The following is a 57,671-nucleotide window of genomic DNA, read 5'->3' on the forward strand; positions in this document are numbered from 1 at the left end:
GGGCAAACTCGGCTACTACTGGCAGCTGTTCGCCGGCCTGGGCTGGACCAGCATTCACTGGCTGCACAAGATCCATCAGCCGACGCTGGTACTGGCCGGCGACGACGATCCGCTGATCCCGCTGATCAACATGCGCATGCTTGCCTGGCGGATTCCCAACGCCCAGTTGCACATCATCGACGACGGTCATCTGTTCCTGATCACCCGCGCCGAAGCCGTGGCGCCGATCATCATGAAATTCCTTGAGGAGGAACGCCAGCGCGCCGTGATGCATCCGCATCCGACCCCGCTGGGCGGCTGAATCACTGCGGCAGGCTTTATGCAGGGTTTTGAACAAAGTGCGCGGCAGGACGCCGCGCGGGCAGCAACCCGTAACAGCGACTATGGTGTTCTGGTTCGGTGAGTTTGTTTTTGACCTGAAGACGAAGGAGTGTTGAGTCATGCGCGACAAACCAGCGACGGGCGTTGTGCCCAGCCCCGCCGTGTTCATCAACGCACAAAGTGCGATCACCGGCCTGCGCGGCCGGGACCTGATCTCGACCTTGCGCAGCGTCGCCGCCCACGGTCTGCGCAACCCGATTCACAGCGCGAAGCACGCCTTGAAACTCGGTGGCCAACTCGGTCGCGTGCTGCTCGGCGAAACCCTGCACCCGACCAACCCGAACGACAGCCGCTTCGCTGATCCGGCATGGAGTCTCAATCCGTTCTACCGGCGCAGCCTGCAGGCCTATCTGGCCTGGCAAAAACAGGTCAAGAGCTGGATTGATGAAAGCAACATGAGCGATGACGATCGCGCCCGCGCGCACTTCGCCTTCACCTTGCTCAACGACGCGGTGGCACCGTCGAATACGCTGCTCAACCCGCTGGCAGTCAAGGAGCTGTTCAACTCCGGCGGGCAAAGTCTGGTGCGCGGTCTGAGTCATCTGTTCGATGACCTGCTGCACAACGACGGCCTGCCGCGCCAGGTCACCAAACAGGCATTCGAGGTCGGCAAAACCGTCGCCACCACCTCTGGCGCCGTGGTGTTTCGCAACGAGATGCTTGAACTGATCCAGTACAAGTCGATGAGCGAAAAGCAATACGCCAAGCCGCTGCTGGTGGTGCCGCCGCAAATCAACAAGTACTACATTTTCGACCTCAGCCCGCAGAACAGCTTCGTCCAGTACGCGCTGAAAAATGGCCTGCAGACGTTCATGATCAGTTGGCGCAATCCAGACGTGCGCCATCGCGAATGGGGCTTGTCGACCTACGTCGAAGCAGTGGAAGAAGCGATGAACATCTGCCGGGCGATCACCGGCGCCCGCGACGTCAACCTGATGGGCGCCTGCGCCGGTGGCCTGACCATTGCCGCCCTGCAGGGGCATTTGCAAGCCAAGCGGCAGCTGCGACGTGTCTCCAGCGCGACCTATCTGGTCAGCCTGCTCGACAGTCAGATTGAAACCCCGGCCACGCTGTTCGCCGATGAACAAACCCTCGAAGCCGCCAAGCGCCGCTCCTATCAGAAAGGCGTGCTCGACGGACGCGACATGGCCAAGGTGTTTGCCTGGATGCGGCCCAACGATTTGATCTGGAGCTACTTCGTCAATAACTACCTGCTCGGCAAAGAGCCGCCCGCGTTCGACATCCTCTACTGGAACAACGACAACACCCGCCTGCCCGCCGCGTTTCACGGCGACCTGCTGGACTTCTTCAAGCACAACCCGCTGACCCATCCGGGCGGGCTGGAAGTCTGTGGCACGCCGATCGACCTGCAGAAAGTCACCGTCGACAGCTTCAGCGTGGCCGGCATGAATGACCACATCACGCCGTGGGACGCGGTGTACCGCTCGACCCTGTTGCTTGGCGGGGAGCGGCGCTTCGTGCTGTCCAACAGTGGCCACGTGCAAAGCATCCTCAACCCGCCGAGCAACCCGAAAGCCAACTACGTCGAGAACGGCAAGCTCAGCAGCGATCCACGCGCCTGGTACTACGACGCCAAACGCGTCAACGGCAGCTGGTGGCCACAGTGGCTGGAGTGGATTCAGCAACGCTCCGGCGCCCAGCGCGAAACCACGTTCACGCTCGGCAACCCGAACTATCCACCGATGGAGGCAGCACCCGGCACCTACGTGCATGTGCGCTGACGCTTAACCGAACTTTTCTAAGAAGACTGGATGAAAACCCGCGACCGGATTCTCGAATGTGCCCTGCAACTGTTCAACGAAAAGGGTGAGCCCAATGTCTCCACCATGGAGGTTGCCAACGAAATGGGGATCAGCCCCGGCAACCTCTACTACCACTTCCACGGCAAGGAGCCGCTGATTCTCGGCCTGTTCGAGCGTTTCCAGAATGAACTGACGCCACTGCTCGACCCACCGTCGGACGTCGAGCTGGCGCCGGAGGATTACTGGCTGTTTCTGCACTTGATCGTCGAGCGGCTGGCGCAATACCGGTTTCTGTTCCAGGACCTGTCGAACCTTGCCGGGCGGCTGCCGAAACTGGCCAAAGGCATTCGTCATCTGCTGAATGCGCTCAAGCGCACCCTGGCGTCATTGCTGGCGCGGTTGAAGGCGGCAGGGCAGTTGGTCAGTGATACCCAGGCATTGGGGCAACTGGTGGAGCAGATCACCATGACCCTGCTGTTCTCGCTGGACTATCAGCGGATTCTCGATCGTGAAGGCGAGGTCAAACTGGTGGTGTACCAGATCATGATGCTGGTGGCGCCGCATCTATTGCCGCCGGTGAAAGTGGCGACGGAGCGGATGGCCCTGCAATACCTCGAAGATCACGAATGAAATCAAGAGCCCCTCACCCTAACCCTCTCCCAGAGGGAGAGGGGACTGACCTTATTGTCTTACGCGATACGGAGACCTGAAAAATCCAGTCGATTATGGATTCAATACGACACTTTCAGGTCGGTGTAAGGCTGAAGCATCCCCGAATCGGCCCCCTCTCCCTCGGGGAGAGGGCTGGGGTGAGGGTAAGCTTTTAAAAAGCACAAACAAAAACGCCCGACCTTCACAGGCCGGGCGTTTTGTTTTGCCCTGAAAAATCAGGACTGACTGGTTGGCGTCGACGGGGTCGATGCAGCAGTCGGGGTGGCTGCCGGAGTCGGTGCAGCGGCAGAGTTCGACGCGCTGGCCGGGGTTGCCGGGGTGGCTGGCTTGGCTGCTGCGGGTGCAGCTGGCTTCGGAGCAGCGGCCTTCGGCGCGGCCGGTTTTTTCACTGCCGGTTTTTTCGCCGCAGCCGGTTTGGCCGAAGGTTTGGCAGCCGGTTTCGCGGCAGCGGTTTTCGCTGCTGGCTTGGCGGCTGGTTTGGCCGCGGACTTGGCCGCAGGTTTCGCAGCCGCTTTGGCAGCAACCGGTTTCGCGGCAGCCTTGGCGGCTGGTTTGGCAGCGGCCGTTTTAGCAGCAGGCTTGGCGGCAGCGGCTTTTGCCGCTGGCTTGGCCGCAGCTTTGGCAGCTGGTTTCGCAGCCGCTTTAGCAAGTGGCTTGGCGGCGGTTTTGGCTGCCGGTTTGGCCGCTGCGGTTTTCGCTGCAACCGGTTGGGTTTTCAGACCGGTGAGTTTTTCGATCTGCTTGGTCAAGGTCTCGACCTTGCTGTGCAGCGCTTTGACTTCATTGCGGCTTGGTACACCCAGGCGCGAAATCGCGCTGTTCAGGCGCTTGTCGAAAGCCCCTTCCAGCTCGTCCCACTTGCCCAGTGCGCGATCTTTCACGCCGCTGATGCGCGACTTGGCCGACGAAGCGGAGTCCTTGGCGGCATCGACTTTCTTGCCGACTGCAGACTTGGTGAGCTTCTCGGCTTTCTCGCCGTCTTTGACCAGTGACTCGAAGAGCTTGCTGCCGTCAGTGTCGATCTTCGAGTACACGCCTAAACCAGCCAGCCAGATTTTGCGGGAGTAGTCTTCGACTTTCCCAATCCACGAGCTGCCTTCTTTATCGGTGTTCTTTTTACCAGCCATCCCGTTCTCCTTAAGATTTACGCGCGACGCGTTCGAGCAATGCCGTCAGCTCATCGAGCTTAGCAGAGAGTGTCTCAACGTCATGTTTAGACGGAATGCCGATACGATTCAAGGCGCTTGCCACACGGGAGTCGAACGCCTTCTCGACCTTGTCGAGCTGAACTTCGACACGACCTTTGAACGAGCTGACTTCACCCTTGGCTTCATCGATCTCGGCGTTGGCGGCTTCAAGTTTTTCGCTGACGGCTTTTTTGCCTTTCTTTTCAACAGTTTGACCAGCCTTGATCAACTCCTGAAAGTAGTCGCTGCCCTCTTGGCCGACCTTGGCGTAGGCACCCAGGCCTGCCAGCCAGATCTTGCGGGCATAGGATTTGACGTCGCTCAGAGCAGAAGTCGAAGCGTCGATTTTTTTCTTCAGAATGACTTTGGCCATGGTGCACCTCACGCGCAGAAGGTTTGAGGAACTGCCCGCAGATGTGTCGGGCTCAGGCACAAAGTAGGGAGAAAAATTAGAAACGGCACCCTAACAACTGACATAAACAGTCTGCAGGACAAACACGAACCCTTGTGGGAGCGGGCTTGCCCGCGATGAGGCCGGCACATCCAGAATTTTCGTTATCTGACCCAACGCCTTCGCGGGCAAGCCCGCTCCCACAGGGATTCGGGATTGAGAAAAATCGCGATCAGACCAGCGCTTTGTCCAGCGCCTTCTCGATCTCGGCTTTGATCATGCCGCTCATGGCCGACATCATGATGCCCAGTTCCACGTCGACACGGATCGAATCGTCGGCCACATGCACCGCGCCTTTCACGCCCGAGCGCTTGAGGTTCAGGGTGTCGCCCGACCACTGCGGTTCCAGGCCATATTGATCGGAGAGTTTCTGCGCCAGCTTGTCGGCCTTCTCGCGGGCGGCTTCCTTGCCCAGGCTGTGGGCACGCTCAACACTGATTTTGGCCATTGAATGACTCCTGCTTGATGAATGGGTGTCGGTAAATCTTGACCGCGTCTGCGGCAAATCGTCCCGAAGGTTGCCCATCTTACCTTTAGCCATTCCAAGACAAAGCATGGCTTGGGGATTAGAATGTCGCGCATTCTCTTTTGGTGACAGCGATATGACTGATCAGCGCAAAGGCAGCGATGCCGAACCCACCACTCACTTCGGCTTCAAAAACGTTCCGGAAAGCCAGAAAGCGGAAAAAGTCGCTGAGGTTTTCCACTCGGTAGCCGCGAAATACGACCTGATGAACGACCTTCTGTCGGGCGGCATGCACCGTCTGTGGAAGCGTTTCGCGATCGAATTGTCCGGTGTGCGTGCCGGCAACCGCGTGCTCGATATCGCCGGCGGCACTGGCGATCTGACCAAAAAGTTCTCGCACCTGGTCGGCCCGACCGGTCAGGTGGTATTGGCCGACATCAACGAATCGATGCTCAAGGTCGGTCGTGACCGCCTGCTGGATCTGGGTGTGTCGGGCAATGTCGAATTCGTTCAGGCCGATGCGGAAAAACTGCCGTTCCCGGACAACCACTTCGACTGCGTGACCATCGCTTTCGGCCTGCGCAACGTGACGCACAAAGAAGACGCCCTGCGCTCGATGCTGCGCGTGCTCAAGCCCGGCGGCCGCCTGCTGGTGCTGGAATTCTCCAAGCCGACCAACGCACTGATGTCCAAGGCGTACGACGCCTACTCGTTCGCCTTCATGCCGTTGATGGGCAAGCTGATCACCAACGACTCGGAAAGCTATCGCTACCTGGCCGAATCGATCCGCATGCACCCGAATCAGGAAACCCTGAAGTCGATGATGGTCGACGCCGGTTTCGACCGTGTGACCTATCACAACATGACCGCAGGTATCGTCGCCCTGCACCGCGGCATCAAGCCCTGATGTTGCTCACCGGGCTGCTCGCCAGCGTCGAACTCGGCCTCAACCGGGTGCTGCGTCTCGACAGCACGGCGCTGCCGCGACTGGCGCATCTGACCGGCAAAGTGATTGCCGTGGATTGCCGCAGCCCGGCGCTGCAACTGTTCATCCTGCCCAGCGATGAGGGCCTGATGCTCGCCTCGCACTGGGAAACCGGCGTCGACTGCACCCTGCGCGCGCCCGCTTCCAGCCTGGTGAAACTGGCCGTGAGCAAAGACAAGACCGCGGTGCTGCACGCCCCGGAAGTCGAGCTCGATGGCGACAGTGGCGTGTTGCTGGAACTGGCCGGCGTGTTGCAGGACCTCGAGCTGGACTGGGAGTACGAACTCTCGCGCTGGCTCGGCCCGGTCGCCACGCAATTGGTCGGTGGCCATCTGCGCAGCCGCGCGCGCTGGTACCAACAAGGATTTGCCAGCCTCAACCAGAACCTCGCCGAATACCTCGCCGAAGAATCGCGCACCCTCGTCGGCCAGCGCGAAGCCGAAGCGCGGTTCAGCGAACTGGACCGGATCAAACTTGATCTGGAACGTCTCGAGGCGCGTTTCGAGCGCCTTTCCCGATCCCTCGACCCAAGCGATAACGCATGAAGCTGCTTGCCGTCCGCCGTCTGTTGCGCATCCAGCGCGTCGTGATCCGCTACCGCCTCGATGACCTGCTGTTCGAGCTGCCGTTGCCCTGGTTTCTCCTGGCGCTGCGCTACGTGCTGCCATGGCGCTGGTTCCCGCGCAAACCGCTGGAGCTGAACCGTGGCGCGCGCCTGCGTCTGGCGCTGCAGGATCTGGGGCCGATCTTTATCAAGTTCGGGCAGATTCTTTCGACCCGCCGCGACCTGCTGCCGGAAGACATCGCCGATGAGCTGATGCTGCTGCAGGACCGCGTGCCGCCGTTCGATTCACAGCTGTCGATCAAGCTGATCGAAGAGCAACTGGGCAAGAAAATCAGCGACGTGTTCAGCCGCTTTGACGTCGAACCGCTGGCCTCGGCCTCGGTGGCGCAGGTGCACGCTGCGCAACTGAAGACCGGCGAAGAAGTGGTGGTCAAGGTGATCCGCCCGGGCCTGAAACCGGTGATCGCCCAGGATCTGGCGTGGCTGTTCATCCTCGCCCGCGCCGCCGAAAAGATCTCCGCCGATGCCCGCCTGCTGCACCCGGTGGACGTGGTGCAGGACTACGAAAAAACCATCTACGACGAACTCGACCTGTTGCGTGAGGCGGCGAATGCCAGCCAGCTCAAGCGCAACTTCGAAGGCTCGCCGCTGCTTTACGTGCCGCAAGTCTATTGGGACTGGTGCCGGCCGAAAGTGCTGGTGATGGAGCGCATCTACGGGATTCAGGTAACGGATCTGGCGACCCTCGCCGACCAGCGCACCGACATGAAAATGCTCGCTGAGCGCGGCGTGGAGATCTTCTTCACCCAGGTGTTCCGCGACAGTTTCTTCCACGCCGACATGCACCCGGGCAACATCTTCGTCAGCACCGTCAACCCGTGGAGCCCGCAGTACATCGCGATCGACTGCGGCATCGTCGGCAGCCTGACCCCGGAAGACCAAGACTACCTGGCGCGCAACCTGTTCGCCTTCTTCAAGCGCGACTACCGCCGCGTCGCGCAATTGCACATCGATTCGGGCTGGGTGCCGGCGGAAACCAAACTCAACGAATTCGAAGCGGCGATCCGTACCGTGTGCGAGCCGATCTTCGAAAAACCGTTAAAAGATATTTCATTTGGCCAGGTGCTGATGCGCCTGTTCCAGACCGCGCGACGCTTCAACATGGAAGTGCAGCCGCAGCTGGTGCTGCTGCAAAAGACCTTGCTGAACATCGAGGGCCTCGGCCGTCAGTTGTACCCGGATCTGGATCTGTGGAACACCGCACAACCGTTTCTCGAACGCTGGATGCGCGAGCGCGTCAGCCCGAAAGCCTTGATCGGCAACGTGCAGAGCCAGTTCGAACAGCTGCCGCACTTGGCCAACATGGCCCGTGATCTGCTCGAACGCATGTCCCAACCGCACGCCTACGACCCGCCGCCACCGTGGCACAAACGCAAGGACGACTGGTTCCTGCGCCTGCTCGGCAGTGCGCACCTGGCGGGCGGTACCATCCTCGCCGCCGGTGGCCCGCTGCACGAACTGGGGCATTGGCCGGCGGGCATCATGGTGGCCGTCGGCTTGTATCTGGTCGTTCGCCGATAGCCAGTTCGCTGATCGGCTGGCACACTGTTTCAACGCCTGAACCCGACTATTGAAGTGCGGGTTCGCTGTCGGAGTCGAAGATGAAAAACTGGCTGGACGAGATCAAGTGGGACGCCGATGGCCTGGTGCCGGCGATTGCCCAGGATCACAAGACCGGACGCGTGCTGATGATGGCCTGGATGAACCGCGAAGCGCTGGAACTGACCGCTGCGGAAAACCGTGCAATCTACTGGTCACGTTCCCGTGGCAAGCTGTGGCGCAAGGGCGAAGAGTCCGGCCACGTACAGACCCTGCATGAAATGCGCCTGGACTGTGACGCCGACGTGATCATCCTGATGGTCGAACAGATCGGCGACATCGCTTGCCATACCGGCCGTCAAAGCTGCTTTTACCGCGTCTTCGAAAACGGCGACTGGAAAACGGTCGACCCGGTTCTGAAAGACCCGCACGCTATCTATTCCGCAGGACACAAACATGAGTGACACCCTGACCCGCCTCGCTCAGGTGCTTGAAGAGCGCAAGGGCGCCGCTGCCGACAGCTCATATGTAGCTAGTCTGTATCACAAGGGCCTGAACAAGATTCTGGAGAAAGTCGGCGAAGAGTCGGTCGAAACCATTATTGCCGCCAAGGACGCCGCCATCAGCGGTGACTGCAGCGATGTGATCTACGAGACTGCCGACCTGTGGTTCCACAGCATGGTCATGCTCGCCCAACTGGGGCAGCATCCGCAGGCCGTGCTGGATGAACTGGATCGTCGCTTCGGTCTGTCCGGACACGTCGAGAAAGCCTCGCGTCCGTCCGCCTGAACAATTTTTAGAGAGGAACAGCAACATGGGCATTTTTGACTGGAAACACTGGATCGTCATTCTGGTAGTCGTGGTGCTGGTGTTCGGCACCAAGAAACTGAAAAACCTCGGCACCGACGTCGGCGAGTCGATCAAGGGCTTCCGTAAAGCCATGAACGATGACGAAAAACCGGCCGCCGATCCGACCGTAACGCCTGCGCAGCCGGTACCACCGGTGCAGCCGCAAGCCACTGCTCAGGCCAACCCGCCGCACACCATCGACGTGCAGGCGCAGAAAGTCGAAGAGCCGATCCGCAAAGACGTGTGAGACTGACAAATGTTTGGTATCAGCTTCTCTGAACTGCTGCTCGTCGGCCTCGTCGCCCTGCTGGTGCTGGGCCCCGAGCGTCTGCCGGGCGCTGCGCGCACCGCCGGCCTGTGGGTCGGGCGGCTGAAGCGCAGCTTCAACGCGATCAAACAGGAAGTTGAACGTGAAATCGGTGCCGACGAGATCCGTCGGCAACTGCACAACGAACACATTCTGTCGCTGGAGCAGGAGGCGCGGAAGATTTTCACGCCGGTTCAGCAGGAGCCGACCCCGGTCGAGCATGTGGGTGAGCAGACGATTCATGCGCCAGCCGCGCCAGCTGTAACAGCTCCGACACCTGCACCTGCCGCCGCCGTAGCGCCGCCAACCCCCGTGCAGGCTGCTACAGAAACCTCGGTTGAACACGTATCTCCAACCGCCGCGCCGATCACACCTGCGCCTCACGACACCACTTTGCCGCCGCGAGCCCCATGAGCGATCTCCCCGAAAACGACCAGCACATGCCGCTGGTATCGCACCTCACCGAGTTGCGCACCCGTCTGCTGCGTTGTGTGGCGGCGGTGTTCATCATCTTCGCCGGGTTGTTCGCCTTCACCCAGCAGATCTACACCTTCGTCTCGACGCCGCTGCGCCAGTACCTGCCGGCCGGTGCGACGATGATCGCCACGGATGTGTCGTCACCGTTCCTCACGCCGCTGAAGCTGACGATGATGGTCTCGCTGTTCCTCGCGATTCCGGTGATCCTGCACCAGATCTGGGGCTTCATCGCGCCGGGCCTGTACAAGCATGAGAAGCGCGTCGCCGTGCCGCTGCTGGTGTCGAGCATCCTGCTGTTCTACACCGGCATGGCGTTCGCCTATTACTTCGTGTTCCCGCTGATCTTCAAGTTCTTCGCCGCGGCCACCCCGGCCGGCGTGGAAATGATGACCGACATCACCAGCTACCTCGACTTTGTGATGACGTTGTTCTTCGCCTTTGGCGTCGCGTTCGAAATCCCGGTGGCCGTGGTGCTGCTGGTGTGGATCGGCGTGGTCGACGTCAAATACCTGAAGAAGATCCGTCCGTACGTGATCATCGGCTGCTTCGTGGTCGGCATGATCCTCACGCCGCCGGACATCTTCTCGCAGACCCTGCTGGCCGTGCCGATGTGGATGCTGTTTGAAATCGGCATTCTGTTTGGCAACCTGGTCAGCAAACGCGAACGCCCGGACGAAACGCCGGCTGACGATCACAACGACCAGCCGCCAGCGACCCAGGCATGAACCTGCTGTTGCTCGAAGAGGCCGACTTCATCGCGGCCGACCGCGTCGTGCTGCGTGACCGGCGTCTGACGCATATGCAGGAGGTCCACCGATCCGAAGTCGGCGACAGCCTGCGTGTCGGGCGCATCAATGGGCTGATGGGTTCGGCTGAACTGTTGCGCCTTGAGGCTGGCGAAGCCGAGTTGCGCGTCAGCCTCGATCAACCGCCACCGGCCAAGCTGCCGCTGACGCTGGTACTGGCCCTGCCGCGGCCGAAGATGTTGCGTCGGGTGTTCCAGACCGTGGCGACCATGGGCGTGTCGAAGGTGATTCTGGTCAACAGCTACCGCGTCGAGAAGAGTTTCTGGCAGACGCCGTTTCTGGAGCCGGAAGCGATTCGCGAGAATTTGATCCTCGGCCTCGAACAGGCCCGCGATACCGTGCTGCCGGACATCATCATCGAAAAACGCTTCAAGCCGTTCGTCGAAGATCGACTGCCTGCGATAACCGAAGGCACCCTCGGCCTGGTCGGCCATCCCGGCAATTTTCCGCCGTGCCCGCGCGCGTTGAGCGAACCGGTAACGCTGGCGATCGGCCCCGAAGGTGGCTGGATTCCTTACGAGATCGACTTGCTTGCCAAGTCTGGCCTGCAACCGGTGCAACTGGGCGAGCGCATCCTGCGCGTCGAAACCGCCGTCACCGCCCTCCTCGCCCGCCTGTTCTGACACACCTCTCCCTGTAGGGGCTGCCGCAGGCTGCGATCTTTTGATCTTGTTTTTTAACAGCAAGATCAAAAGATCGCAGCCTCGTTGCACTCGTCAGCTCCTACAGAAACCGGGTTGGCATTCAAATCGGGTTACAGATTGCCATCACCCCGCCGATACAGTGCCCATAAGTCCAATTAGTGGTCCGAGGGGAGTCGTCGCATGTACCGTTGGTTAGCCGAGAATCTTGGAAACGTCAGCGTCAAACGCAAGCTGGGTATCGGTTTCGGCCTGGTGCTGTTGCTCACCCTGCTGATCACCTTTACCGGCTGGACCGGCATGAGCGGCATTATCAGCCGTGGTGACAAGCTCGGCTTCATCTCCAGCCTCAATGAGCTGACCAAGGACCTGCGCCTGGCGCGTCTGGACTATGAAGCTCGTCGTGGCGAACAAGGCCCGGGCGCGGTCAACGAGTCGCTGGCCAAACTCGCCAGCGGCTTGCAAACCGCGCGCGGCCTGATCGAGCAGCCCTCAGATGCGGCCATGGTCGATCAGCAACTGGCCGCTGTCGCCGAGTACAAACGCGCCTTCGCCGACATGACACAGGCCACCGTGCAGCGTGAGGACGCGCGCAGCAAGCTTGGCGCCAGTGCCGACAATGCCGTGGCCAAAGTCTCGGAAGTCGAGAAATCCATGCTGCAGGGTGACAGCGTCGCGCAATTCAACAGCGTGATCGAACTGAGCAAACTGTTGCAGCAAGCGCGCTATCAGGTGCGCGGCTACACCTACAGCGGCAAGGCCGAGGCGGAGCAGCCAGCGCTGGACGCCATCGACAATGCACTGAAAAACCTCGACAGCCTGCCGGCGAAACTGCCCGAACAGCACATCGCCAACCTGCAACAGGCCACCGACTCGATCAAGGCTTATCGCGCGGCGGTCGCTCAGTTCCGCGACTCGCAGGTGAACAATGCCAAGGCCGGGGCAACCATGACGGCTCAGGGCGACATCCTCCTCGACGTCAGCAAAAAGCTCACCGAATCACAAACCGTAGTGCGCGATACCGATGCCGCGCACGCCAAGAACATGCTGATCATCGCCACCCTGCTGGCCGTGGCCTTCGGTTTGCTGGCTGCGTGGGCGATCACCCGGCAGATCATCATTCCACTGAACCAGACCCTGAAAGTCGCCGAACGTGTGGCTGCCGGTGACTTGACCCACAACCTGGTGTCGCAGCGTCGCGACGAACTCGGCCAGTTGCAGCGTTCGATGCAGAGCATGACCCAAGGTCTGCGCGAGCTGATCGGCGGCATCAGCGACGGCGTCACGCAGATCGCCAGTGCCGCCGAAGAATTGTCTGCCGTCACCGAGCAGACCAGCGCCGGGGTCAACAATCAGAAAGTCGAGACCGACCAAGTCGCCACCGCCATGAACGAAATGGCTGCCACAGTGCAGGAAGTCGCGCGCAACGCCGAGGAAGCTTCGGAAGCGGCCGTCGCTGCTGACCAGCAGGCCCGCGAAGGCGACAAGGTGGTGGGTGAAGCCATCGCGCAGATCGAGCGCCTCGCGGCCGAGGTTGGCCACTCCACCGAGGCCATGGGCGAACTCAAGCGCGAGAGCGACAAGATCGGCAGCGTGCTCGACGTGATCAAGTCGGTGGCCCAGCAAACCAACCTGCTGGCGCTCAACGCCGCCATCGAGGCGGCGCGTGCCGGTGAAGCCGGGCGTGGCTTTGCGGTGGTCGCCGATGAAGTGCGCAGCCTCGCCCAGCGCACGCAGAAGTCCACCGAAGAGATCGAAGAGCTGATCGTCGGCCTGCAAAACGGCACCCAGCAAGTGGCGACGATCATGGACAACAGCCGCAGCCTGACCGACAGCAGCGTCGAACTGACCCGCCGCGCCGGTGGCTCGCTGGAAAGCATCACCCGTACCGTCTCGGCGATTCAGGCGATGAACCAACAGATTGCCGCAGCGGCCGAGCAGCAGAGCGCCGTGGCTGAAGAGATCAACCGCAGTGTGCTGAATGTGCGGGATGTGTCGGATCAGACCTCGGCGGCGAGTGAAGAGACGGCGGCTTCCAGCGTTGAGCTGGCACGCTTGGGGACTCATCTGCAGATGCTGGTGGGGCGGTTCAAGGTCTAACCGTCACAGCAAAAGATCGCAGCCTTCGGCAGCTCCTACAGGTGTACACATGACTCTGTAGGAGCTGCCGAAGGCTGCGATCTTTTTTGCTTTACAGGACCTGACGCAGGAAAGCCTGCGCCCGCGGATCCTTCGGCGCATCGAAGAACTCCGCCGGGGACGCATCTTCCAGCAATTTGCCGTGATCGAAGAACAGCACCCGATCCGCCACTTCCCGGGCGAAACCCATTTCGTGGGTGACGCAGACCATGGTCATGCCTTCCACGGCCAGGTTCTTCATCACATCCAGCACTTCGCCGACCATTTCCGGGTCGAGGGCCGAAGTCGGTTCGTCGAACAGCATCACTTTCGGGTCCATCGCCAGCGCCCGGGCAATCGCCACGCGCTGTTGCTGGCCGCCGGACAGGCGTGATGGATATTCCCGAGCCTTCTGCGCAATACCGACCTTTTCCAGCAACGCCAAGGCCTTGGCCTCACTTTCCTTCTGCCCACGCTTGCGCACGACTTTCTGCGCCAGACAGAGGTTTTCCAGCACGGTCATGTGCGGGAACAGGTTGAAATGTTGAAAGACCATGCCGACTTCGCGGCGGTAGGCATTGACATCGGTTTTCGGGTCGGCCAGTTGCAGGCCGTCGATGCTCACCGAACCCGAGTCGAACGCTTCCAGGCCATTGAGGCAGCGCAGGAAGGTCGATTTACCCGAGCCTGACGGGCCGATCACCACCAGCACTTCGCCCTTGGCCACCGTGGTGGTGACGTTATCCACCGCCCGCACTACCTGACCACGGGTGTCGAAGACTTTTACCAGATCGCGGACTTCAATCACTTTGCGCGAGCCTCCGCTCAAGCCGGCTGGCGATTTTCGACAGCGGCAGGTTGATCAACAGATACAGGCCGGCAACGCAGAACAGGATTTCGAACGGCGAGAACGAGGTGGTGATAACTTCACGGCCGCTTTTCAGCAGCTCGGTAATCGCGATCACCGACACCAGCGAGGTGTCCTTGACCAGACTGATGAACTGTCCGGCCAACGGTGGCAGCACGCGTTTGAACGCTTGCGGCAGCACCACATGGCGCATCGACTGGCCGGCGCTCAGACCCAGCGAACGCGCCGCTTCGTTCTGCCCGCGGGCAATCGACTGCACCCCGGAGCGGATGATCTCGGCCACGTAGGCACCGGTGAACAGCGACAACGCGGCGATCCCGGCGAACTCCCGGGACAGGTTCATCACCGTGCCGATGAAGAAGTAGAAAATGAAGATCTGCACCAGCAGCGGCGTGCCACGTACCAGTTCGACGTAGATGCTCGACAGGTCGCGCAGGGTCGGGTTGCTCGACAGGCGGCACAGCCCGGTGACCAGACCGATCAGCAGACCGAGTACACCCGACACCACCGACAGCCACAGCGTGGTCCAAAGGCCCCACAGCAGCGGCCCTGCCGCCCAATGCCGGGTCACGCCTACTACGTCACCTTCGGCCACCTCGTCGCCCTGAGCGAATTGCAGGCTGTTTTCGTCGACAGTCAGGTGCTGCTCGTCACCGGCGTCGTTGCGCAGGGTGACCTGCGCGCTGCCGCCCTTGCGTACCAGCTCGGTAACGGTGGAGATATCGGTGGCACGCTGGGACTCTTCGGCCTGATAGGCGAAGTACTGCGGCACGCGGTTCCAGCGCCATTCGTAGGACATCAGCGACGTGGCGTAATACAACGCGCCCGCCAGGCCGACCAGCACCAGCACGGTCAGGACGTGCCAGGGCCATTGGGCTTTTTTCTGTTTCATTGCAGGTTCCGGAATTTGTGTTGCCTGGGCGGCACTCTTCGCGAGCAAGCTCGCTCCCACAAGTTCAGTGGCGGACACAAAATTTGTGTTCACCTAAAACACTGTGGGAGCGAGCTTGCTCGCGAATGGGGCGACTCGATCCAACTGATCAAGCGTTATTCCATGTCCTTGAGCCACTCGGTGCTCTTGAACCACTTGTCATGGATGCGATCGTAAGTGCCGTCTTCGTGGATCTGGTGCAGGAAGTTGTTGATGAAGTTGAGGCTGTCGTAATCACCCTTCTTCAGACCGAAAGCCAGCGGCTCGTAGGTGAACGGCTTGTCGAGGAACACCAGTTTGCCGGCGCCGACCTTGTTCACCGCGACCACGTTGTATGGTGCGTCGTAGATGAACGCGTCGGCCTTGCCGTTGACCACGTCGAGCACGGCTTCCTGCTCGTTGTCGTAGCCGTGGTACTTGGCTTTGGCGATCAGCTTCTTGGCGACCATCTCACCGGTGGTGCCGAGCTTGGAGGTGATGCGGTAGTCGGCGGTGTTCAGGTCTTTATAGGACTTGATGGTGCCTTCCAGCTCCTTGCGGATCAGCAGGGTCTGGCCGACCACAATGAACGGTTCGCTGAAGTTCAGGCGCAGGTTGCGTTCCTGAGTCAGGGTCATGCCGCTGCCGATCATGTCGAACTTGTCGGTCATCAGGGCCGGAATGATCCCGTCGTAACCGGTAGACACCAGCTCAAGCTTGACGCCCATGGCCTTGGACATGGCTTTGAGGATGTCGACTTCGAAGCCGATGATCTCGCCGCGCTTGTTGGTCATTTCGAACGGCATGTAGGTCGGATCCATACCGACTTTCAACGTGCCGCGCTTGACCGCGTCATCGATTGCACCGGCGTGCGCCGCATTGACTGCAACCAGTGCCGTGACGCCGACCAGCAGCATCGACAGATACTTCTTCATCTTCAAGTCCCCAAAACCATTGCATGTGCGGCGCGAAAAACAGCCGTGATGAGCAAAAATGCCCGGGTGCGCCAATTCGGGGACGGATGCTAACGCACTCGTCCGTTTGCACAAGGTTTTTTGCGGCGATTTGTTGTTGCGGGGAGGTTTTTAAAAGCAAAAGATCGCAGCCTTCGGCAGCGCCTACAGGTGTGCACATAACCCTGTAGGAGCTGCCGAAGGCTGCGATCTTTTAAAAAAAAGCCCCGCATTGGCGGGGCTTTTTCTTAGGCCGGTTGAGCCTGCATGCTCAGCGGTCGCAACGGCAGCAGCGGCGCATGCGGATCGGCTTTCACCGAAGCACGCCAGGCATCCAGCCATTCCTTGTGATCTTCGGACCAGACCAGCTCGTGCAGACGCGCCAGCGCCACCGGATCGCTCAGCAGTTGCAGGCGATCATGGTTGTTCAGCCCGGCCGGACCGACCTTGATCGCGTGACGCACACGTTCCTGACGCAGCCACTCGATCGGCTCGGCCTGACCGTGACGGGCCGTCGCCAGCGAACACGCCAAGGCGTTCTGCTGTGGATCGACCACCGCACGAATAAAGCCGTCGTTCAGTGCGTGCCAACGGTTTTCGTGGGTGTACTGATCGGTCGCCAGCAGCGCCTGCGGCGGATTGTATTCCTCAGGGATGAGGAACAGGCTCTCGTCTCGGGACTTGAGGCCCAGACCGACACGGCTGGAAATCACCGACACCGGAATCGACAGCATCAGCGAACCGACGATCGGCACCAGCCACCACAGGAAGCTCGGGTTCAGCCAGATCACCAGCAGCGCCCAGCAGAAACCCAGCAAGGTCTGCGGACCGTGGCGCTTGACCGCCTCGCTCCATGGCGTGGAGTCGTCGTCACGCTGCGGCGAGTTCCAGGTCGCGGCCCAGCCGAGGAACGCGGCCAGGACGAAACGGGTGTGGAAAATCATCCGCACCGGTGCCAGCAGCATGGAGAACAGCATCTCCAGCAGCATCGACAGGGTCACCTTGAACTTGCCACCGAACTCTTTCGCGCCCTTGGCCCAGATCAGGATGATGCTCAACAGTTTCGGCAGGAACAGCAGCACAATGGTCGTCGAGAACAGCGCGATCGCCTTGTCCGGATGCCATTGCGGCCACAGCGGATAAAGCTGACGCGGTTCCAGGAAGTACTGTGGCTCCATCAGTGTGTTCACCGCCAGCAGCGCGGTCGACAGCACCAGGAAGAAGAACCACAACGGCGCCGACAGGTACGACATCACGCCAGTCAGGAACACCGCACGGTGCACCGGGTGCATGCCCTTGACCAGGAACAGGCGGAAGTTCATCAGGTTGCCGTGGCACCAGCGACGGTCACGCTTGAGTTCGTCGAGCAGGTTCGGCGGCAGTTCTTCGTAGCTGCCCGGCAGATCGTAGGCAATCCACACGCCCCAACCGGCACGACGCATCAGCGCGGCTTCAACGAAGTCGTGAGACAGGATCGCCCCGGAGAACGCACCTTTGCCCGGCAACGGCGCCAGGGCGCAGTGGTCGATGAACGGCTTCATGCGGATGATTGCGTTGTGACCCCAGTAGTGGGATTCACCCAACTGCCAGAAGTGCAGACCGGCGGTAAACAGCGGACCGTACACGCGGGTGGCGAACTGCTGCATGCGCGCATACAGCGTGTCCATGCCCGACGCCCGTGGCGCGGTCTGGATGATCCCGGCGTCCGGCGTGGCTTCCATCAGGCGTACCAGACTGGTCAGGCACTCGCCGCTCATCACCGAGTCGGCGTCGAGCACGACCATGTACTTGTAGTCACCGCCCCAACGACGGCAGAAGTCGTCGAGGTTGCCGCTCTTGCGTTTCACACGACGGCGACGGCGGCGATAGAAGATCTTGCCGAAGCCTTTGGCTTCGCGGCAGACGTCCAGCCACGCCTGTTGCTCGGCGACGCAGATGTCGGTGTCGTTACTGTCGCTGAGGACGAAGAAGTCGAAGCGATCCAGATCACCGGTGGCCGCGACCGATTCGAAGGTGGCGCGCAGACCGGCGAATACCCGGGGCACGTCTTCGTTGCAGATCGGCATCACCAGCGCAGTACGGGCGTCCTTCGGAATCGGCTCGTTGCCAGCGCTTTTGCCGGAGATACGGTATTTGTCGTGACCGGTGAGCAACTCGAGGAAGCCCATCAGCGCCGTCCAGAAGCCGGCCGAGACCCAGCAGAACAGAATCCCGAACAGAATCAGGATGCTGGTTTGCAGCGCATACGGCAGCACTTGCGTGGCGGTTTGCAGCAGCGGCTGGTGCAGAACCTCTTCAAGATCGACGAACGACCAGCCCTGGTACGGCATGATGCCTTTCATGTACCAGCCGGCGACGATGGTCTGGCCGAGCATCAGCAGCAACAGAATGTAGCGACGGATCGAACCGACGGTGCGCCAGCGCGCGGCCGGCAACACATTCGCATCTTTTGGCGGCTGCGGCGGGTTGGTGCGACCAGTCAGACGGCGCCAGCCACGCACCAGAATATTGGTGCGCCAGGGTTCCGGCACGACTTTGGTCCGGTGGATGGGCGGCGTCGCCTTCATGGCGACCCGGCCGCTGGCGTCGAGCACCAGCATTTCCGCCTCTTCCAGTTCCTCGGCGGTGCTCAGGGTCAGGCGCTTGCCCACCGAAGCCTGGGCGGCTTCGGCAGGGGCGTCGAACGTTGGCGACGACAGGCGCTGGTGCAGTTCGCTGAAAGACTGGCAGCCCGCGAGTTCCGCGCGCTGCTCGTCGGTCATCGGCAGATGCGCCAGATACTCGGACAGAGTCTCTGGCTGTACTTGAGAGTTACTCATCGGCAGGCAACTGATAGCTCCAGGTCTCGGTCAGGACTTCTTCAGTCGGTGCCGATTCCGGTGTGGCTGGGGCCGCGTTCGCAGCCGCTGGCTGCTTGGCGTCTTTGTTGGCCTTGTCCTTGGCATCTGCGGCGGGCTTGGCGTCGGCCTGTTTGGCTTCAGCGGCCTTGGCTTCCTTGTCTTCCTTCTCTTGTTGCTTGGCGGCGATCTTGTCAGCCTTGGCCACCGACGAATTCGACGCCGGTACCGAAGATTTGGCCAGATCAGCGGTGACCACTGGCTGGACCAGGGCAGCACGCATCTCGGTGGACTTGCTCGCGTCCTTGATCTTCATCCGCAGGGTCAGGCGCCAGCCCTTGGTTTCCGGGTTGTAGCGCACGCTGTTCTCGACCAGCTCGGCGTTATCGCCAACGCTGACCTGACTGCGTACGTCGGCATCCGGCGCCAGGGCTGCCAGCGATGGACCTTCGAAGTCGACCAGGTAGGCGACGCTGCCGTCCGGCTGACGGATCAGGTTCGACTGCTTGACGTCACCGGTCGAACGCAGGGTCTGCTTGACCCAGGCGCTGTCGGGGGCGTGAATCGCCGCTTCGTCCATGGTCCAGTGCAGGCGGTAGGCGAAGTCCAGCGGCTTGCCTGGCTCCGGCATGGTTTCCGGGCTCCAGAACGCAACGATGTTGTCGTTGGTTTCGTCGGCGGTCGGAATCTCTACCAGATCAACGGTGCCCTTGCCCCACTCGCCCTTCGGCTCGATCCAGGCGCTTGGACGCTTGTCATAGCGGTCGTCGAGGTCTTCGTAGTGGCTGAAATCACGGCCACGCTGCAGCAGACCGAAACCACGCGGGTTCTCGACGCTGAAGTTGCTCACGGCCAGGTGTTTCGGGTTGTTCAGCGGACGCCAGATCCACTCGCCGTTGCCGGCATGGATCGACAGACCACTGGAATCGTGCAGTTCACGACGGTAGTTGAGGACTTTCGACGGCTGGTTGGCGCCGAACAGGAACATGCTGGTCAACGGCGCGATGCCCAGTTTGCCGACCTTGTCACGCAGGAACATCTGCGCCTTGACGTCGACAATGGTGTCGCTGCCTGGACGCAGGATCAGCCGATAGGCACCGGTGGCGCGCGGCGAATCGAGCAGGGCGAAGATCACCAGGTGCTTGTCGCCCGGCTTCGGCTGCTGAATCCAGAACTCGCGGAAACGCGGAAACTCTTCGCCCGACGGCAGCGCGGTGTCGATCGCCAGACCACGGGCCGACAGACCGTAGGTGTGACCCTTGCCGACGACGCGGAAGTAGCTCGCGCCAAGCATGGTCATGATTTCGTCTTGCTTGTCGGCCTTGTTGATCGGGTACAGCACACGGAAACCGGCGTAGCCCAGTTGCTCGGTGGCCTTCGGATCGAACTTGAGGTCGCCGAAATCGAAGCGGGTCGGATCGTATTTGATCTCTTCGACGGTGTTCGCCGTGATTTCGTTGATTTTCACCGGCGTATCGAAGTGCATGCCCTGGTGATAGAAGGACAGCTTGAACGGAGTCTTCTGATCGGCCCACTCAGCCTTTTCGGTGAGGAAGCGGATTTTCTGATAGTCCGCGAATTTCATGTCGCGGAATTCGTTCGGCAGGTTGCTGCGCGGGGCTTCGAACTTCTGCCCGGCGAGCTCTTTAGCCTTGGCTGATACATCGTCAAGATTGAACGCCCAAAGCTGGCCGGCGCTGAGCAGGCACAGGAGCGCCGAACCCGCTACCAGGGCACTTCGCATGCGTTTGGCAGACATTTTTGCTGCATTACAGGGACTAACAATCACGAGCAACCCTCGCCGAAAACAGATCAAAAAACCAACGGCCAGCAAGCCGTCTGTGTGGCCATTTTCGTCAGCTTATTTCGGTTCCAGAGAGCCAGATACTGCGTTGCCGCTCCTCGCCATAGCGGGCTATGACTCGTCGCGGCGCCTTGTCTCTGGCTCCCTGGCCCTCGAAATAATGCTGACAAAAATGGCCGTACAGACCGCTCATGCCAGGTTGGCGAGCATTGTTCCGACTCCGCTGGGGCAAAATGATTCCCCAATCGGATCCAGACAAGTCTCTACCTAAGTCAAAAATGGACCAGCGAACGCTGATCCCCATAGCGCGCGATTATCTAGTAGCCCGCGTGACAACGCATCAGGGGTAACAAAGTATTTATCGCGAAAAACGCCTGTTTTCAGTCGAAAAGCCCTTGAAAAGATGTTTCAAGCGCTTTCATGTCTGTAACAGGAAGGTGACCGGGCCATCGTTGACCAGGTGCACCTGCATATCCGCGCCGAATCTACCTGATGCCACAGTGCCATGCATCTGTTTCGCTTTGCTGAATAGATAGTCGAACAATTCCTCGCCCAATGCCGGAGGGGCTGCGGTCGAGAAACTCGGACGCAACCCGCTCTTGGTGTCGGCAGCCAGGGTGAACTGAGAGACCAGCAGCAACCCGCCGCCCACATCCGCCAGGGACAGATTCATCTTGCCCTCGGCGTCACTGAATACCCGATAGTTAAGCAGCTTATGCAGAAGTTTGTCGGCACTGGCACGGGTATCGTCGGGTTCGACCGCCACCAGCACCAGCAAACCCTGATCCACCGCGCCGACTATTTCTCCCGCGACTTCGACCCGCGCACCGCGCACGCGCTGCAGAAGCCCCTTCATGCTTCTTCTGGCGGCAGGTCGAGCAGGCGGCGGGCCATGTTGCTCGCGGCACGCACCAGCGCGTCGGTAATGCCTGGCTCGGAGGCGGCGTGGCCAGCATCGCGAATCACCTGCAGCTCGCTGTTCGGCCAGGCCTGATGCAATTCCCAGGCGTTGTCCAGCGGGCAGATCACGTCGTAGCGACCGTGAATGATCACCCCCGGCAGATGAGCGATCTTGCCCATGTCGCGGATCAACTGGTTCGGCTCGAGGAACGCATTGTTGGTGAAGTAGTGGCATTCGATCCGCGCGATCGACAGGGCGCGCTGCGGCTCGGAGAAACGGTCGACCACCAGCGGGTTCGGCCGCAGGGTCGCGGTGCGCCCTTCCCACGTCGACCAAGCCTTGGCCGCGTGCATCTGGGCGATCTGATCGTTACCAACCAGGCGCTTGTGGAAAGCGCTGAGCAGATCGTCGCGCTCGTCCAGCGGGATCGGCGCGATGTAGTCCTGCCAGTAATCGGGAAACAGACGGCTGGCACCGGCCTGATAGAACCACTCGATTTCCTGCGGACGGCAGAGAAAGATCCCACGCAGGATCAGACCGTGAACACGCTCCGGATGGGTTTGTGCGTAGGCCAGCGCCAGGGTCGAGCCCCACGAACCGCCAAACAGCACCCATTTGTCGATGCCCAAGTGCTTGCGGATACGCTCGAGGTCGGCGACCAGATCCCAGGTGGTGTTGTTTTCCAGGCTGGCGTGGGGGGTGGAGCGTCCGCAGCCGCGCTGGTCGAAGGTGACAATGCGATACAGGTTCGGGTCGAAATAGCGACGGCTCTGCGCGTCGCAACCGGCACCCGGGCCGCCGTGGATGAACACCACCGGCAAGCCTTCCGGAGAACCGCTTTCGTCGACGTACAGCGTGTGGGTGTCATCGACAGCCAGATCGTGCCGGGCATGGGGTTTGATCTGCGGAAACAATGTCTGCATTGCGTGCTCCGTAAGGGGTCGAGGTCATCCCTGGGGGGACTTCTATTATTCTGCCGTCCGGCATCATAAACCCGATTTACATCAATGAGCATGCCCGCACGCAGTCACAATTTGTCAGCCATGAACCTCAACAGGTTTTCGTAGAGCCGGTCGACCTCGGCGACCTGACCTCGCGCACGCAAACAACCGTGCACCAGCCCTTCGCCGTAATAAAGCGAAGCGTCTGTGCCGGCGCTGGCCAGTCGTTCAGCGTAGCCCACGCCGTCGTCGCGCAGCGGATCGAATTGCGCCACGGCGATCCAGGCGGGCGGCAATCCACTGAAATCGTCAGCGAGCAGCGGCATGGCATAAGCATCCGGCCGAGGGCTGCCGCGCAGGTATAACGCTTGATAGCTGTGCACATCATGGCTGCCGAGCAACGGTGCATCGGCGCATTCGCTGCGTGACGGCAACCGGTCGTCACCGCCAAGGCCGGGATAGATCAGCACTTGAGCCGCCGGCATCGCCTCGCCGGCATCGCGCAACGCCAGGCACAACGCGGCGGCGAGATTGCCACCGGCGCTGTCGCCGGCTACCAGCAGTTTCTGCGGGTCAAACCAGAACGGCCCGCTGCGCAACGCGCGCCAGACACTCAGGCAATCCTCGAACCCCGCCGGGTATGGATGTTCTGGCGCCAGCCGATAATCCACCGCCACCACCATCGCACCCAGCGCCATGGCCAGTTCGAAACAGATGAAGTCGTGAGAGCCGAGCCCACCGACGACCCAACCACCGCCATGCAAGTACAACACGCAAGGCCAGCCGCTGGCCGGTGGCTTGAGCGGCGGCCGGTAGGAACGCACCGGTACGCCGCTCAACTGGAAGTCGACGACCTCCAGCCCTGCGGGCCGTTCAGGGGTGAAGGCCCGACACATGGCGTCATAGGCCTGGCGCAGTCCTGCGAGACTACTGTCATCACTGACGAAACTTTCGGTTCGGGTAACGAAGGCCGCCATGGCCGGCGTCAGCAGATAATGGTTCATCAGTTTTTCAGACTGGCCTGAACCGCGCCCACGCCATCCTTGCCATCAAAACTGCTGACCCCGGCCAGCCAGCGCTGCAGATCCTCGGGGTGTTCACGCAGCCAGTTCTTTGCCACGTCCTGCGGCGTCTTGCGCGCCATGATCGGTACCATCAGCTGGCTTTCCTGGGCGGCAGTGAACGTCAGGTTTTGCAGCAGGCGATGGACGTTCGGGCAGCGTTCGGCGTAATCCGGCGCGGTCACGGTGGACACGGTGGCGGCGCCTTCGTTGGGGCCGTAGACGTCTTCGCTGCCGGTCAGGTAGGTGATCTTCATGTTGATGTTCATCGGGTGCGGGGTCCAGCCGACGAACACCACAAACTCCTTGCGATTCACCGCGCGTTGTACAGCGGCGAGCATGCCTGCCTCACCGGACTCGACGATCTTGAAATCCTTCAGACCGAAGTGGTTGGTCTCGATCATGTTCTTGATGGTGGTGTTGGCCCCACTGCCCGGCTCGATGCCGTAGATCTTGCCGCCCAACTGATCCTTGAACTTCGCGATGTCGGCAAAGGTTTTCAACCCGGCCGCCGCCACGTAATCCGGCACCGCCAGCGTCGCCTGAGCATCCGCCAGACTCGGCTTGTCCAGGACTTTGACCTGGTTGGCAGCGAGGAAGGGCGCAATGTTGTTGTCCATTGCCGGTTTCCAGTAGCCGAGGAAGATGTCCAGACGCTTGTCGCGAATGCCGGCAAAGATGATCTGCTGCACCGCGCTGGTCTGCTTGCTGTCGTAGCCGAGACCATTGAGCAACACATCGGCCATGCCGCTGGTGGCGATCACGTCGGTCCAGTTGACCACGCCCATGCGCACGGTTTTGCAGGAGGCGTCGTCATTGGCCATGACGCCAGCGCTGAACAGCGCGCTGCCAGTGAGGATTAACGCACAACGAGTGAAGAGCTTTTTCATTCGGGGGTTCTCGTGCGGCAGCGGATTATTGTCAGGTCGGTGTCTGGTACACCGTGGCCGCAACATTACGCAGGCGACGAGAGGGAAAGATGAACGGTGGCGACTGTGTTTTGCACAGCGGCGACCCGGACGGACCACCGCCCCCTCGTGGGAGCGAGCTTGCTCGCGAATGCGGTGAATCAGTCACCTCATAATCGACTGACACGATGCTTTCGCGAGCAAGCTCGCTCTCACAGGGGGTGTGGGTCTGTGTTCAGGATGGGTAGTGGCTCTCGCCCCAGGCGAGCAAACCCTGCAGCAACGCCTTGAGCACCACCCGCGTCGGCTCCGCCAGATCGGCGCGGTAGCGGAACGGTTCGAACTCTTCCATGTAGGTGCTCTGGCACAGCTCCAGTTGCACGGCGTGGATGTGCTCGGCCGGGTTGCCGTAATGGCGGGTGATGTGGCCGCCCTTGAAGCGTCCGTTGAGCACGTGGCTGTAAGGGTCGTGACGGGCGCAGATGGCTTCCAGTTGCGTCGCCAGTTGTGGATCGCAACTGGCGCCGTTGAAGGTGCCGAGGTTGAAATCCGGCAGTTTGCCGTCGAACAGGTGCGGGATGACCGAGCGGATCGAGTGCGCGTCGAACAGCAGCGCATAGCCGAATTCAGCCTTCAGCCGCGCCAGCTCTTGCTGCAGGGTGCGGTGATAGGGCGTCCAGATCTGTTCCAGATAGGTCGCCCGCTCGGCTTTGGAGGGCTCGAGCCCTTCGCGGAACAACGGAATGCCATCGAACAGCGTCGCCGGGTACAGCCCGGTGGTGGCGCCGGCGTACAGCGGTTTGTCGTCGGACGGGCGGTTCAGGTCGATGACAAACCGCGAGTACTCGGCGGCCAACGTGCTGGCGCCCAACGCCTCGGCAAAATCGTAAAGCTGCGGAATGTGCCAGTCGGTGTCCGGCAGGCTTTTCGCGTCCGAGATCAATCCGGCCTCGACCGCCGGGGTCAGACGTACGCCAGCGTGAGGCATGCTGATCAGCAGCGGCACGCGACCTTGTTTGAAGTTCAGAACCTTATCCACAACCGCTCTCCTACAGACTTGATTCAACGCCGTGACGCACGACGCGTTTGTCCAGATCGCCCCCGAGCCAATAGGCCAGGTCCGCCGGGCGGTCGATCTGCCAGGCGACGAAATCCGCGACCTTGCCGACTTCCAGCGAACCGTGGGTGTCAGCCATGCCCAGCGCTTGTGCGGCATGGATGGTCGCACCGGCCAAGGCTTCTTCCGGAGTCATACGGAAGCAGGTGCAAGCCATGTTCAGCATCAGGCGCAACGACAGCGCCGGCGAGGTGCCGGGGTTGAGGTCACTGGCGATGGCGATCTTGACCTTGTGCTTGCGCAGGGCGTCCATCGGTGGCAACCGGGTTTCGCGAAGGAAATAGAACGCGCCCGGCAACAGCACGGCGACGGTGTCGGCTTTGGCCATGGCGATGGCGTCGTCTTCATCCATGAACTCCAGATGATCGGCGGACAACGCCTTGTAGCGCGCGGCTAGGCTGGAGCCATGCAGCGACGACAATTGTTCGGCATGCAGCTTTACCGGCAGACCAAGCTTTTGCGCGGTGATGAACACCCGCTCGACCTGCTCCGGCGAGAACGCCAGGTACTCGCAGAACGCATCCACGGCATCGATCAGACCTTCGGCGGCCAAAGCGGGAAGCATCTCGGCGCAGATGTGCTCGATGTAGTCGTCAGCGCGATCCTTGTACTCCGGCGGCAAGGCGTGGGCGGCCAGACAGGTGCTGCGCACGCTGATCGGCAGCTCCTTGGCCAGGCGACGGATGACCCTCAGGATCTTGCGTTCACTGGCCAGATCCAGACCGTAGCCGGACTTCATCTCGACCGTGGTCACGCCGTCGCGCATCAGGCTTTTCAAACGCTTGGCGGCGCTGGCGAACAGCTCGTCTTCGCTCGCTTCACGGGTGGCGCGCACAGTGCTGGCGATACCGCCGCCTTGCGCCGCGATCTCGGCGTAGCTGACGCCTTGCAGGCGTTTCTCGAATTCGCCGCTGCGGTTGCCACCGAACACCGTGTGTGTGTGGCAGTCGATCAGGCCGGGGGTGACCCACGCGCCTTGCAGGTCGTTGACCGCCGGGTATTCGCCAGAGGGCAATTGATTGCGCGGGCCGATCCACTCGATGTGCGCACCGGACGTCACGATGGCCGCATCCTCGATGATCGAGTAGACGCCTTGCGCCATGGTTGCGACGTGGCAGTGTTGCCAGAGGGTTTTCATCCCAAGTCCTCGTCTTGTTCAAAATCGTATCGCTGGCAAGCCAGCTCCCACAGGTATTTGTGGGAGCTGGCTTGCCAGCGATGAGGGCCTTACAGGCTCGGCAGCAGCCTGGCTGGAACCAGCTCGGTCAGACACCGCGAAGCCAACAACTCGGTCGCCGCATTGATGTCCGGCGCAAAGAAGCGATCCTTCTCATAAAACGGCACTTCGCGCCGCAGAATCGCCCGCGCCTGTTCCAGCTTGGCCGAGGTCTTCAGACCGTTGCGCAGGTCCAGCCCCTGCACCGCCGCCAGCCACTCCACCGCGAGAATCCCGCGGGTGTTTTCGGCCATTTCCCACAGGCGCTTGCCGGCGGCCGGGGCCATCGACACGTGGTCTTCCTGGTTGGCCGAGGTCGGCAGGCTGTCGACCGAATGCGGATGGGCCAGCGCCTTGTTCTCGCTGGCCAGTGCCGCGGCGGTCACCTGAGCGATCATGAAGCCCGAGTTGACGCCGCCATTGGCCACCAGGAACGGCGGCAGTTGCGACATGTGCTTGTCCATCATCAGCGAGATACGGCGTTCGCTCAGCGAGCCGATTTCAGCAATGGCCAGGGCCATGTTGTCGGCGGCCATGGCCACCGGCTCGGCGTGGAAGTTACCGCCGGAAATCACATCGCCTTCAGCGGCGAACACCAACGGGTTGTCGGAGACGGCGTTGGCTTCGACCACCAGCACATCGGCGGCCTGACGGAACTGGGTCAGGCAGGCGCCCATGACCTGTGGCTGGCAACGCAGCGAGTACGGGTCCTGAACCTTCTCGCAGTTCTGGTGCGAGTCGGAGACTTCACTGCGCTCACCGAGCAGATCGCGATACGCGGCTGCAGCATCAATCTGACCTTTCTGACCGCGAGCGGCGTGAATACGTGCATCGAACGGCGAGCGCGAACCGAGCACCGCTTCCACCGTCAGACCGCCGATTGCCAGCGCACCGGCAAACAGGTCTTCACCTTCAAAAAGACCGCGCAGCGCAAACGCCGTGGACACCTGAGTGCCGTTGAGCAGCGCCAGACCTTCTTTCGCCGCCAGGGTCAGCGGGGTCAGACCGGCGACTTTCAGCGCCTCAGTCGCTTCCATCCACTCGCCCTTGTAGCGCGCCTTGCCCTCGCCCAGCAGCACCAGCGACATGTGCGCCAGCGGTGCCAAGTCACCGGAGGCGCCGACCGAACCTTTGAGCGGAATGTGCGGATACACCTCGGCGTTGATCAGCGCGATCAGCGCGTCGATCACCACGCGGCGGATCCCGGAGAAACCACGGCTGAGGCTGTTGACCTTGAGCACCATGATCAGCCGCACCAGCTCATCGCTGATCGGCTGGCCGACGCCGGCCGCATGCGACAGCACCAGCGAACGCTGGAGGTTTTCCAGGTCTTCGCTGGCGATGCGGGTCGAGGCCAGCAGGCCGAAACCGGTGTTGATGCCGTAGGCGGTGCGATTCTCGGCGAGGATCTGCTCGACACACGCAACGCTGGCCTCGATCTGCGCGGAGGCGCTGTGGTCGAGGGTCAGCTTGACCGGTTGCTGATAAACGTCACGCAGTTGGGCCAGGCTCAATTGGCCGGGAATCAGGTTCAGCGCAGTCATTTAAATGCTCCTGTTTAGGCATTGTTATTAACTACCAGTCGCTCCGGAGCATTCCGTTATCCGTCGTTTCTCGTCTTGTGGACGATCCACGCCTTGGCACGCTGGTATGGGTATTGTCAGTGCAGATTCGGTAATACGTTGTGCAGCGAATCCGGGTGCTTCAGAACGCTTGCGGCGGCAGCGATGTCCGGCGCCAGCCAGCGATCCTGATCGTAGGCCGGGACGGTTTCACGCAGCAGGCGCCACGCCCGGTCGGTGCCCGCGCCAAAGCGCTGCGCCTTGAGAAATTCAAAGGCCTGCGCCGCCAGCAGGTACTCGATGGCGAGGATCTGCGTGCAGTTTTCCAGGGCGCGGTGCAGCTTCAGCGCAGCGCTGGTGCCCATGCTCAAGTGGTCTTCCTGCAGGCCCGAGGTGACGTAGTTGTCGAGCACCGCCGGTTGCGCCAGTTGGCGGTTCTCGGCACACAGCGAGGCGGCGACGTATTGCACGATCATCATCCCGGAGTTCACCCCCGGATTGGCCACCAGAAACGCCGGCAGACCGCTGACGTGCGGGTTCACCAGACGATCAAGGCGACGCTCGGCAATCGAGCCGATTTCGGCCATGGCAATCGCCAGCAGATCCGCTGCCATCGCCACTGACTGGCCGTGCGGGTTAGCCTGCGACATCACCCGGAAGTTGTCCGGCGTGCCCAGCAGCAACGGGTTATCGGTGCAGCCATTGAGTTCGGCTTCCACCTGCCTGATCGCATGTTCCAGTTGATCGCGCGCTGCGCCGTGCACCTGCGGGATCGAGCGGATGCTCAACGCATCCTGAGTGCGAATGCCTTTGCTGGTCGCGATCACTTCACTGCCATCAAGTAACGCACGCAGATTGCTCCCGACCTGCTGCATGCCCGGGTGCGGTTTGAGCGCGATGATCTCGGCGTCGAACGCGGCGATCTGCCCACGCTGCGCTTCGAAGCTCATGGCGCCGATCACGTCGGCCCATTGCACCAGTCGCGTCGCATCGGCAATCGCCAGGCAGCTGAGGCCGGTCATGCACGGCGTACCGTTGACCAGGCACAAACCGTCTTTCGCGCCGAGTTGCACCGGTTGCAGGCCTTCTTCGGCCAAAGCCTGCTGCGCCGAGATGATTTGCCCGCGATAGCTGACATTGCCCACGCCCAGCAGCGCGATGCCGATGTGCGCCATGTGCGTCAGGTAACCCACCGAGCCTTGCGACGGCACCTGCGGGGTGATGCCACGATTGAGCAGCGCCAGCAGGCCTTCAACCACGCGGCGATGAATACCGGATTTGCCGTGACTGTAGTTGTGAATCGCCGCGCAGATGATCGCGCGGGTCTGCTCATCGGGCAGCACCGGGCCGACACCACAGGCGTGGCTGAGCAAGGTGTTGCGCGAGAGCTGGCTGAGTTGTTCGTCCTTCAGCGAGACATTGGACAAACCACCCAGGCCGGTATTGACGCCATAAGCACGCTCGCCGCTTTCGACGATGCGCTGGACGATGCCCTGAGCGTTTTCGATGCGCGCCCAGGTTTCGCTCGATAACTCCAGTTGCGCGCCGTGACGGGCGACGGCGACCACGTCCTGCCAACGCAGGGGGTTGCCGGTGATGATGATTTTTTCAGCCTGGGACATCTTCAACCTCATCCAAACATTGATGCAGCTTTACCGGCCTCATCGCTGGCAAGCCAGCTCCCACAGAGTTCTCATTGTTCACTCGATCCCTGTGGGAGCTGGCTTGCCAGCGATGAGGCCAGTCAATGCACTGCAAAACTCAAATCAAACCACCGCCGCCCGCCGCTGCACGAACCGGTCAACATACTCATCCGCCGGCGAATGCAGGATCTCTCTTGGCGTGCCGACCTGAATCAGGCGGCCGTCCTTGAGAATCGCGATGCGGTTGCCGATGCGCACGGCCTCGTCGAGGTCGTGGGTGATGAAGACGATGGTCTTGTGCAGGGTCTTTTGCAGCTCCAGCAACTGGTCCTGCATCTCGGCGCGGATCAGCGGATCGAGCGCACTGAACGCTTCGTCCATCAGGATGATGTCGGTGTCCGCCGCCAGCGCGCGGGCCAGGCCGACACGCTGACGCATGCCGCCGGAGAGCTGATGCGGGTATTTGTTTTCGTAGCCCTTGAGACCCACGGTGTTGATCCAGTGCAGCGCGCGTTCGGCGCACAGTTGCTTGCTCTCGCCGCGCACTTTCAGGCCGTAGGCGACGTTCTCGATCACGGTCTTGTGCGGCAGCAGGCCGAAGCTCTGGAACACCATGCTGATCTTGTGCCGGCGAAATTCGCGCAGCGCTTCCATGTCGTATTGCAGGATATCTACGCCATCGACCAGGATCGCGCCGCTGGTGGGGTCGATCAGGCGATTGAAGTGGCGCACCAGCGTCGATTTGCCCGAGCCGGACAGGCCCATGATCACGAAAATCTCGCCGGTGCCGATACTCAGCGACAGGTCATTGACCCCGACCACACAACCGGTTTCGTTCAGCACCTGATCCTTGGTCTTGCCCTGGCCGACCATCGCCAGTGCGTCCTTGGCGCGGTTGCCGAAAATCTTGAAGACGTTTTTGACTTCGATCTTGCTCACGGTTGCGTTGTTCATTTGCTCACCTCATGCCGTGGCCGACCGTACGCCTGAGTAATGCGGTCGATGACCACTGCGAGAATCACGATCGCCAGACCGGCTTCGAGGCCGCGTCCGACGTTGAGGGTCTGAATGCCCACCAGTACGTCTTCACCCAGGCCACGGGCGCCGATCATCGAGGCGATTACCACCATCGACAGGGCCATCATGGTGGTCTGGTTGATCCCGGCCATGATGCTCGGCAGGGCCAGCGGCAGTTGCACACCGAACAGTTGCTGCCAGCGGTTGGCACCGAAGGCGTTGATCGCCTCCATCACTTCACCATCGACCTGGCGAATGCCCAGATCGGTCAGGCGAATCAACGGCGGCGCGGCATAGATCACCGTGGCGAAAATCGCCGGGACCTTGCCCAGACCGAACAGCATCAGCACCGGAATCAGGTACACGAAGCTGGGCATGGTCTGCATGATGTCGAGCAGCGGCATCAGCACCGAACGCAGGCGATTGCTGCGCGCCGAGAGAATCCCCAGCGGAATGCCGATCAGCACCGAAATGATCGTCGCGACCATCATCAGCGCCAGCGTCTGCATGAGTTTGTCCCACAGGCCGACAGCGCCCACCAGGAACAGCAGACCGACGATGACGGCGGTGGTCACGACTTTACGCGTGGCGTGCCAGGCGACGACGCCAACGATCGCCAGCATCAGCCACCACGGCGCGGCACGCAGAAGGCCTTCGAGGTTGACGATGGCCCACAGCAGCGTGTCGGAGATATGGCGGAACACATCACCATAATTGGTGACCAGCGAATCGACCCAACCGTTGACCCAGTCGGCGATGGAAAAGGTAAAGCTTTCGGGAAACATAAGCGGCTCTCAATCAGAAATCTCAATCAAGCGATGACGGCATATCTCCCGGCCAGCCTCACGGTTGACCGGGAGGTATCGACCTACAGCGCCGCGTCGATTTTCTTGGCTGCGTCGTCACTGACCCACGCGTGCCAGACCTCAGGATGTTCCTTGAGGAAGATTTTCGCCAGTTTTGGCGACTCGATACGTTCCTTCGCCATGCGGCCCAGGTTCTGGTTCAGCAGATCGATCGGCAGATTGACCTTCTCCAGCACGGCCACCAGTTCCGGCGCCTGTTCGTGGAAGGTTTTCGACAGACCGACCTTGATGCTCACGCTCTTGTCGACGCCCGGTTTTTCTTCAAGTTTGACCGCGTCGATCTGGCCCATCAGCGGGGTTGGCGACCAGTAGTAGAACAGGATCGGCTCGCCACGCTTGTAGCTCGACAGCACTGCCGCATCCAGCGCCGGGCCGGTGCCCGGACGGAAGTTGGTGTAGCTGTTTTCCAGGCCGTAGCTCTTGAGCATTTCGCTGTTGTCCAGCTCACAGGTCCAACCCGCCGGGCAGTTGTAGAAACGGCCCTTGGACGGCTCTTCGGCGTCCTTGAAAATCGTCGCGTATTTGCCCAGATCGGCAATGTTTTTCAGGTCCGGGGCTTTTGCCTCGATCTTGCGTTTGGCGTCGCCTTCGATCACGTAGCGCGGCACGTACCAGCCTTCGATAGCGCCGACGATCGGGGCGCCGACACCGACGACTTTGCCGGCCTTCTCAGCCTTGTTCCAGACTTCGCTGCGGCCGACCCACTCTTCGGCGAACACTTGAATGTCGTTGCTGCTCAAGGCGTTCTCCATGGTGATGGAGTTGCCCGGCAGACTGTCGGTCTTGCAGTCGTAACCTTTCTCCAGCACCACTTGCAGCACGTCGGTCAGCAACATGCCGCTTTCCCAGTTCAGGCCGGCGAATTTCACCGGTTTGCCGGACTCGCACCAGCCGGCAGCCTGGGTGGCGCCGGCACTGGCCAGCAGGCCCATGGACAGCAGTGTGGTGAGCAGGGTCTTGTTCGATTTCATTATTGCGACGCTCCTAATCATGAATTGGCTTACGGCAGTCAAGAGGCATCCAGCCCTGTCCACGTCCAATCAGGCCTGCGCCGCAGCGCGCCCGGCCCCACTTTTTTCAGGTTGTACAACACTGTTCTGCTCGAGCGGCAAAATCAGCTGATCAGGCACCGAGCCGTGCCATTTTTTCGCGCACAGGTAATACAGCGCGGCAGGCAGCACCAGGCCGATGATCCAGGAAATATCCACGTCACCGAGGGCAGCCACCAGCGGGCCGGTGTAGAACTTGGTGGAGATGAACGGCAGCTGCACCAGCACACCGAACACATAGACGCTGATCCCGAGCAGATTCCAGCGGCCGTAGCGACCATTCGGATCGGCCAGCGCCGGTACGTCATAGCGTTCACGAGTGATGCAGTAGTAGTCGACCAGGTTGATCGCGCTCCATGGCGTGAAGAACGCCAGCAGAAACAGGATGAACGACTTGAACGCACCGAGGAACGAGTGCTGGCCAAGCAGTGCGATCAGGGTCGCCGCACCGACAATCACCAGCACGAACACCAGACGCTGCAGGCGCGAGACCGTCAGGTGCCCACGGAAGCCGCTGATGATCGTGGCGATGCACATGAAACTGCCGTACGAGTTCAACGTCGAGATGGTGACCTTGCCGAAGGCGATGCTGAAGTACAGCAGCGCCGCCGTGGCACCGGTGCCGCCCAGCCCGACGATGTAGGCCACTTCATGCCCGGCGAACTGGCCGTTGGCCGATGCCGCAGCGAACACGCCAAGGACCATCGCCACCTGCGCGCCGATGACCGAACCGGCGCCAGCGGCAAAGAAGGTTTTCACCGAGGAAACCTTGCTCGGCAAGTAACGCGAATAGTCCGCCACATACGGGCCGAAGGCGATCTGCCAGGACGCCGCGAGCGACACCGCCAGCAAGAAGCTGCTCCAGCTGAAGTGACGGATCTGCAACAGGGCGCCCACATCCACCTGACTCAGCAGACGGCTGAACAGATACACGAAGGCAATCACCCCAATGACGCTGGCGACACGCCCGATCCAGTGGATCACCCGATAACCGAGCACGGTGACCACCACGATGACACTGGCGAACAGCAGGATGCCGACGGTGTCGCTGACGCCAAACAACTGGCCCAGCGCCTGGCCGGAAAGCACCGTACCGGTGGCGGTGAAACCCAGGTACATCAGGCACACCAGCACGATCGGGATCGCCGCGCCATACACGCCGAACTGCACCCGGCTGGAAATCATCTGCGGCAAGCCAAGCTTCGGCCCTTGCGCCGCGTGCAGCGCCATCACGCCGCCGCCGAGCAGTTGACCGATCAACAGACCGATCAACGACCAGAACACATCACCGCCCAGCACCACGGCCAAGGCCCCGGTAACAATCGCGGTGATTTGCAGATTCGCACCCATCCACAGGGTGAACTGGCTCAACAGACGACCGTGTCTTTCCGCTTCCGGGATGTAGTCGATCGAACGCCTTTCGATCAACGGTTTGTTACCTGCACGATCGGGGGTTACAGCCATGATTCAACCTCTGTGGATTGTTTTGATTGTTCACTGAGCTTCGGTAGGGCTGCTTTTCTGTGGGAGCGAGCTTGCTCGCGAATTGGCCAGCACATTCAACATCTTTGCTGGCTGACAGATTGCTTTCGCGAGCAAGCTCGCTCCCACATAAAGCCAAAGCGTGTTACTTGCCGCCGGTAATCATCGGCAGGTTCAGCCCCTGCTCCTTCGCGCAGTCGATGGCGATCTGGTAACCGGCATCGGCGTGACGCATGACGCCAGTGGCCGGGTCGTTGTGCAGCACGCGCGCAATACGCTCGGCCGCTTCGTCAGTACCGTCGCAGACGATCACCATGCCCGAGTGCTGCGAGAAGCCCATGCCCACGCCACCACCGTGGTGCAGTGAGACCCAGGTCGCGCCGCTCGCGGTGTTCAGCAGCGCATTGAGCAGTGGCCAGTCGGAGACAGCGTCGGAACCGTCCTGCATCGATTCGGTTTCGCGGTTCGGGCTGGCGACCGAGCCGGAGTCGAGGTGGTCGCGACCGATCACGATCGGTGCCGACAGCTCACCGCTGCGCACCATTTCGTTGAACGCCAGACCGAGCTTGGCACGCAGGCCCAGGCCGACCCAGCAGATACGTGCCGGCAGACCCTGGAAGCTGATGCGCTCGCGGGCCATGTCCAGCCAGTTGTGCAGGTGGGCGTCGTCCGGGATCAGCTCTTTGACTTTGGCGTCGGTCTTGAAGATGTCCTGCGGATCACCCGACAGCGCCGCCCAACGGAACGGGCCGATGCCACGGCAGAACAGTGGGCGAATGTAGGCCGGGACGAAGCCCGGGAAGTCGAACGCGTTTTCCACGCCTTCTTCCTGCGCCATCTGACGGATGTTGTTGCCGTAGTCGAAGGTCGGGATGCCTTGCTTCTGGAACGCCAGCATCGCTTTGACGTGGACCGCCATCGATTGCTTGGCGGCTTTGATCACGGCAGCCGGCTCGGTCTTGGCGCGGGCGCGGTACTCTTCCCAGGTCCAGCCCGCGGGCAGGTAGCCGTTCAGTGGGTCGTGGGCACTGGTCTGGTCGGTGACCATGTCCGGACGCACGCCGCGCTTGACCAGTTCCGGAAGGATTTCTGCGGCGTTACCCAGCAGGGCGATGGAGATCGCTTTGCCTTCGGCGGTGTATTTGGCGATGCGCGCCAAGGCGTCGTCGAGGTCTTTGGCTTGCTCGTCGACATAACGGCTTTTCAGGCGGAAATCGATGCTCACCTGCTGGCATTCGATGTTCAGCGAGCAGGCGCCAGCCAGAGTTGCAGCCAGCGGCTGAGCACCGCCCATGCCGCCCAGACCGGCGGTCAGGACCCACTTGCCTTTGAGGTTGTCGTTGTAGTGCTGACGACCGGCTTCGACGAAGGTTTCGTAGGTGCCCTGAACGATGCCCTGGCTGCCGATGTAGATCCAGCTGCCGGCGGTCATCTGGCCGTACATGGCCAGGCCTTTGGCGTCGAGTTCGTTGAAGTGTTCCCAGCTCGCCCAGTGCGGCACCAGGTTGGAGTTGGCGATCAGTACGCGCGGGGCGTTGCTGTGAGTCTTGAACACGCCGACCGGTTTGCCGGATTGCACCAGCAGGGTTTCGTCGTCGTTCAGATTGGTCAGGCTTTCGACGATCTTGTCGTAGCACTCCCAGTTACGCGCAGCGCGACCGATACCACCGTAGACCACCAGCTCTTTCGGGTTCTCGGCCACTTCCGGATCGAGGTTGTTCATCAGCATGCGCAGCGGCGCTTCGGTCAGCCAGCTCTTGGCGGTCAGCTTGTTGCCGCGTGCAGCGCGGATCTCGACGTCACGGTACTTAGTAGGTTTTGTGTCAGTCACGAAAAAGACTCCTCAGCGATCAATTCAAACCAACCCTGGCAGTGGGCAAGCAGCCTGTGCGCCTCAATGCGCGACAAGCGAATCAGTGGACGCTGCGGACTTATACGCATACGTCTTTACTTGTACATACAAGCATATGCAATCAAGCGGCCAACTCACTGAAGAGCCGTTCAAGAAAAATCGCGAACAGGGCTACAGAGCGCTGGAAACAAGGGTTGTGGCGTGGATGAAATTTTTTGCGGGGGAGAATTGAGGTCGCGGGGGATCGTTACGAACCCGTGGCTTTGCGCCACGCTGGGGCGTTCGGTAACAAGTTGGTGCGTGAAGGGAAACAGCTTGTGTGAATGCCATTGTGGCGAGGGAGCTTGCTCCCGCTGGAGGCCGAAGGACTCCCATTCCGGCGTTCACCGAAATGGGGCCGCTTCGCAACCCAGCGGGAGCAAGCTCCCTCGCCACAATGTGTTTTACATGAGCAGGAAGATCAGCGTGCCGTCAGCTCGATCACGCAGCACGCGGCATTGACCGCGACTTCAACCAGACCGGTGTTACCGTCCAGCTGCAGGCAATCATGTCGGGCCAGTTGCGCAGTGTTGTCACCGACCTGCACTTGCAGCAGCTCGCTGACACTGAACACCAGCACCGTCGAGGCCGAGCTGAAAAACCGCTGTTCACCGTCCAGCTACTGCAACCGCGCGTGGTAACGCTGCGGTGCGTAAATCAGGTTGAAGTCGCGTATCGCGCCGCCGAGCAAGGTGCAGGACACCTGGCTTTCGCCGCTGAACGCAAACGGGTCCAGCGGTAACAATGGACGCGTGTCATCACCATCGACGCACAAGGTCATGCCGTCACCCTGCAATACCGTGATCACTCGCTGGTAACCGGCAAAGGTCGAGAAACCGCCCGACTCGGCAATGTCGGCAATCGACAGACGCCAGCCAAAACCATCCAGGCCAGCACCGGCGTCACGGGTGATCTCTTCGGTGCTGCCGCCGCCGTTTTTCCACGGCATGCGTGGGTAACCTTCGGCGCGTAAAACTTTCACTTCACTGCTCATTTATGAAAGCGTCCTTCCAGACGATGACGAGAACCGGGATGAATCAGGCGCGCCGCCGTCACCGGCTGACGGCCCGACCACGTACGACGACGGATCAACAGGCACGGCTCGCCTTTCTCGATCTGCAGCAACTTGCACTCGGACGGCTCGGCGAGGATCGCTTCGACCACGTGCTCGCCTTCAGTCAACGGCGCGACCTGGTTGAGATAGGCGTAAGGGGTTTGCAGGGTGAAATCCTGCTTGAGGTATTCCGGAGCGACCAGCGCGTTGACGAAACGGTCTTCGATTTGCACCGGGATGTCGTTTTCGTAATGCACGATCAGCGAATGGAAGACCTTCTGCCCTTCGCGCATGTCCAGCGCCAACGCGCGCTCGGAGCCGGCGGCCTCTTCTTCGAGGGTGATCACCTGACAGGTGTGGCGATGCCCACGGGAGGCAATTTCGTCGGCGATGTTGTGCACTTCGAACAGCGCAGACTGGCTCTTCGGTTCGGCGACGAACGTGCCGACACCTTGCATGCGCACCAGCAGGCCGTCGGCGGTCATTTCGCGCAGCGCGCGGTTGATGGTCATGCGGCTGAAACCGAGCTGGCTGACCAGTTCGCTTTCCGACGGCACGCGGTAGTGCGGTGGCCAGTTACCGCTGTCGATCTGCTGGGTGATCATCTGTTTGACGCGGGCGTACAAGGGCGCCGGACTGTCGCCCAGGTTCGCGGCCAACGGGGAGACTGGAGGCGGAGTCGGCACGGTGGATCCCTGTTCATTGGATGAAGGTTGCTAGCTTGCCGGAGTTTACCGGGCAGGCAAACGTCTGTATATGTATATACAAATAACACACGATGGGGTGCTGAACCATGTCCGCCTTCTTTGCCGAACGCGCGCTGCTGCCTAACGGATGGGCCAACCATGTACGTCTCGAAGTCAGTGCCGATGGCATGCTGACCCGAATCCAGGCCGATTCCACCGCAGATGGCGCCGAGCGGCTGAGCGGTCCGCTGCTGCCGGGCATGCCCAATCTGCATTCCCATGCCTTCCAACGCGCGATGGCGGGACTGGCCGAAGTGGCTGGCAATCCCAACGACAGCTTCTGGACCTGGCGCGACCTGATGTATCGCCTCGTCGGAAAAATCAGCCCGGAGCAGCTCGGCGTGATTGCCCGTCAGCTGTACATCGAAATGCTCAAGGCCGGTTACACCTCGGTTGCTGAATTCCACTATGTGCACCACGACAACAACGGTCAGCCGTATGCCGATCCGGCCGAACTGGCACTGCGCATCAGCCAGGCAGCGAGCGACAGCGGCATCGGTCTGACCCTGTTGCCGGTGCTTTACAGCCATTCCGGATTCGGCGGCCAAACGCCCAATGACGGGCAGCGCCGCTTTATCAACAGCACCGAAAACTATCTGAACCTGCAAGCGCGCCTGCAGCCGCTGCTGGCTCAGCAAAAAGCGCAATCGCTGGGGCTGTGCTTCCACTCGTTGCGCGCGGTCACCCCGCAACAGATCAGCGAAGTGCTGGCGGCGAGCGACAAGCAGTGCCCGGTGCACATCCACATCGCCGAACAGCAGAAGGAAGTCGATGACTGCCTGAGCTGGAGCGGTCGTCGGCCGCTGCAATGGCTCTATGAAAACACCGAAGTCGATCAGCGCTGGTGCCTGGTTCACGCCACCCACGCCAATCCCGAGGAAGTCACGCTGATGGCCAAAAGTCGCGCCATCGCCGGCCTGTGCCTGACCACTGAAGCGAATCTGGGCGACGGGATTTTCCCAGCGGTGGATTTCCTCGCCCAGGGCGGACGCATGGGCATCGGTTCCGACAGCCATGTGTCGCTCAGCGTGGTCGAGGAATTGCGTTGGCTGGAATACGGCCAGCGTCTGCGTGATCAGCGGCGCAACCGTTTGTATGGCGCGGATCAGCCGATGGTCGGGCGCACGTTGTATGACGCGGCGCTGGACGGCGGCGCCCAGGCGTTGGGGCAGCCGATTGGCGCGCTGGAAGTCGGCAAGCGTGCCGACTGGATTGTGCTCGATGGCAATGATCCGTATCTGGCCACGGCCAGTGGTGACGGGATTTTGAATCGCTGGTTGTTCGCTGGCGGTGACCGACAGGTGCGCGATGTATTGGTCAATGGCCAGTGGGTGGTGCGCGATGGCCGGCATGCAGGCGAAGAGGAAAGCGCACGCGCCTTCACCCAGGTTCTGCGCGAACTTTTAGGCTGACACAAAACAAAAATGTGGGAGCGAGCCTGCTCGCGAAAGCGGTGTATCAGCAACATTTTCGTTAACTGACACACCCTCTTCGCGAGCAGGCTCGCTCCCACATTTGATTTGTGGTGGTCTTTAATTCGAAGTCTTCGCCATCTGCCGATCCGACGCTCGCCAGATCAGTCGCGTGGTGTCGTAACCCTGCTGACGCGCCTTGCTCAGCAACTCCTCACGCACCACACCGTTGACGGTCGGCGTGCGGGACAGCAACCACATGTACTTGCGGCTCGGGTCGCCGACGATGGCGGTCTTGTAGTCGTCGCTGACGTACAACACCCAGTATTCGCCTTTCGCCACTCCGGGAATCAAGCGCGAGAACCAGGTATCGAATTCGACCCACAACTTGTCGGTCTTGCCCGGCACCTGTGGATAAGCCTTGCCTTTGGCTTCTTCCCATTGCCAGTCGGCGGTCAGGCAGCGATTGAGCACATCGACATTGCCGTCCGGCCTGAGCGAATAATGGGCTTCGGATTGCGCGCAGTTGCGCTGGAAGTACATCGGCAGGCGCGCCAGTTCATACCAGGTGCCCTGATAACGCTTGAGGTTGACACTGTGAGCCGTCTTGGGCGCCAGCGGATCTTCACCGTGAGTGGCGCAGCCGGCCAGTACCAGGCCGGCAAAAAGGACGAACAATAACCGCTTCATTATTTTTCTCCCGTGGGCGCTTGGCCCCGGTTTACTTCAGGCCTTGGCCAGAAAACATCAGCACTTTGTCACCGGCGTACTGCACGCTGATAAAGCTGTTTTTGTCGCCCCAGGTACAACTGGACATGCCGAGCGCACCCGAACAGTCGGTGGGTTTGCCGAGCAGCGTCTCAACTTCGGCCTTGGCCATGCCGGCCGAAAGCTTGGAATAGTTTTCCTGATTGACCTTGCTGCACGCGGCCAACAGCACGCAAAAAGTCAGAAGGGCGATAGATCGCAGCGACATGAAGTAACTCCTGGAGCGGAAGGGGGATGGCATGGTGCCAACCAGAAGCTTAGAAGAGAAAACCCTCATCTGGTTCCCTTCAGAAATGGCTATTTATCGCTCCGCTCGTCTGGCATTTATCGGCAAATCAGACACTTTCTGCGGCTATTGAGCATTTCGTCGCATTTCACCAAAGACGCCTAATCTTTGGCGCACAGCGGTCGAAATAAGAGCAGCGCAAAGCCCCCGAGTGTGGCAAATTGCCACCCTTTCTCGACCAGCCCCTTCGCGGTAGTTCATTCGATGACCAGAAACATGAAATTCAGCCACAAGATCTTGTTGGCTGCCGCCCTCGTGGTGGCCGTTGCGTTCGCCTGTTTCATTTTGTTCAACGACTATCGACAACGCGAAGCCCTGAGCAGCAGCACAGAAGCCTCGATGCAGGAGCTGGGGAGTCTGACGACCAGCAACATCCAGACCTGGCTGGAAAGCCGCATCCAGTTGCTGCAATCGCTGTCGCAGCAGGTCGCCGCCGACGGCAGCGCGCCGGCCAGCCTCAAGCGCATCATCGACCTGCCCGCCTACACCGGCAATTTCCAGCTCAGCTATTTCGGCGGCGCTGACGGCGTAATGTTCTCGGTACCCGCCGGTAACCGTGCACCGGATTACGACCCGCGCGCCCGTGGCTGGTACAAGGCCGCCAACAGTGCGCAGCAGACCATCGTCACCGAACCCTACATCGCCGCTTCGTCGGGCAAACTGGTGATCACCGTCGCCACCCCGGTGCAGCGTCAAGGCCAGATGATCGGTGTGGCCGGCGCGGATATCGACCTGACCAGCGTCAGCGCGATCATCAACTCGCTCAACTTCGGTGGCCACGGCCATGCGTTCATCGTCAGCGCCGATGGCAAGATCCTGATTCACCCGGACAGCAAACTGGTGCTGAAAACCCTTGCCGAGGCTTATCCGAACGGTGCGCCGAAAGTCAGCCCGGGCCTGAAAGAAGTCGAATTCGACGGCAAGACCCAACTGATTTCGTTCACCCGCGTCAACGGCGTGCCATCAGCTGACTGGTACGTGGCGCTGGTGCTGGACAAGGACACCGCGTTCTCGATGCTCAGCGAATTCCGCACCTCGGCGCTGATCGCCATGGTGATCGCCGTGGTGATCATCATCGCCCTGCTCGGCATGCTGATCCGCGTGCTGATGCAACCGCTGCTGACCATGGGTCGCGCCATGCATGACATCGCCGAAGGCGAAGGCGACCTCACCAAGCGTCTGGTGATCCACGGCCACGACGAGTTCGGCGCGCTGGGTCTGTCGTTCAACCGCTTCGTCGAGCGTATTCATACCTCAATCCGCGAAGTGTCGTCGGCCACCGGGCAAGTCAACGAAGTCGCCTTGCGTGTGGTCGCGGCCTCGAACTCGTCGATGTACAACTCCGACCAGCAAGCCAGCCGCACCAACAGCGTGGCCGCGGCGATCAACCAGCTCGGCGCTGCCGCCCAGGAAATCGCCCAGAACGCCGCTCTCGCCTCGCAGCACTCCAGCGATGCGCGCAGCCTGGCGGTCGACGGCCAGCAGGTTGTGGATAAAACCATTCACGCGATGCAGCAGTTGTCGGCAAAAATCAGCGACTCCTGCGGCAACATCGAAACCCTCAATAGCAACACGGTGAACATCGGCCAGATTCTGGAAGTGATCACCAGCATCTCGCAGCAGACCAACCTGCTGGCACTCAACGCCGCCATCGAAGCGGCCCGCGCCGGTGAGGCTGGCCGAGGTTTCGCCGTGGTCGCTGACGAAGTGCGCAACCTCGCACACCGCACCCAGGACTCGGCGCAGCAAGTGCAAAAGATGATCGAAGAACTGCAAGTCGGCGCACGTCAGGCCGTGAGCATCATGACCGAGAGCCAGCGCGAGAGCGAAAGCAGCGTCGGCATCGCCAACCAGGCCGGCGAACGCCTGGGCAGCGTGACCCAGCGCATCGGCGAGATCGACGGGATGAACCAGTCGGTGGCTACCGCGACAGAGGAGCAGACCGCTGTGGTCGAGTCGATCAACGTCGACATCAACGAGATCAACACGCTGAATCAGGAAGGTGTCGAGAACTTGCAGGCAACCTTGCGTGCGTGTTCGGATCTGGAGCAGCAGGCAGCGCGTCTCAAGCAATTGGTCGGCAGCTTCCGCATTTAAAGCGCTGCCACTGACCCCTTCGCGAGCAGGCTCGCCCCCACATTGGAATGCATTTCAACTGTGGGAGCGAGCCTGCTCGCGAAGCGGGATTCAGCCGCAGTGAAGATTTAGAACCTGGAACCTGGCTCAGAAAGAAACACCAACTCCTCAGCCGTCGACTCCCGCCCCAACACCGCATTGCGATGCGGAAACCGGCCAAACCGTGCAATCACCTTCTGATGCCGCTCGGCATAGTCCAGGTTATCGGCAAACACCGCCCGCTCGGCTTCCGGCTGTTCAGCCAGCAGATCGATAAAGCGCGACACGGCTTCGTTCTGCACCGCGAGGTTTTCGCAGTGTTCGAACACCAGATAAATGAATACCCGCTGAATCGGCTTCAGTTGCCGGTCGAAGTCCGCCGCAATGCCCTGCGCGACAAGTTTCTGCGCACGCAGATCACCGGAAAAGGCTTTGGGTGTGTCGCGAAAGATCATGCGTGGCAGTTGATCAAGCAGCAACACCAGCGCCAGCCAACCTTCGGGACGTTGCGTCCACTCGGCCAATTCGCCAGCGAGGGCCTGATCGACAAAGACCCCGAAACGCTCACGCGCTTCGAGGTCCTGGCTGTCTTTCTTGCCAAACCACAACTTGCCCTTGTCAGCCGCAATCTCGTCCGGTGATTCGGCATGTCCGAACCACCAATCGAGCAACGGCTGCCAGGGCGCAGTCATGGTTTATTCCTTGTGGTAAGCCGTGGCGCGGGCGACTTCTTCTTTCGAGCCGAGGAACACCGCTACGCGCTGGTGCAGGCCTTCCGGCTGAATGTCGAGGATGCGCTGGTGACCGTCGGTGGACGCGCCGCCGGCCTGTTCCACCAGGAACGACATCGGGTTGGCTTCGTACATCAGACGCAGTTTGCCCGGTTTGGATGGCTCACGGCTGTCGCGTGGGTACATGAACAGACCGCCACGGGTCAGGATGCGGTGCACATCGGCCACCATCGCGGCGACCCAGCGCATGTTGTAGTTCTTCTTCAGCGGGCCTTCTTCACCGGCCAGCAGTTCGCTGACGTAGCGTTGTACCGGGGCTTCCCAGTGGCGCTGGTTGGACATGTTGATCGCGAATTCCTGGGTGGTTTCAGGAATGGTGATGTCTTCGTGGGTCAGCACGAAGCTGCCCATTTCGCGGTCGAGGGTGAAGCCTTTGACGCCGTCGCCCAGGGTCAGTACCAGCATGGTCTGCGGGCCGTAGATCGCGTAACCGGCAGCAACCTGCTGGGTGCCTGGCTGCAGAAAGGCTTTTTCGTTCAGCGGCTCGTTCTGGCTCAGGTATTCGTTCGGGCAGCGCAGTACCGAGAAGATGGTGCCAACCGGGGCGTTGATGTCGATGTTCGACGAGCCGTCCAGTGGGTCGAAGACCAGCAGGTAAGCGCCTTTCGGGTATTTGCCGGGGATCTGGTAGGCATTGTCCATTTCTTCGGACGCCATGCCGGCCAGGTGACCGCCCCATTCGTTGGCTTCGAGCAGGATCTCGTTCGACAGCACGTCGAGTTTCTTCTGCACTTCGCCTTGGACGTTTTCAGTGCCCATGCTGCCCAGAACACCGCCCAGGGCGCCTTTGGACACGGCGTGGCTGATCTCTTTGCAGGCACGCGCCACCACTTCGATCAGGAAGCGCAGATCGGCAGGAGTGTTATTGCTGCGGGTCTGCTCAATCAAATAGCGACTCAGGGTAACGCGGGACATGGACGGCTCCGGTGGAATGGGGGGCTAAAAACCCGCGCAGTTTACAGGGAGTCTGAAAACCTAGCGAGCGAAGACGCCCGGTAACGTGCGTTGGGGCGCAATTGCTTGTATCAGACGTGATCGGGTCGAGAGAGTTCAGGCACCGGATTGAGCGTAGTCCGGTTCGGGACGGATGGTGGCTGGGTTGATAGCGACAGTTTGAGAATTTTTGTTGATTGATCGGCCGTCATCGCTGGCAAGCCAGCTCCCACCAGGATTTCGGTCGTTCACCTGTTTTGTGTACACCAAATAACCTGTGGGAGCTGGCTTGCCAGCGAAAGGCGCACAGCGCCAGCCATTCTCAGGAACGGGTCGGTGGCTTGCGCAACAGACTCGCCGCCATCACCCCGAGGAACACCACACTCACCAGCAACACCGCCCACAAGCCGATTTTCTTCCAGTTGGTTTCGGCCACCGCCGCTGTAGTGGCCGGGGCGGTCGGCGTGGGGATCACGTCGCCCTGCACCGTCGCCTTGCCCAGCGTCGCGAGCTTCTGCGGTTTGAAATCCGGAATCAGCGTGCTCAGCGGCAGATTCGCGGTTTTCACCGTCGGATTGCCCAGCGCCAGGCTGTAAGGTCCGTCACCGCGCGCGAGGAAAATTACCTGCGTCGCCCGCACCGCGTATTTCAGGCTCGGTGCCTGCTCGCCCAGACCACCGCCGCGCTCATCCACGCTCAGTTTCAATTGCTGCACGGTTTGCCCGTACAACTGCAATTCGTTCTGCACCACGTCCTGACCGTTCTGGGTCAGGCGATACAGCAAACCGTTGCTCAGGGGCTGCCACGGCAGGCTGCTTTCGCGGCGACCCGCGAGGGTGACCGGCGCCAGACTGTTCGGTTGTTTCAACTCGACCTGCACCCGCTCGACATTCAACCCCATCGGCAACTGCCAGGTGTACTCGCCGGATTGGGTGCTGCTGCCCGTCAACGCTTGCGACCAGACCAACGGCAGCGGCACGTTGCGTGGATCGCTGCTTTTCAATTGCACTGCAGTGAGGATGGGTGCCGAGGTGGACGCCTCCCACAGCAGACGCAGATAGCGCGCCGATTGCCCCGGCAGCGTCACCTCATGCTGTTCGATGCGCTCGTCGGAGAACGTCAGGCGCGCGACCTGCCCTTCGCCCCACGCCTGCCAATGCTGCAAGTCATCACTGGCCTCGATGCTGAAGCGCTGGAAACCGTCGCGTTCGCTGGTCCAGTCGAGGATCAGTTGCTGCAGCGGCGCCTTGATCGCGCTGGCATCGAGCAGCCAGCCGCGCAGCACCTCTTCGCCGGCCTCCAGTTGCGTCGACGGCTGCACTTCCACCAGTGTGCCGGTGGTGGTCGATTGCACGCGTACGTTCGGCGCGCGCTCGCTGGCGTCGGCGGCGTTGTACAACGGGAACCACTTCACTTCATGCAACTGCCCGTCGTCGCGGGTCTGCGCCGATTCCCGGGCCAGGGCGTAGGCCTGCGGCTCGCCAGCAGCGTTGAATACGCGCAGGTCGCTGAGATCGGTCTGGCGTGCCTGCAATTGCGCGCTCAGCGGCAGATCGAGGCGATACCACGGGCCGTTGCCGCTCACCGTCAGCGGCACCTGCGTGGCGAAGTCCGCCGGTTTTTCCTGGGCGCCGGCAGCTATCACCACGCCCAGCGCCAACCACCCCAGATTCAGCATGCGACTCAAGATGAAACTCCTTCGGTATCCGGCACGGGTTTGCCCGCCGCCGGCTCGGCTTCGACGCGTTTCGGTGGCAGCGGTGCAAAGTAGCCCACCACCAGCAGCAACACGCCGACGCCGATAAACGAGACGATCCGGGCCAATCCGCCACGGTTGCTCAATTCGACAAAAATCAGTTTGGCCACCACCAGCGCAATCAGCGCCGCGCCGATCAGCCACACTTCGCGACGATGGCGCAGATGGCCGCCGATCATCAGGCCCAGCGCCATCAGGGTCCAGACGATGGACAACCCGGCCTGCACCAGCATCGACTCAAGCAAAAGATCCAGCTCGAACGGAATGCCCGCCCAATGGTGCGCAGCGCGGGTCACCAGCGCGGTGCAGAAAGCGAACAGCGAAACCCCGGCGACCAGTTGTGTGGCGTACTCGGCGTAATCCTTGCGCAGGGCAAACTGCGTCACCGCATGACGCGACCACACGTACACCCCGAACAGGGCAAACAGCAGGCCCAATTCCAGCGGGTTGACCAGCGGTACGTACGGCAGCGGTTCGGCATTGCCGTCGCTGAAGCCGTTGGCCAGCCAGAACCACGCCAGCATCAGCACTGCCAACGGCGCAGCGGCATACAAACGATATTCGCGCGGGAACGCGGCCACCGGCCAAGGCCAGTTGCGTGGAGCCGCCGCCAGCAACAGATACAGGCTCGGCAGGACCGCCCAGCCGAGCCAGCGCCAGGCGTTGTATTGCTCGGACAACAGCAGCAAGCCGTAGCGCAATTCCAGCGCCAGTACGCCGATCAGCAGCCAGCAACCCAGCACATGCGCCGTGCTCAAGGCCCGTGCCGGCAACATCGGCGCCAGACGCCGCAAGCTGAAGAAGTGCACGACGAACACCAGCACCCACGCCAGCCAGCCGACATTCGCCGCCGGGTGATAACGCGAATGCCACGCCGCCAGCAGCACCAGCCCCGCCGCCGGGATCAGCAAGGTGCAGAGCAGGCCCAGCGCCGGCCATTTCAGGCGCAGCGCCAACAGCGTCCACAACGCCACGCTTAGCGCGGCGACCAGCAGCAACAGCGGCGCCTGCACATTCAACGGTGCAAAACGCAGCACCTCACTGACCCACGCCAACGCCCACCAACCGGCGCCCCACACCAGCAGCACTTCGGACAGGCGCTGCAAGCTCAGCGCATCGAACGCCGAGGCATGATTGCCCAGTTGCAAACGCCAGGCACCGACCAGCGCGGCCAGCCCCAATACCAGTGGCGTCCAGAAGCTGCCATGGGCCAGCGGCCGCAATCCTTCGCTGGCCAGCGGCCCGAGCAACTCGGGGCCGGCCAACAAGAACGCCGCGCCGCCGATCAACTGCAATAACAGGCCGAAGACAAAACTCACGCGCTGCTTGAGGTACAGGCTCAACCAGATGATCAGCAAGCCGCTGGCCGCCCACACCGCACTCGCGGTTTGCCACGGCAGCACGAACAGCACCGCCAGGTTGATCAGCACCAACCCCGCCAGCAACACCACCGACAAGCCGCGCAGCAGCCGCACATCACCGCGCACCATCTCGTCCCGTGCCGCCAGCAACATCCCGGCGATCAACGCCAGACCGATCAGCGATGCGCTGAGCAACCCGCTCCACCCGGCGCTGAACACCGCCGCCGAATCCTCGCCCGCGCCTTGCAGACGCAAAAGGAACAGCGCACCGCCGAGCAACTGCACGGCGAACGCGGTGAACAGGAACGTACGCGATTGCAGGCGCAGGCCGACAAACAAGGTCACCAATCCGGCCAAAGCCCAACTGATCGCTGTCGCCTGAACAAAGAAAAACAACGGCGCCAGCAAATACAGGAAGGTCAGGCCCAGCGCCGCCAGCACCGGCAAACCCTGGCGCTCCCACAGCGAAGCCTGCTCCGCCGAGGCTTTGCGCAATTGATAGAAACTGAACAGCAGCGCGAGGCCAAGCATCAACGCCCCCAACGGTGCGCCGTCGAGCAGACTGCTTTCGCCGACCCGCAACTGACTGAGGAACGCCAGCGCCGAACCCAGTTGCAGCAACAGGGCAAACGCTCGGGCGAACGGCCGCTGCTGACGCAGACCGAGCCAGAAAATCCCCGCGCCCTCCACTGCCCACGCTGCTGAGGTCCAGCGTGCATCGAGGCCTAGCGGGATCGCCAGACTGGCGAAAATCACCCCCAGCGCCAGACAGGTTTCACCCAATAACAAGGCGCGACCACCCATCAGTAACCGGGCCAGGCCCATGTAGATCACGCCCAGTGCGAGAGCACTGAACGCAGCGGCGAACTCCAGGTGCTGCACCAGCGCAAACTGCAAACCGAAGCCCACGAGCGGCGGCCCGAACAGCATTGTGCCGTCGACGTAGTCGCCCTTGCGCGCCGACCAGTGCAACAGTGCTTCGCGATCGCCGTCTGCCGGTGCATCGGGCATGTCGAGCAACTTGCGCCGGGCAAACAACAGGCCGATGGCCAGGTACATCAGGAAGAACAGAATCAGGAACGGTTCGGTGCTCCACAGCAACTCGGGCGCATACCATCGCAGCCCCCAGGCGAAACCGATGCCGAACGTGCCAACGAATCCGATCAGGTTGAGCAGGCGCCAGGCCTTGAACCAGGCGATGGCGAGAATGCCGGCATTGAGCAACGCGAAATAGCTGAACAGCGCGACGTGGTTGCCGGCACCGGTCGAGGTCAGGATCGGTGCGGCGAAACCGCCCAATGCTGCAGCCGCTGCCAGCCCCAGCGCATCCTGAGTGATGGCGAGAATCGCCGAGAACACCGTGACCGCCACCAGCAACCCCAGCGCGGCGGACGGATCGAGCAGCGGATGCAGACGCATCGCCGCAAACACCGTCAGGTACAGCACCGCGATCCCGGTGCCCTGCAGAATCAGCGCATAGCTGTTGTTGCGCCGACGCAACCACCAGCCCAGCGCCAGCAGGGCCAACGCCGCCGCCGCGACGCCGGCATAACGCAATTCGATCGGCACCACCATGCCTTCAGTGGCATAGCGCAGCAGGAACGCCAGACCGAAAAACAGCAGTACCACGCCGACCCGCAACACCGTGTTGCCGCCGAACAGCCAGTTGCGGGCAGCACGGATGCCGCGCTCGATCAGGTTCGGGCCACGGGGTTCGGCCGGTTGTGTGGGGGGTGATGGCTCGTCGGTCACGGCGTCCAGATGCCAGACATCGGCCGGCAGCGGCTGGTTGGTTTCGCTGGCGACGGCAGAAATCGGTTCGAGTTCGGGCGGCAGCTCCCAGACCAGATCCGGTGCGGCGGCGGGTGCCTGTTCGACGACGATGACGGGTTCGACGACGGCATCCGCGGTCGGCACCATGCCCGGCGGTGTGGTGCGCACGCCGGCACCTTCAAGCAGGAACAATCGCTGTTCGACGGCCTGCAAAGCAACCTTGGCTTGTTCCAGTTGACGCTGCTGTTCGGTGGCCTGCGAGCCAAGCCGGGCAAGGCGCAGCGTTTGCCCGATCGCCAGCCCGAGCAGCGCCCCCAATAGCGCGGCACTGAACGACTCATCGAGCAGCCAGCCGAGCAGCAGCCCGATCAACATGAACATCCATTGCATGGTCGATATCCCTAAGCGCAAAGGCCAATCCGGGAAGATTAGCGCAGCCTGATCCAAAAAGATCGCAGCCTTCGGCAGCTCCTACAGGGTTATGTGAACACCTGTGTAGGAGCTGCCGAAGGCTGCGATCTTTTCCGGCGCGCCGATTATATCGAGCCCAGCGAAAAGTTACTCCAGTGCCTTCCAGATATCCGTGGCGTACTCACGAATGGTCCGGTCGGAGGAGAACCAGCCCATCCGCGCCGTGTTGAGCACTGCCGAACGCCACCAGTTGTTGGCGTCGTGCCAGTGCGCATCGACGCGTTTCTGTGCTTCCCAGTAGGAATCGAAGTCGGCGCAGACCAGGAAGCGGTCGTAGTCCACCAGCGAATCAATCAGCCCGGTATAGCGCGACGTGTCATCCGGCGAGAACACGCCACTGCGGATCGCTTGCAGCACGTCGCTCAAACGATGCGACGCGGCGATGTCCGGCGCGGCGCTGAACTCGTGGTTCTGTTTGCGCGCTTCAACCTGCTGCGCACTGAGGCCGAAGATGAACATGTGCTCGGCGCCGATGCGCTCGCACATTTCCACGTTGGCACCGTCGAGGGTGCCGATGGTCAGTGCGCCGTTGAGACCGAACTTCATGTTACTGGTGCCCGACGCTTCGAAGCCGGCCGTGGAAATCTGCTCGGACAAGTCCGCCGCCGGAATGATGCTCTCGGCGAGGCTGACGTTGTAGTTGGGCAGAAACACCACCTTCAGCAAACCACGCACGGTCGGGTCGTTGTTCACTACACGGGCGATGTCGTTGGTCAGCTTGATGATCAGTTTGGCCTGGTGATAACTCGCCGCTGCTTTACCGGCGAAGATTTTCACCCGAGGTACCCAGTCGACTTCCGGCTCGGCACGAATCGCCTGATACAGCGCCACCGTGTGCATCAGGTTGAGCAACTGGCGCTTGTATTCGTGGATCCGTTTGACCTGCACGTCGAACATCGCCGCCGGATTGACCGCGATCCCCAGCCGCTCGTGAATCAGATAGGCCAGGGCCTTTTTGCTGTGCAGGCGCTGTTCGGCGAAGGCTTTGCGGAAGGCGGGTTGCTCGGCGAACGGTTCCAGATCGAGCAAGCGCTCTTCCGGGTTATCCAGCACCTGCGGGCCGAGGGAGTCGACCAGCATCGAGGTCAGTTCGGAGTTGGCCTGGAACAACCAGCGGCGGAAAGTGATGCCGTTGGTTTTGTTGTTGATCCGCTCCGGGTAGAGCTTGTGCAGTTCGGCGAACACGGTCTTGCGCATCAATTGCGTGTGCAGCCCGGAAACGCCGTTGACGCTGTGCGAACCGAGGAACGCGAGGTTGCCCATGCGCACCCGACGACCGTTGTCTTCTTCGATCAGCGACACCGCGCGCAGCACGTCGAAATCATGAATGCCCTTGGCGCGCAGCGAGTCGATGTGCTGCGCGTTGATCAGGTAAATGATCTGCATGTGCCGCGGCAGCATGCGCTCCATCAGGCCGACCGGCCAGGTCTCCAGTGCCTCGGGTAACAGCGTGTGGTTGGTGTACGACAGCGTGTCGACGGTGACTTGCCACGCCGCATCCCAGGCCACGTCGTAGACGTCGACCAGTTGCCGCATCAATTCAGCAACGGCAATCGAGGGGTGGGTGTCGTTGAGCTGGATCGCCGCGTGATCGCCCAGGGTCAGCACCGAGGTGTGCATGTTGCGATGGCGACGCAGCAAATCCTGCAGCGAAGCCGCGACGAAGAAATATTCCTGACGCAGGCGCAGTTCCTGCCCCGCTTCGGTGCTGTCCGCCGGGTAAAGCACCCGGGAAATACTTTCGGCGCGGGCTACCTCAGCCACCGCGCCCAAGTGGTCACCGGCGTTGAAGCGCTCAAGGTGCAAGTCTTCCATGGCGCGGGCACGCCACAGGCGCAAGGTGTTGACGCTCGCCCCACGCCAGCCGACCACCGGCGTGTCGTAGGCAATCGCCCGTACGGTTTCTGCCGGCGACCAGACCTGTTTGGTCTTGCCACTGGCATCGGTGACGGTTTCGACGCTGCCGCCGAAGCCGATGGTGTACACCACTTCCGGACGCTCGAATTCCCACGGGTTGCCGAAATCCAGCCAGTGTTCGGTCTGCTCCTGCTGCCAGCCATCGACGATGGCTTGGCGGAACAACCCGTGCTCATAACGAATGCCGTACCCGTGCCCGGCAATGCCGAGGGTCGACATGCTTTCCATGAAGCACGCCGCCAGACGCCCGAGACCACCGTTGCCGAGCGCCGCATCGGGTTCCAGCAGACGAATGCGTTCCAGATCGACACCCAGTTCAGTCAGCGCTTCACGCGCGACGTCGAGCAGGCCGAGATTGCTCAGGCTGTCGTAGAGCAAACGACCGATGAGAAATTCCAGCGAGAGGTAATACACTCGCTTCTGGCCTTTGCGGTAGATCTGCCGGGTGTGGTCCATCCAGTGTTCGACCATGTGGTCGCGTGCCGCCAGAGCAATGGCTTCGAACCAGTCATGGTCAAAGGCGTGATCCGGGTCTTTGCCCACCGCATAGGTGAGCTTGGTCAGGACGGCATCGCGGAATGCGGCCACCTCTGCTTCGCGAACTAGTGGTTCTTGAGTCATCGATAGGACCTCGAGCGAGCGGGGAATTGTCTGAGCCTAGACGGTCTGACCGACGGTAGAGGCGCAGGTTCGGCAGTTTTTCCGAAGACGGTGAGATAGCCCGGCATTACCTTGGCGAGTGGGCTAATGAATGCAGGGGCCGTGCCGGACTGAATGGCATTTACACGGCGTTTGCAAAAATCTGGCGAAAGGTTGTTCAAAAATCCACCAGTCCCGGTATGATCGCGCGCCCTGATGCACACACGCCTGGTAACCCCCGATGATGAAGCCCAACCTGATTGCCGCCGCCGAGATCGACCGCCTCGATACGTGGGCCAAATATTCGGCCCCGATGTGCGGCTCTTGTGTCTCCAGCTGCTGCACCCTGCCGGTCGAGGTCAAGATCAAGGACCTGGTACGCATCGGCGTGGTCGACGAGTTCGAGCTGGGCGATCCGCCGAAGAACATCGCCAAGCGCCTGCAAAAGGAAGGGCTGGTCGAGCGCTTCAACCAGAAATCGGGGATCTTCACCCTGCAGCGCATGAGCAACAACGATTGCTACTACCTGGATCGTAAGAGCCGCCTGTGCACCATTTATGACAAGCGCCCGGACACCTGCCGCAACCACCCGAAAATCGGCCCGCGGCCAGGGTATTGCGCGTACAAGCCGAAAGAAGTCGAGCGGGTGCAGAATTCGCGGTCGATCGAGAAGTTCTGACCCTTCCTGATATTTTCGGCGCCTGTCCGGCCGCCATCGCTGGCAAGCCAGCTCCCACATTGATTGTTGTCGTACACAAGATTCATGTGCGACGCAAAACCCTGTGGGAGCTGGCTTGCCAGCGATGAGGCCAGCACAAACCCCGCACAAATCCCGGACAAACAAAAACGCCCCCGGTCTCGCGACCGGGGGCGTTTTTTCAAGCTCGGGCTGAATTACGCCTTGGCTTTCTTGGCAGCGCGGGTACGCTCGCTTTCGTCCAGGATCTTCTTGCGAAGACGGATGGACTTAGGAGTGACTTCGCACAGCTCGTCTTCCTGGATGTATTCCAGAGCCTGTTCCAGAGTGAAGCGAACAGGTGGTACCAGAGCGATGGTTTCGTCTTTACCCGAAGCGCGCATGTTGTCGAGCTTCTTGCCTTTGGTAGGGTTCACACCCAGGTCGTTGTCGCGGCTGTTCTGACCAACGATCTGACCGTTGTAGATCTCTTGGCCGTGTTCTACGAACAGCTTGCCACGAGCCTGCAGGGTTTCCAGCGAGTAGGTCAGTGCCTTGCCGGTTTCAACCGAAACCAGAACGCCGTTCTGACGGCCGGACATGTGGCCCGACTTCACTGGCGCGTAACGGTCGAAGATCGAGGTCAGGATGCCAGCGCCGTTGGTCAGGGTCAGGAACTGGTTACGGAAACCGATCAGACCGCGAGCAGGGATGTTGTATTCCAGACGAACACGGCCCTTGCCATCCGGCACCATGTTGCTCAGGTCGCCTTTACGCAGACCCATCTCTTCCATGACCTTGCCCTGCGATTCTTCAGGGATGTCGATGGTGACGTTTTCGAACGGTTCCTGCTTCACGCCGTCAACTTCACGGATGATCACTTCAGGACGGCCCAGGGCCAGCTCGAAGCCTTCGCGACGCATGGTTTCGATCAGTACCGAGAGGTGCAGCTCACCACGGCCGGAAACCTTGAACTTGTCAGCCGAGTCGCCTTCTTCAACGCGCAGTGCAACGTTGTACAGCAGCTCTTTGTCCAGACGATCCTTGATGTTACGGGAGGTCACGAACTTGCCTTCTTTACCGCAGAATGGCGAGTCGTTTACCTGGAAGGTCATGGAAACGGTTGGCTCGTCAACGGTCAGCGGCTTCATCGCCTCGACGGTGTTGATGTCGCACAGGGTGTCGGAGATGAACAGCTCGTCGAAGCCGCTGATGCAGACGATGTCGCCGGCTGCTGCTTCTTCAACGTCAATGCGGTGCAGGCCGTGGTGACCCATCAGCTTCAGGATACGACCGTTGCGGCGCTTGCCGTCGGCGCTGATCGCGACAACCGGGGTGTTCGGCTTGACGCGACCACGAGCGATACGGCCAACACCGATAACACCCAGGAAGCTGTTGTAGTCCAGAGCGGAGATCTGCATCTGGAACGGACCGTCACGGTCAACGGCCGGAGGCGGAACGTGGTCGACCACTGCCTGGTACAGCGCAGTCATGTCTTCGCCCATGGCGGTGTGGTCCAGACCGGCGATGCCGTTCAGGGCCGAAGCGTAAACAACCTGGAAGTCCAGTTGTTCTTCGGTCGCACCGAGGTTGTCGAACAGGTCGAAGATCTGATCCAGAACCCAGTCCGGACGCGCGCCTGGACGGTCAACCTTGTTGATGACCACGATTGGACGCAGGCCGGCTTCGAACGCCTTCTTGGTCACGAAACGGGTTTGCGGCATAGGGCCGTCTTGAGCGTCAACCAGCAGCAGAACGGAGTCAACCATCGACATTACGCGTTCTACTTCGCCGCCGAAGTCGGCGTGGCCCGGGGTGTCCACGATGTTGATGTGGTAGCCGTTCCAGTTGATGGCGGTGTTTTTCGCCAGGATGGTAATACCGCGCTCTTTTTCCTGGTCGTTGGAGTCCATCACGCGCTCGTCGTTGAGCTCGTTGCGCTCCAGGGTGCCGGATTGACGCAGGAGTTTGTCTACCAGGGTGGTCTTACCATGGTCAACGTGGGCAATGATGGCGATGTTACGTAGATTTTCGATCACTTGTGTATCTCGATCAGAGGATTCGGTTTGCTGACAAGTCTTGGCAGCGATTAACAGTAGTGTCCGGCATGGCCGTTACAGCTTGACGGCGGTGTCGGGGGGCCGGTGACGCAGGCCACAGGCAAACAGCCCCGGGCACTTAGCTCGGTCGATAAACGCGCACATTGGCATGCCCCTCACTGAGCAAATGGTGAGCATGCAGGCGACTCATCACGCCTTTGTCGCAATACAGCAGGTACTGGCGAGTCGGATCCAGCTCCTTGAAACGAGCGTTCACTGCATAGAACGGCATCGTCTGTACTTCTATGCCGGCGAGTTCCAGCGGGTCATCCTCGGCCGCATCCGGGTGACGGATGTCGATGACGATCTGACCGGCCAGCGCTTCGCCGACTTCTTCGATCTGCAAGTCCTGGCCCAATTCGTCGATCACTCGATCGATCGGCACCAGTTTGGCGTTTTCGAGCGCACGCTCGAGAACCGCCATGTCGAATTCTTTCTCTTCGTGCTCAACACGGTGGCGCTTGGCGGCGGTCTTCGGATTGACCGAGATGACCCCGCAGTACTCCGGCATGTGCCGGGCGAAATCGGCGGTGCCGATCTCGTTGGCCGTGTCGATGATGTCCTGCTTGTGCGCAACGATCAGTGGGCGCAGGACCAGTTTGTCGGTCACGCAGTCGATCACCGACAGGTTCGGCAGCGTCTGGCTCGATACCTGGGAAATCGCTTCGCCGGTGACCAGCGCGTCGATGTGCAGCCGGTCAGCGATGGCCGACGATGCGCGCAACATCATACGCTTCAATACGACGCCCATATGACTGTTATCGACTTTGCCGAGAATTTCGCCCAACACTTCTTCGAACGGAACACTGACAAATAGCACGCGTTGCGAGCTGCCGTACTTCTTCCAGATGAAATGCGCGACTTCCATCACGCCCAATTCGTGGGCACGCCCGCCGAGATTGAAGAAGCAGAAATGCGCCATCAGGCCGCGGCGCATGATCTGGTACGCAGCAACCGTCGAGTCAAAGCCGCCGGACATCAATATCAGCGTCTGCTCCAGGGCGCCGAGCGGGTAACCGCCGATGCCGTTGTGCTGGCTGTGGATGACAAACAACCGTTGGTCGCGAACTTCGATGCGAACTTCGATTTCCGGGTCTTTGAGGTCGATTCCGGCCGCACCGCACTCACGACGCAGCTTGCTGCCGACGTATTTTTCGACGTCCATCGAGCTGAACGGATGCTTGCCTGCACGTTTGCAGCGCACCGAGAAAATCTTCCCGGCCAGCACATCGCCGTAGTGTTGTTTGCACTTCTCGGTGATGTCGTCGAAGTCGCCCAGCGGGTATTCGTCGATCTGCAGAAAGTGCGCGACACCGGGAGTACAAGTGAGGCGCTCGCCCATCTCTTTCAAGGCTTTGGGGTCAGTAACGCGGGTTTCCAGCTCGAGATTGTCCCACACACCGTTCACCACCACGGCCGGGTCCAGATCGCGGAGCACGGCGCGGATGTTCTTGGCCAGCTGGCGGATGAAACGCATCCGGACAGGGCGGCTTTTGATGGTGATCTCGGGGAAGACTTTTACGATTAGTTTCATGAAAACAGCGCGCGCAGGGCCAGCCGAAAAAGGGGGGCGCGGATTATAGCGGAAATTGCTCAAGGTTTAACCAGTTAATATGCAGAAGGTTTCACTTGCACCAAAACGGGTCATTTCTGATTTGAAGCGCTACATTAAGGGGCGATAATTTCGCCTTTATGGCGCTTTCTTGCTTTGAAAGCGTGAAATTGGGGCAAAAAACCCATGCTGGGGCACTGGCATGCAATTTGCTCCCTTGTGAGGCAGGTTGCCTTGGCAGAGTATCTGCGCCGGCATCACCCAAATTAAGGGCATCCACTACCAAGCCCTAAGCCACCCGGAGGACACTATGTCGAAGTCGGTTCAACTCATCAAAGATCATGACGTCAAGTGGATTGATCTGCGCTTCACGGACACCAAAGGCACTCAGCACCACGTGACCATGCCGGCTCGCGATGCGCTGGAAGACGACTTCTTCGAAGTCGGCAAGATGTTCGACGGTTCCTCCATCGCTGGCTGGAAAGGCATCGAAGCCTCCGACATGATCCTGCTGCCGGACGACGATACTGCCGTTCTCGACCCGTTCACCGAAGACGCGACCCTGATCCTGGTTTGCGATATCATCGAACCTTCGACCATGCAAGGTTACGATCGCGACCCGCGCGCCATCGCACACCGCGCCGAGGAATACCTGAAGACCACCGGTATCGGTGACACCGTCTTCGCCGGTCCAGAACCAGAATTCTTCATCTTCGACGAAGTGAAGTTCAAGTCCGACATCTCCGGCTCGATGTTCAAAATCTACTCCGAGCAAGGTTCGTGGATGTCCGACCAGGACATCGAAGGCGGCAACAAAGGCCACCGTCCTGGTATCAAAGGCGGCTACTTCCCGGTTCCGCCGTTCGACCACGACCACGAAATCCGTACTGCCATGTGCAACGCACTGGAAGAGATGGGCCAGACCGTTGAAGTTCACCACCACGAAGTGGCGACTGCCGGTCAGAACGAAATCGGTGTCAAGTTCAACACCCTGGTGAAAAAAGCTGACGAAGTTCAGACCCTGAAATA

Annotated in this window: 48 protein-coding genes and 3 pseudogenes (2 of these 51 cut by a window edge); 19 read left to right on the plus strand and 32 right to left on the minus strand. The window is 60.9% G+C overall.

Translation table 11 applies throughout. The features are described from left to right. The 3 genes from phaZ to B1722_RS18865 all read left to right on the plus strand — a co-directional run. Positions 1 to 301: the 3' end of a poly(3-hydroxyalkanoate) depolymerase gene (gene phaZ, locus B1722_RS18855; RefSeq protein WP_041074940.1), read on the plus strand. Its footprint begins 554 nt before the window's first position; only the last 301 of its 855 coding nucleotides appear in the window; its start codon lies off the left edge, out of view; it ends in the stop codon at positions 299 to 301. 139 nt (positions 302 to 440) lie between these two features. Then, entirely contained in the window at positions 441 to 2,123 is a 1,683-nt protein-coding gene (phaC, locus tag B1722_RS18860; RefSeq protein WP_086793904.1) for a class II poly(R)-hydroxyalkanoic acid synthase, read from the plus strand. Between the two features lie 30 nt (positions 2,124 to 2,153). Beyond that, on the plus strand, positions 2,154 to 2,774 hold the full coding sequence (locus B1722_RS18865) for a TetR/AcrR family transcriptional regulator (protein WP_041074944.1): 621 nt from the start codon (positions 2,154 to 2,156) through the stop codon (positions 2,772 to 2,774). A 257-nt stretch (positions 2,775 to 3,031) separates the two neighbouring features. Here B1722_RS18865 and B1722_RS18870 read toward each other — a convergent pair whose 3' ends face one another. The 3 genes from B1722_RS18870 to B1722_RS18880 form a co-directional block, all read right to left on the minus strand. Continuing rightward, complete coding sequence (locus B1722_RS18870; protein ID WP_086793906.1) at positions 3,032 to 3,943, minus strand: phasin family protein; 912 nt, start codon at positions 3,941 to 3,943, stop codon at positions 3,032 to 3,034. A gap of 10 nt (positions 3,944 to 3,953) precedes the next feature. Continuing rightward, entirely contained in the window at positions 3,954 to 4,376 is a 423-nt protein-coding gene (locus tag B1722_RS18875) for a phasin family protein (protein WP_086793908.1), read from the minus strand. Positions 4,377 to 4,626: 250 nt separating this feature from the next. Further along, on the minus strand, positions 4,627 to 4,902 hold the full coding sequence (locus tag B1722_RS18880; protein WP_003220859.1) for a polyhydroxyalkanoic acid system family protein: 276 nt from the start codon (positions 4,900 to 4,902) through the stop codon (positions 4,627 to 4,629). 154 nt (positions 4,903 to 5,056) lie between these two features. Between B1722_RS18880 and ubiE the strand changes: the two genes are divergently transcribed. The 11 genes and pseudogenes from ubiE (at position 5,057) to B1722_RS30155 (ending at position 13,249) form a co-directional block, all read left to right on the plus strand. Next, the gene (ubiE, locus tag B1722_RS18885; protein ID WP_007961779.1) at positions 5,057 to 5,827 is read left to right on the plus strand and encodes a bifunctional demethylmenaquinone methyltransferase/2-methoxy-6-polyprenyl-1,4-benzoquinol methylase UbiE; all 771 of its coding nucleotides are present in this window, start codon (positions 5,057 to 5,059) and stop codon (positions 5,825 to 5,827) included. Continuing rightward, the gene (locus B1722_RS18890; protein WP_086793910.1) at positions 5,827 to 6,450 is read left to right on the plus strand and encodes an SCP2 domain-containing protein; all 624 of its coding nucleotides are present in this window, start codon (positions 5,827 to 5,829) and stop codon (positions 6,448 to 6,450) included. Before ubiE ends, B1722_RS18890 begins: the two co-directional genes overlap by 1 nt. Next, on the plus strand, positions 6,447 to 8,051 hold the full coding sequence (gene ubiB / locus B1722_RS18895) for a ubiquinone biosynthesis regulatory protein kinase UbiB (RefSeq protein ID WP_041071521.1): 1,605 nt from the start codon (positions 6,447 to 6,449) through the stop codon (positions 8,049 to 8,051). The genes B1722_RS18890 and ubiB overlap by 4 nt, the downstream gene beginning before the upstream one ends. An 80-nt stretch (positions 8,052 to 8,131) precedes the next feature. Continuing rightward, positions 8,132 to 8,533: a phosphoribosyl-AMP cyclohydrolase gene (gene hisI, locus B1722_RS18900; protein WP_007909357.1), complete on the plus strand. Its 402-nt coding sequence runs from the start codon at positions 8,132 to 8,134 to the stop codon at positions 8,531 to 8,533. After that, a complete protein-coding gene (locus B1722_RS18905) occupies positions 8,526 to 8,858 on the plus strand; it encodes a phosphoribosyl-ATP diphosphatase (protein WP_003220849.1) in 333 nt (110 codons plus the stop codon). The genes hisI and B1722_RS18905 overlap by 8 nt, the downstream gene beginning before the upstream one ends. Before the next feature lie 25 nt (positions 8,859 to 8,883). Continuing rightward, on the plus strand, positions 8,884 to 9,165 hold the full coding sequence (locus B1722_RS18910) for a twin-arginine translocase TatA/TatE family subunit (RefSeq protein WP_003220847.1): 282 nt from the start codon (positions 8,884 to 8,886) through the stop codon (positions 9,163 to 9,165). A 9-nt stretch (positions 9,166 to 9,174) separates the two neighbouring features. Beyond that, positions 9,175 to 9,639 (plus strand): Sec-independent protein translocase protein TatB, encoded by a 465-nt coding sequence (tatB, locus tag B1722_RS18915; protein WP_041071517.1) that lies wholly within the window; start codon positions 9,175 to 9,177, stop codon positions 9,637 to 9,639. Continuing rightward, positions 9,636 to 10,427 (plus strand): twin-arginine translocase subunit TatC, encoded by a 792-nt coding sequence (tatC, locus tag B1722_RS18920; protein ID WP_041071516.1) that lies wholly within the window; start codon positions 9,636 to 9,638, stop codon positions 10,425 to 10,427. Before tatB ends, tatC begins: the two co-directional genes overlap by 4 nt. Next, positions 10,424 to 11,131, plus strand: coding sequence for a 16S rRNA (uracil(1498)-N(3))-methyltransferase (locus B1722_RS18925; RefSeq protein WP_041071512.1), 708 nt, complete (start codon positions 10,424 to 10,426; stop codon positions 11,129 to 11,131). Before tatC ends, B1722_RS18925 begins: the two co-directional genes overlap by 4 nt. Positions 11,132 to 11,449: 318 nt before the next feature. Continuing rightward, a pseudogene (locus B1722_RS30150) lies at positions 11,450 to 12,394 on the plus strand (methyl-accepting chemotaxis protein); the annotation flags it as partial. Positions 12,395 to 12,535: 141 nt separating this feature from the next. Next, a complete protein-coding gene (locus B1722_RS30155) occupies positions 12,536 to 13,249 on the plus strand; it encodes a methyl-accepting chemotaxis protein (RefSeq protein ID WP_371851388.1) in 714 nt (237 codons plus the stop codon). 91 nt (positions 13,250 to 13,340) lie between these two features. Here the strand turns inward: B1722_RS30155 and B1722_RS18935 are convergent, their stop codons facing one another. The 20 genes and pseudogenes from B1722_RS18935 to hutC all read right to left on the minus strand — a co-directional run bounded on the left by B1722_RS18935 (position 13,341) and on the right by hutC (position 37,952). After that, a complete protein-coding gene (locus B1722_RS18935; protein WP_041071506.1) occupies positions 13,341 to 14,075 on the minus strand; it encodes an amino acid ABC transporter ATP-binding protein in 735 nt (244 codons plus the stop codon). Continuing rightward, entirely contained in the window at positions 14,068 to 15,027 is a 960-nt protein-coding gene (locus tag B1722_RS18940; RefSeq protein ID WP_086793914.1) for an amino acid ABC transporter permease, read from the minus strand. The genes B1722_RS18935 and B1722_RS18940 overlap by 8 nt, the downstream gene beginning before the upstream one ends. 155 nt (positions 15,028 to 15,182) lie before the next feature. Then, the gene (locus tag B1722_RS18945; RefSeq protein ID WP_041071500.1) at positions 15,183 to 15,980 is read right to left on the minus strand and encodes a transporter substrate-binding domain-containing protein; all 798 of its coding nucleotides are present in this window, start codon (positions 15,978 to 15,980) and stop codon (positions 15,183 to 15,185) included. A 266-nt stretch (positions 15,981 to 16,246) separates the two neighbouring features. Further along, positions 16,247 to 18,817, minus strand: a complete 2,571-nt coding sequence (gene mdoH / locus B1722_RS18950) for a glucans biosynthesis glucosyltransferase MdoH (RefSeq protein WP_086793917.1) — start codon at positions 18,815 to 18,817, stop codon at positions 16,247 to 16,249. Continuing rightward, positions 18,810 to 20,594, minus strand: coding sequence for a glucan biosynthesis protein G (locus tag B1722_RS18955; protein ID WP_161794907.1), 1,785 nt, complete (start codon positions 20,592 to 20,594; stop codon positions 18,810 to 18,812). Before B1722_RS18955 ends, mdoH begins: the two co-directional genes overlap by 8 nt. Positions 20,595 to 21,057: 463 nt before the next feature. Further along, entirely contained in the window at positions 21,058 to 21,495 is a 438-nt protein-coding gene (dtd, locus tag B1722_RS18960) for a D-aminoacyl-tRNA deacylase (RefSeq protein ID WP_041071491.1), read from the minus strand. After that, complete coding sequence (gene pip / locus B1722_RS18965; protein ID WP_003220824.1) at positions 21,492 to 22,463, minus strand: prolyl aminopeptidase; 972 nt, start codon at positions 22,461 to 22,463, stop codon at positions 21,492 to 21,494. Before pip ends, dtd begins: the two co-directional genes overlap by 4 nt. Before the next feature lie 104 nt (positions 22,464 to 22,567). Continuing rightward, positions 22,568 to 23,485, minus strand: coding sequence for an alpha/beta hydrolase (locus B1722_RS18970; RefSeq protein WP_086793930.1), 918 nt, complete (start codon positions 23,483 to 23,485; stop codon positions 22,568 to 22,570). After that, the gene (locus B1722_RS18975; RefSeq protein ID WP_086793932.1) at positions 23,485 to 24,432 is read right to left on the minus strand and encodes a choline ABC transporter substrate-binding protein; all 948 of its coding nucleotides are present in this window, start codon (positions 24,430 to 24,432) and stop codon (positions 23,485 to 23,487) included. The genes B1722_RS18970 and B1722_RS18975 overlap by 1 nt, the downstream gene beginning before the upstream one ends. A gap of 253 nt (positions 24,433 to 24,685) precedes the next feature. Next, positions 24,686 to 25,489 (minus strand): N-formylglutamate deformylase, encoded by an 804-nt coding sequence (hutG, locus tag B1722_RS18980; RefSeq protein ID WP_086793935.1) that lies wholly within the window; start codon positions 25,487 to 25,489, stop codon positions 24,686 to 24,688. Positions 25,490 to 25,499: 10 nt separating this feature from the next. Then, on the minus strand, positions 25,500 to 26,705 hold the full coding sequence (gene hutI, locus B1722_RS18985; RefSeq protein WP_086793937.1) for an imidazolonepropionase: 1,206 nt from the start codon (positions 26,703 to 26,705) through the stop codon (positions 25,500 to 25,502). Positions 26,706 to 26,794: 89 nt separating this feature from the next. Then, the gene (gene hutH, locus B1722_RS18990; RefSeq protein WP_086793939.1) at positions 26,795 to 28,327 is read right to left on the minus strand and encodes a histidine ammonia-lyase; all 1,533 of its coding nucleotides are present in this window, start codon (positions 28,325 to 28,327) and stop codon (positions 26,795 to 26,797) included. 116 nt (positions 28,328 to 28,443) lie between these two features. Then, positions 28,444 to 29,967: a histidine ammonia-lyase gene (gene hutH / locus B1722_RS18995; protein WP_041071473.1), complete on the minus strand. Its 1,524-nt coding sequence runs from the start codon at positions 29,965 to 29,967 to the stop codon at positions 28,444 to 28,446. Between the two features lie 144 nt (positions 29,968 to 30,111). Continuing rightward, positions 30,112 to 30,942, minus strand: coding sequence for a glycine betaine/L-proline ABC transporter ATP-binding protein (locus B1722_RS19000; protein ID WP_047601084.1), 831 nt, complete (start codon positions 30,940 to 30,942; stop codon positions 30,112 to 30,114). Then, on the minus strand, positions 30,939 to 31,790 hold the full coding sequence (locus tag B1722_RS19005; RefSeq protein ID WP_007949591.1) for a proline/glycine betaine ABC transporter permease: 852 nt from the start codon (positions 31,788 to 31,790) through the stop codon (positions 30,939 to 30,941). The genes B1722_RS19000 and B1722_RS19005 overlap by 4 nt, the downstream gene beginning before the upstream one ends. Positions 31,791 to 31,873: 83 nt before the next feature. Continuing rightward, positions 31,874 to 32,842 (minus strand): ABC transporter substrate-binding protein, encoded by a 969-nt coding sequence (locus B1722_RS19010; RefSeq protein WP_041071468.1) that lies wholly within the window; start codon positions 32,840 to 32,842, stop codon positions 31,874 to 31,876. Positions 32,843 to 32,911: 69 nt separating this feature from the next. Beyond that, positions 32,912 to 34,384, minus strand: coding sequence for a cytosine permease (locus tag B1722_RS19015; protein WP_041071465.1), 1,473 nt, complete (start codon positions 34,382 to 34,384; stop codon positions 32,912 to 32,914). Between the two features lie 163 nt (positions 34,385 to 34,547). After that, positions 34,548 to 36,233: a urocanate hydratase gene (hutU, locus tag B1722_RS19020; protein ID WP_041071463.1), complete on the minus strand. Its 1,686-nt coding sequence runs from the start codon at positions 36,231 to 36,233 to the stop codon at positions 34,548 to 34,550. Between the two features lie 481 nt (positions 36,234 to 36,714). After that, a pseudogene (locus B1722_RS19025) lies at positions 36,715 to 37,287 on the minus strand (HutD family protein). Next, positions 37,284 to 37,952 carry a histidine utilization repressor gene (gene hutC / locus B1722_RS19030; protein ID WP_230679353.1) on the minus strand — a complete coding sequence of 223 codons (669 nt, stop codon included), beginning with the start codon at positions 37,950 to 37,952 and terminating at the stop codon, positions 37,284 to 37,286. Before hutC ends, B1722_RS19025 begins: the two are co-directional and overlap by 4 nt. Before the next feature lie 188 nt (positions 37,953 to 38,140). Between hutC and B1722_RS19035 the strand changes: the two genes are divergently transcribed. Beyond that, positions 38,141 to 39,505, plus strand: coding sequence for a formimidoylglutamate deiminase (locus B1722_RS19035; RefSeq protein ID WP_041071457.1), 1,365 nt, complete (start codon positions 38,141 to 38,143; stop codon positions 39,503 to 39,505). 120 nt (positions 39,506 to 39,625) lie between these two features. Here the strand turns inward: B1722_RS19035 and B1722_RS19040 are convergent, their stop codons facing one another. Both B1722_RS19040 and B1722_RS19045 read right to left on the minus strand, forming a co-directional pair. After that, entirely contained in the window at positions 39,626 to 40,195 is a 570-nt protein-coding gene (locus B1722_RS19040) for a lipocalin family protein (protein ID WP_041071454.1), read from the minus strand. A 31-nt stretch (positions 40,196 to 40,226) separates the two neighbouring features. Further along, entirely contained in the window at positions 40,227 to 40,481 is a 255-nt protein-coding gene (locus tag B1722_RS19045) for a hypothetical protein (RefSeq protein WP_003220802.1), read from the minus strand. 294 nt (positions 40,482 to 40,775) lie between these two features. On the opposite strand from B1722_RS19045, the pseudogene B1722_RS30160 reads away from it, so the two are divergent. Together B1722_RS30160 and B1722_RS30165 are read left to right on the plus strand one after the other, a co-directional pair. Beyond that, a pseudogene (locus tag B1722_RS30160) lies at positions 40,776 to 41,798 on the plus strand (sensor histidine kinase); the annotation flags it as partial. A gap of 93 nt (positions 41,799 to 41,891) precedes the next feature. Further along, positions 41,892 to 42,656 carry a methyl-accepting chemotaxis protein gene (locus B1722_RS30165; protein WP_371260421.1) on the plus strand — a complete coding sequence of 255 codons (765 nt, stop codon included), beginning with the start codon at positions 41,892 to 41,894 and terminating at the stop codon, positions 42,654 to 42,656. A 107-nt stretch (positions 42,657 to 42,763) separates the two neighbouring features. Here the strand turns inward: B1722_RS30165 and B1722_RS19055 are convergent, their stop codons facing one another. The 5 genes from B1722_RS19055 to B1722_RS19075 all read right to left on the minus strand — a co-directional run bounded on the left by B1722_RS19055 (position 42,764) and on the right by B1722_RS19075 (position 52,297). Continuing rightward, the gene (locus B1722_RS19055; protein WP_086793942.1) at positions 42,764 to 43,366 is read right to left on the minus strand and encodes a DUF924 family protein; all 603 of its coding nucleotides are present in this window, start codon (positions 43,364 to 43,366) and stop codon (positions 42,764 to 42,766) included. 3 nt (positions 43,367 to 43,369) lie between these two features. Further along, positions 43,370 to 44,380 (minus strand): class 1 fructose-bisphosphatase, encoded by a 1,011-nt coding sequence (locus tag B1722_RS19060; RefSeq protein ID WP_007961744.1) that lies wholly within the window; start codon positions 44,378 to 44,380, stop codon positions 43,370 to 43,372. A 340-nt stretch (positions 44,381 to 44,720) separates the two neighbouring features. After that, positions 44,721 to 46,085, minus strand: coding sequence for a DUF3999 domain-containing protein (locus B1722_RS19065; protein ID WP_086793944.1), 1,365 nt, complete (start codon positions 46,083 to 46,085; stop codon positions 44,721 to 44,723). Next, positions 46,082 to 49,678: a DUF2339 domain-containing protein gene (locus tag B1722_RS19070; protein WP_086793946.1), complete on the minus strand. Its 3,597-nt coding sequence runs from the start codon at positions 49,676 to 49,678 to the stop codon at positions 46,082 to 46,084. The genes B1722_RS19065 and B1722_RS19070 overlap by 4 nt, the downstream gene beginning before the upstream one ends. A 168-nt stretch (positions 49,679 to 49,846) precedes the next feature. Continuing rightward, on the minus strand, positions 49,847 to 52,297 hold the full coding sequence (locus B1722_RS19075) for a glycogen/starch/alpha-glucan phosphorylase (RefSeq protein WP_041071440.1): 2,451 nt from the start codon (positions 52,295 to 52,297) through the stop codon (positions 49,847 to 49,849). A 259-nt stretch (positions 52,298 to 52,556) separates the two neighbouring features. Between B1722_RS19075 and B1722_RS19080 the strand changes: the two genes are divergently transcribed. Then, the gene (locus tag B1722_RS19080; RefSeq protein ID WP_007961740.1) at positions 52,557 to 52,994 is read left to right on the plus strand and encodes a YkgJ family cysteine cluster protein; all 438 of its coding nucleotides are present in this window, start codon (positions 52,557 to 52,559) and stop codon (positions 52,992 to 52,994) included. A gap of 215 nt (positions 52,995 to 53,209) precedes the next feature. Here the strand turns inward: B1722_RS19080 and typA are convergent, their stop codons facing one another. Beyond that, positions 53,210 to 55,030: a translational GTPase TypA gene (gene typA, locus B1722_RS19085; RefSeq protein ID WP_007961739.1), complete on the minus strand. Its 1,821-nt coding sequence runs from the start codon at positions 55,028 to 55,030 to the stop codon at positions 53,210 to 53,212. A gap of 139 nt (positions 55,031 to 55,169) precedes the next feature. Further along, entirely contained in the window at positions 55,170 to 56,624 is a 1,455-nt protein-coding gene (thiI, locus tag B1722_RS19090; protein WP_041071437.1) for a tRNA uracil 4-sulfurtransferase ThiI, read from the minus strand. A 328-nt stretch (positions 56,625 to 56,952) separates the two neighbouring features. On the opposite strand from thiI, the gene glnA reads away from it, so the two are divergent. Continuing rightward, positions 56,953 to 57,671, plus strand: partial view of a glutamate--ammonia ligase gene (glnA, locus tag B1722_RS19100; protein WP_003220788.1) — the 5' portion only. 688 nt of this gene lie beyond the right edge of the window; only the first 719 of its 1,407 coding nucleotides appear in the window; it begins with the start codon at positions 56,953 to 56,955; the stop codon falls past the right edge of the window.

Origin of the sequence: Pseudomonas sp. SCPG-7 (genome assembly GCF_002156405.1) — a bacterium.
GTDB lineage: Bacteria > Pseudomonadota > Gammaproteobacteria > Pseudomonadales > Pseudomonadaceae > Aquipseudomonas > Aquipseudomonas parakoreensis.

Excerpts from the sequence above, each read along its gene's own strand:
- phaC (WP_086793904.1), top strand. The coding sequence starts at position 441 with ATGCGCGACAAACCAGCGACGGGCGTTGTGCCCAGCCCCGCCGTGTTC.
- B1722_RS18865 (WP_041074944.1), top strand. The coding sequence starts at position 2,154 with ATGAAAACCCGCGACCGGATTCTCGAATGTGCCCTGCAACTGTTCAAC.
- B1722_RS18870 (WP_086793906.1), bottom strand. The coding sequence starts at position 3,943 with ATGGCTGGTAAAAAGAACACCGATAAAGAAGGCAGCTCGTGGATTGGG.
- B1722_RS18875 (WP_086793908.1), bottom strand. The coding sequence starts at position 4,376 with ATGGCCAAAGTCATTCTGAAGAAAAAAATCGACGCTTCGACTTCTGCT.
- B1722_RS18880 (WP_003220859.1), bottom strand. The coding sequence starts at position 4,902 with ATGGCCAAAATCAGTGTTGAGCGTGCCCACAGCCTGGGCAAGGAAGCC.
- ubiE (WP_007961779.1), top strand. The coding sequence starts at position 5,057 with ATGACTGATCAGCGCAAAGGCAGCGATGCCGAACCCACCACTCACTTC.
- B1722_RS18890 (WP_086793910.1), top strand. The coding sequence starts at position 5,827 with ATGTTGCTCACCGGGCTGCTCGCCAGCGTCGAACTCGGCCTCAACCGG.
- ubiB (WP_041071521.1), top strand. The coding sequence starts at position 6,447 with ATGAAGCTGCTTGCCGTCCGCCGTCTGTTGCGCATCCAGCGCGTCGTG.
- hisI (WP_007909357.1), top strand. The coding sequence starts at position 8,132 with ATGAAAAACTGGCTGGACGAGATCAAGTGGGACGCCGATGGCCTGGTG.
- B1722_RS18905 (WP_003220849.1), top strand. The coding sequence starts at position 8,526 with ATGAGTGACACCCTGACCCGCCTCGCTCAGGTGCTTGAAGAGCGCAAG.
- B1722_RS18910 (WP_003220847.1), top strand. The coding sequence starts at position 8,884 with ATGGGCATTTTTGACTGGAAACACTGGATCGTCATTCTGGTAGTCGTG.
- tatB (WP_041071517.1), top strand. The coding sequence starts at position 9,175 with ATGTTTGGTATCAGCTTCTCTGAACTGCTGCTCGTCGGCCTCGTCGCC.
- tatC (WP_041071516.1), top strand. The coding sequence starts at position 9,636 with ATGAGCGATCTCCCCGAAAACGACCAGCACATGCCGCTGGTATCGCAC.
- B1722_RS18925 (WP_041071512.1), top strand. The coding sequence starts at position 10,424 with ATGAACCTGCTGTTGCTCGAAGAGGCCGACTTCATCGCGGCCGACCGC.
- B1722_RS30155 (WP_371851388.1), top strand. The coding sequence starts at position 12,536 with ATGAACGAAATGGCTGCCACAGTGCAGGAAGTCGCGCGCAACGCCGAG.
- B1722_RS18940 (WP_086793914.1), bottom strand. The coding sequence starts at position 15,027 with ATGAAACAGAAAAAAGCCCAATGGCCCTGGCACGTCCTGACCGTGCTG.
- B1722_RS18945 (WP_041071500.1), bottom strand. The coding sequence starts at position 15,980 with ATGAAGAAGTATCTGTCGATGCTGCTGGTCGGCGTCACGGCACTGGTT.
- mdoH (WP_086793917.1), bottom strand. The coding sequence starts at position 18,817 with ATGAGTAACTCTCAAGTACAGCCAGAGACTCTGTCCGAGTATCTGGCG.
- B1722_RS18955 (WP_161794907.1), bottom strand. The coding sequence starts at position 20,594 with ATGTCTGCCAAACGCATGCGAAGTGCCCTGGTAGCGGGTTCGGCGCTC.
- dtd (WP_041071491.1), bottom strand. The coding sequence starts at position 21,495 with ATGAAGGGGCTTCTGCAGCGCGTGCGCGGTGCGCGGGTCGAAGTCGCG.
- pip (WP_003220824.1), bottom strand. The coding sequence starts at position 22,463 with ATGCAGACATTGTTTCCGCAGATCAAACCCCATGCCCGGCACGATCTG.
- B1722_RS18970 (WP_086793930.1), bottom strand. The coding sequence starts at position 23,485 with ATGAACCATTATCTGCTGACGCCGGCCATGGCGGCCTTCGTTACCCGA.
- B1722_RS18975 (WP_086793932.1), bottom strand. The coding sequence starts at position 24,432 with ATGAAAAAGCTCTTCACTCGTTGTGCGTTAATCCTCACTGGCAGCGCG.
- hutI (WP_086793937.1), bottom strand. The coding sequence starts at position 26,705 with ATGAAAACCCTCTGGCAACACTGCCACGTCGCAACCATGGCGCAAGGC.
- hutH (WP_086793939.1), bottom strand. The coding sequence starts at position 28,327 with ATGACTGCGCTGAACCTGATTCCCGGCCAATTGAGCCTGGCCCAACTG.
- hutH (WP_041071473.1), bottom strand. The coding sequence starts at position 29,967 with ATGTCCCAGGCTGAAAAAATCATCATCACCGGCAACCCCCTGCGTTGG.
- B1722_RS19000 (WP_047601084.1), bottom strand. The coding sequence starts at position 30,942 with ATGAACAACGCAACCGTGAGCAAGATCGAAGTCAAAAACGTCTTCAAG.
- B1722_RS19005 (WP_007949591.1), bottom strand. The coding sequence starts at position 31,790 with ATGTTTCCCGAAAGCTTTACCTTTTCCATCGCCGACTGGGTCAACGGT.
- B1722_RS19010 (WP_041071468.1), bottom strand. The coding sequence starts at position 32,842 with ATGAAATCGAACAAGACCCTGCTCACCACACTGCTGTCCATGGGCCTG.
- B1722_RS19015 (WP_041071465.1), bottom strand. The coding sequence starts at position 34,384 with ATGGCTGTAACCCCCGATCGTGCAGGTAACAAACCGTTGATCGAAAGG.
- hutC (WP_230679353.1), bottom strand. The coding sequence starts at position 37,952 with ATGATCACCCAGCAGATCGACAGCGGTAACTGGCCACCGCACTACCGC.
- B1722_RS19035 (WP_041071457.1), top strand. The coding sequence starts at position 38,141 with ATGTCCGCCTTCTTTGCCGAACGCGCGCTGCTGCCTAACGGATGGGCC.
- B1722_RS19040 (WP_041071454.1), bottom strand. The coding sequence starts at position 40,195 with ATGAAGCGGTTATTGTTCGTCCTTTTTGCCGGCCTGGTACTGGCCGGC.
- B1722_RS19045 (WP_003220802.1), bottom strand. The coding sequence starts at position 40,481 with ATGTCGCTGCGATCTATCGCCCTTCTGACTTTTTGCGTGCTGTTGGCC.
- B1722_RS30165 (WP_371260421.1), top strand. The coding sequence starts at position 41,892 with ATGTACAACTCCGACCAGCAAGCCAGCCGCACCAACAGCGTGGCCGCG.
- B1722_RS19055 (WP_086793942.1), bottom strand. The coding sequence starts at position 43,366 with ATGACTGCGCCCTGGCAGCCGTTGCTCGATTGGTGGTTCGGACATGCC.
- B1722_RS19060 (WP_007961744.1), bottom strand. The coding sequence starts at position 44,380 with ATGTCCCGCGTTACCCTGAGTCGCTATTTGATTGAGCAGACCCGCAGC.
- B1722_RS19070 (WP_086793946.1), bottom strand. The coding sequence starts at position 49,678 with ATGCAATGGATGTTCATGTTGATCGGGCTGCTGCTCGGCTGGCTGCTC.
- B1722_RS19075 (WP_041071440.1), bottom strand. The coding sequence starts at position 52,297 with ATGACTCAAGAACCACTAGTTCGCGAAGCAGAGGTGGCCGCATTCCGC.
- B1722_RS19080 (WP_007961740.1), top strand. The coding sequence starts at position 52,557 with ATGATGAAGCCCAACCTGATTGCCGCCGCCGAGATCGACCGCCTCGAT.
- thiI (WP_041071437.1), bottom strand. The coding sequence starts at position 56,624 with ATGAAACTAATCGTAAAAGTCTTCCCCGAGATCACCATCAAAAGCCGC.